The 54796-nt window shown below is 70.1% G+C and carries 58 protein-coding genes and 1 tRNA gene (1 of these 59 cut by a window edge); 30 read left to right on the top strand and 29 right to left on the bottom strand.

Going from position 1 to position 54796, the window contains the following annotated elements:
- From hisF to ACFWJ8_RS18860, 12 genes are all read left to right on the top strand, one after another.
- Positions 1 to 612 carry the 3' portion of an imidazole glycerol phosphate synthase subunit HisF gene (hisF, locus tag ACFWJ8_RS18915; protein ID WP_378814456.1) on the top strand. Its footprint begins 162 nt before the window's first position, so the window shows 612 of its 774 coding nt (coding positions 163–774); the start codon falls outside the window, past its left edge; the stop codon is at positions 610 to 612.
- The gene (gene hisI, locus ACFWJ8_RS18910; RefSeq protein WP_378814454.1) at positions 609 to 974 is read left to right on the top strand and encodes a phosphoribosyl-AMP cyclohydrolase; all 366 of its coding nucleotides are present in this window, start codon (positions 609 to 611) and stop codon (positions 972 to 974) included. Before hisF ends, hisI begins: the two co-directional genes overlap by 4 nt.
- Positions 974 to 1582: a Trp biosynthesis-associated membrane protein gene (locus ACFWJ8_RS18905; RefSeq protein ID WP_378814452.1), complete on the top strand. Its 609-nt coding sequence runs from the start codon at positions 974 to 976 to the stop codon at positions 1580 to 1582. The genes hisI and ACFWJ8_RS18905 overlap by 1 nt, the downstream gene beginning before the upstream one ends.
- Positions 1583 to 1627: 45 nt before the next feature.
- A complete protein-coding gene (locus ACFWJ8_RS18900) occupies positions 1628 to 1858 on the top strand; it encodes a DUF6704 family protein (RefSeq protein ID WP_378814450.1) in 231 nt (76 codons plus the stop codon).
- Positions 1859 to 1860: 2 nt separating this feature from the next.
- Positions 1861 to 2637 carry an indole-3-glycerol phosphate synthase TrpC gene (gene trpC, locus ACFWJ8_RS18895; protein ID WP_378814448.1) on the top strand — a complete coding sequence of 259 codons (777 nt, stop codon included), beginning with the start codon at positions 1861 to 1863 and terminating at the stop codon, positions 2635 to 2637.
- Positions 2634 to 3899, top strand: coding sequence for a tryptophan synthase subunit beta (trpB, locus tag ACFWJ8_RS18890; protein ID WP_378814446.1), 1266 nt, complete (start codon positions 2634 to 2636; stop codon positions 3897 to 3899). The genes trpC and trpB overlap by 4 nt, the downstream gene beginning before the upstream one ends.
- The gene (gene trpA, locus ACFWJ8_RS18885; RefSeq protein ID WP_378814444.1) at positions 3896 to 4690 is read left to right on the top strand and encodes a tryptophan synthase subunit alpha; all 795 of its coding nucleotides are present in this window, start codon (positions 3896 to 3898) and stop codon (positions 4688 to 4690) included. The genes trpB and trpA overlap by 4 nt, the downstream gene beginning before the upstream one ends.
- 65 nt (positions 4691 to 4755) lie before the next feature.
- Positions 4756 to 5727: a prolipoprotein diacylglyceryl transferase gene (gene lgt / locus ACFWJ8_RS18880; protein WP_378814442.1), complete on the top strand. Its 972-nt coding sequence runs from the start codon at positions 4756 to 4758 to the stop codon at positions 5725 to 5727.
- Between the two features lie 75 nt (positions 5728 to 5802).
- Positions 5803 to 10407 carry a glutamate synthase large subunit gene (gene gltB / locus ACFWJ8_RS18875; RefSeq protein ID WP_378814440.1) on the top strand — a complete coding sequence of 1535 codons (4605 nt, stop codon included), beginning with the start codon at positions 5803 to 5805 and terminating at the stop codon, positions 10405 to 10407.
- On the top strand, positions 10400 to 11866 hold the full coding sequence (locus tag ACFWJ8_RS18870) for a glutamate synthase subunit beta (protein ID WP_378814438.1): 1467 nt from the start codon (positions 10400 to 10402) through the stop codon (positions 11864 to 11866). The genes gltB and ACFWJ8_RS18870 overlap by 8 nt, the downstream gene beginning before the upstream one ends.
- A 45-nt stretch (positions 11867 to 11911) precedes the next feature.
- On the top strand, positions 11912 to 13360 hold the full coding sequence (gene pyk / locus ACFWJ8_RS18865; protein WP_378814436.1) for a pyruvate kinase: 1449 nt from the start codon (positions 11912 to 11914) through the stop codon (positions 13358 to 13360).
- An 84-nt stretch (positions 13361 to 13444) separates the two neighbouring features.
- Positions 13445 to 13834, top strand: a complete 390-nt coding sequence (locus ACFWJ8_RS18860) for a PLDc N-terminal domain-containing protein (protein WP_378814434.1) — start codon at positions 13445 to 13447, stop codon at positions 13832 to 13834.
- Between the two features lie 76 nt (positions 13835 to 13910).
- Here ACFWJ8_RS18860 and ACFWJ8_RS18855 read toward each other — a convergent pair whose 3' ends face one another.
- The 4 genes from ACFWJ8_RS18855 to ACFWJ8_RS18840 are packed head-to-tail and all read right to left on the bottom strand — an operon-like array spanning position 13911 to position 16249.
- Entirely contained in the window at positions 13911 to 14714 is an 804-nt protein-coding gene (locus tag ACFWJ8_RS18855; RefSeq protein WP_378814432.1) for an ABC transporter permease, read from the bottom strand.
- Positions 14711 to 15520 carry an ABC transporter ATP-binding protein gene (locus ACFWJ8_RS18850; protein WP_378814430.1) on the bottom strand — a complete coding sequence of 270 codons (810 nt, stop codon included), beginning with the start codon at positions 15518 to 15520 and terminating at the stop codon, positions 14711 to 14713. Before ACFWJ8_RS18850 ends, ACFWJ8_RS18855 begins: the two co-directional genes overlap by 4 nt.
- Positions 15517 to 15885, bottom strand: coding sequence for a DUF1048 domain-containing protein (locus ACFWJ8_RS18845; protein WP_378814428.1), 369 nt, complete (start codon positions 15883 to 15885; stop codon positions 15517 to 15519). Before ACFWJ8_RS18845 ends, ACFWJ8_RS18850 begins: the two co-directional genes overlap by 4 nt.
- A gap of 1 nt (position 15886) precedes the next feature.
- Positions 15887 to 16249 (bottom strand): PadR family transcriptional regulator, encoded by a 363-nt coding sequence (locus ACFWJ8_RS18840; protein ID WP_378814426.1) that lies wholly within the window; start codon positions 16247 to 16249, stop codon positions 15887 to 15889.
- Positions 16250 to 16406: 157 nt separating this feature from the next.
- Here ACFWJ8_RS18840 and ACFWJ8_RS18835 point away from each other — a divergent pair, with 157 nt between their 5' ends.
- Positions 16407 to 17951 carry an APC family permease gene (locus ACFWJ8_RS18835; RefSeq protein WP_378814425.1) on the top strand — a complete coding sequence of 515 codons (1545 nt, stop codon included), beginning with the start codon at positions 16407 to 16409 and terminating at the stop codon, positions 17949 to 17951.
- Between the two features lie 68 nt (positions 17952 to 18019).
- Here ACFWJ8_RS18835 and ACFWJ8_RS18830 read toward each other — a convergent pair.
- A tRNA-Leu gene (locus tag ACFWJ8_RS18830) sits at positions 18020 to 18102 on the bottom strand.
- A 50-nt stretch (positions 18103 to 18152) separates the two neighbouring features.
- On the opposite strand from ACFWJ8_RS18830, the gene ACFWJ8_RS18825 reads away from it, so the two are divergent.
- The gene (locus tag ACFWJ8_RS18825) at positions 18153 to 18773 is read left to right on the top strand and encodes an ANTAR domain-containing response regulator (protein WP_018170749.1); all 621 of its coding nucleotides are present in this window, start codon (positions 18153 to 18155) and stop codon (positions 18771 to 18773) included.
- A 47-nt stretch (positions 18774 to 18820) separates the two neighbouring features.
- On the opposite strand, the gene ACFWJ8_RS18820 is transcribed toward ACFWJ8_RS18825, so the two are convergent.
- The gene (locus tag ACFWJ8_RS18820; RefSeq protein WP_378814422.1) at positions 18821 to 19255 is read right to left on the bottom strand and encodes a PaaI family thioesterase; all 435 of its coding nucleotides are present in this window, start codon (positions 19253 to 19255) and stop codon (positions 18821 to 18823) included.
- A gap of 79 nt (positions 19256 to 19334) precedes the next feature.
- Between ACFWJ8_RS18820 and polA the strand changes: the two genes are divergently transcribed.
- Positions 19335 to 21992 (top strand): DNA polymerase I, encoded by a 2658-nt coding sequence (gene polA / locus ACFWJ8_RS18815; protein WP_378814421.1) that lies wholly within the window; start codon positions 19335 to 19337, stop codon positions 21990 to 21992.
- Positions 21993 to 22074: 82 nt separating this feature from the next.
- Positions 22075 to 23748, top strand: a complete 1674-nt coding sequence (locus ACFWJ8_RS18810) for a DUF885 domain-containing protein (protein WP_378814419.1) — start codon at positions 22075 to 22077, stop codon at positions 23746 to 23748.
- Positions 23749 to 23766: 18 nt separating this feature from the next.
- On the opposite strand, the gene ACFWJ8_RS18805 is transcribed toward ACFWJ8_RS18810, so the two are convergent.
- Positions 23767 to 24417 carry a phosphoribosyltransferase gene (locus ACFWJ8_RS18805; protein ID WP_378814417.1) on the bottom strand — a complete coding sequence of 217 codons (651 nt, stop codon included), beginning with the start codon at positions 24415 to 24417 and terminating at the stop codon, positions 23767 to 23769.
- An 86-nt stretch (positions 24418 to 24503) separates the two neighbouring features.
- Here ACFWJ8_RS18805 and ACFWJ8_RS18800 point away from each other — a divergent pair, with 86 nt between their 5' ends.
- Positions 24504 to 25265 (top strand): SGNH/GDSL hydrolase family protein, encoded by a 762-nt coding sequence (locus ACFWJ8_RS18800; protein WP_378814415.1) that lies wholly within the window; start codon positions 24504 to 24506, stop codon positions 25263 to 25265.
- On the opposite strand, the gene ACFWJ8_RS18795 is transcribed toward ACFWJ8_RS18800, so the two are convergent.
- Complete coding sequence (locus ACFWJ8_RS18795) at positions 25257 to 25742, bottom strand: DUF2087 domain-containing protein (protein ID WP_378814413.1); 486 nt, start codon at positions 25740 to 25742, stop codon at positions 25257 to 25259. The two genes, ACFWJ8_RS18800 and ACFWJ8_RS18795, sit on opposite strands and share 9 nt — an antisense overlap.
- Entirely contained in the window at positions 25735 to 26307 is a 573-nt protein-coding gene (locus tag ACFWJ8_RS18790) for a dihydrofolate reductase family protein (protein ID WP_378814411.1), read from the bottom strand. Before ACFWJ8_RS18790 ends, ACFWJ8_RS18795 begins: the two co-directional genes overlap by 8 nt.
- Before the next feature lie 100 nt (positions 26308 to 26407).
- Between ACFWJ8_RS18790 and ACFWJ8_RS18785 the strand changes: the two genes are divergently transcribed.
- Together ACFWJ8_RS18785 and ACFWJ8_RS18780 are read left to right on the top strand one after the other, a co-directional pair.
- Positions 26408 to 26785: an ArsR/SmtB family transcription factor gene (locus ACFWJ8_RS18785; RefSeq protein ID WP_378814410.1), complete on the top strand. Its 378-nt coding sequence runs from the start codon at positions 26408 to 26410 to the stop codon at positions 26783 to 26785.
- Complete coding sequence (locus tag ACFWJ8_RS18780; RefSeq protein WP_378814408.1) at positions 26778 to 27221, top strand: SRPBCC domain-containing protein; 444 nt, start codon at positions 26778 to 26780, stop codon at positions 27219 to 27221. Before ACFWJ8_RS18785 ends, ACFWJ8_RS18780 begins: the two co-directional genes overlap by 8 nt.
- A 121-nt stretch (positions 27222 to 27342) precedes the next feature.
- Here the strand turns inward: ACFWJ8_RS18780 and ACFWJ8_RS18775 are convergent, their stop codons facing one another.
- Together ACFWJ8_RS18775 and ACFWJ8_RS18770 are read right to left on the bottom strand one after the other, a co-directional pair.
- Positions 27343 to 28257 carry a pseudouridine-5'-phosphate glycosidase gene (locus tag ACFWJ8_RS18775; RefSeq protein WP_378814406.1) on the bottom strand — a complete coding sequence of 305 codons (915 nt, stop codon included), beginning with the start codon at positions 28255 to 28257 and terminating at the stop codon, positions 27343 to 27345.
- A 124-nt stretch (positions 28258 to 28381) separates the two neighbouring features.
- Positions 28382 to 29722, bottom strand: a complete 1341-nt coding sequence (locus tag ACFWJ8_RS18770; protein ID WP_378814404.1) for a nitrate/nitrite transporter — start codon at positions 29720 to 29722, stop codon at positions 28382 to 28384.
- Between the two features lie 154 nt (positions 29723 to 29876).
- On the opposite strand from ACFWJ8_RS18770, the gene ACFWJ8_RS18765 reads away from it, so the two are divergent.
- Entirely contained in the window at positions 29877 to 30140 is a 264-nt protein-coding gene (locus ACFWJ8_RS18765) for a DUF6458 family protein (RefSeq protein WP_378814403.1), read from the top strand.
- Positions 30141 to 30193: 53 nt separating this feature from the next.
- On the opposite strand, the gene ACFWJ8_RS18760 is transcribed toward ACFWJ8_RS18765, so the two are convergent.
- A complete protein-coding gene (locus ACFWJ8_RS18760; RefSeq protein ID WP_378814402.1) occupies positions 30194 to 30871 on the bottom strand; it encodes a GNAT family N-acetyltransferase in 678 nt (225 codons plus the stop codon).
- A 112-nt stretch (positions 30872 to 30983) separates the two neighbouring features.
- Here ACFWJ8_RS18760 and ACFWJ8_RS18755 point away from each other — a divergent pair, with 112 nt between their 5' ends.
- The gene (locus ACFWJ8_RS18755; protein WP_378814401.1) at positions 30984 to 31553 is read left to right on the top strand and encodes a TetR/AcrR family transcriptional regulator; all 570 of its coding nucleotides are present in this window, start codon (positions 30984 to 30986) and stop codon (positions 31551 to 31553) included.
- Positions 31554 to 31614: 61 nt separating this feature from the next.
- On the opposite strand, the gene ACFWJ8_RS18750 is transcribed toward ACFWJ8_RS18755, so the two are convergent.
- Complete coding sequence (locus ACFWJ8_RS18750) at positions 31615 to 32388, bottom strand: TetR/AcrR family transcriptional regulator (RefSeq protein ID WP_378814399.1); 774 nt, start codon at positions 32386 to 32388, stop codon at positions 31615 to 31617.
- A 95-nt stretch (positions 32389 to 32483) separates the two neighbouring features.
- Between ACFWJ8_RS18750 and ACFWJ8_RS18745 the strand changes: the two genes are divergently transcribed.
- A complete protein-coding gene (locus ACFWJ8_RS18745) occupies positions 32484 to 33155 on the top strand; it encodes a hypothetical protein (protein ID WP_378814397.1) in 672 nt (223 codons plus the stop codon).
- Between the two features lie 85 nt (positions 33156 to 33240).
- On the opposite strand, the gene ACFWJ8_RS18740 is transcribed toward ACFWJ8_RS18745, so the two are convergent.
- Complete coding sequence (locus tag ACFWJ8_RS18740) at positions 33241 to 33729, bottom strand: 2'-5' RNA ligase family protein (RefSeq protein WP_378814395.1); 489 nt, start codon at positions 33727 to 33729, stop codon at positions 33241 to 33243.
- Positions 33730 to 33811: 82 nt separating this feature from the next.
- Here ACFWJ8_RS18740 and ACFWJ8_RS18735 point away from each other — a divergent pair, with 82 nt between their 5' ends.
- Positions 33812 to 34171, top strand: a complete 360-nt coding sequence (locus ACFWJ8_RS18735) for an MmcQ/YjbR family DNA-binding protein (protein WP_378814393.1) — start codon at positions 33812 to 33814, stop codon at positions 34169 to 34171.
- Positions 34172 to 34433: 262 nt separating this feature from the next.
- On the opposite strand, the gene ACFWJ8_RS18730 is transcribed toward ACFWJ8_RS18735, so the two are convergent.
- The gene (locus ACFWJ8_RS18730; RefSeq protein WP_378814391.1) at positions 34434 to 34883 is read right to left on the bottom strand and encodes a pyridoxamine 5'-phosphate oxidase family protein; all 450 of its coding nucleotides are present in this window, start codon (positions 34881 to 34883) and stop codon (positions 34434 to 34436) included.
- 87 nt (positions 34884 to 34970) lie between these two features.
- Between ACFWJ8_RS18730 and ACFWJ8_RS18725 the strand changes: the two genes are divergently transcribed.
- Positions 34971 to 35891, top strand: coding sequence for an AEC family transporter (locus ACFWJ8_RS18725; protein ID WP_378814389.1), 921 nt, complete (start codon positions 34971 to 34973; stop codon positions 35889 to 35891).
- Between the two features lie 15 nt (positions 35892 to 35906).
- Here ACFWJ8_RS18725 and ACFWJ8_RS18720 read toward each other — a convergent pair whose 3' ends face one another.
- Genes ACFWJ8_RS18720 through ACFWJ8_RS18710 form a run of 3 tightly spaced genes read right to left on the bottom strand, consistent with a single transcriptional unit; the run spans position 35907 to position 37491 of the window.
- Positions 35907 to 36179 (bottom strand): DUF6510 family protein, encoded by a 273-nt coding sequence (locus ACFWJ8_RS18720; protein WP_378814387.1) that lies wholly within the window; start codon positions 36177 to 36179, stop codon positions 35907 to 35909.
- Positions 36176 to 36901 (bottom strand): ferredoxin reductase, encoded by a 726-nt coding sequence (locus ACFWJ8_RS18715; protein ID WP_378814385.1) that lies wholly within the window; start codon positions 36899 to 36901, stop codon positions 36176 to 36178. The genes ACFWJ8_RS18720 and ACFWJ8_RS18715 overlap by 4 nt, the downstream gene beginning before the upstream one ends.
- Positions 36898 to 37491, bottom strand: coding sequence for a sulfite oxidase-like oxidoreductase (locus ACFWJ8_RS18710; RefSeq protein ID WP_378814383.1), 594 nt, complete (start codon positions 37489 to 37491; stop codon positions 36898 to 36900). The genes ACFWJ8_RS18715 and ACFWJ8_RS18710 overlap by 4 nt, the downstream gene beginning before the upstream one ends.
- Positions 37492 to 37595: 104 nt before the next feature.
- On the opposite strand from ACFWJ8_RS18710, the gene ACFWJ8_RS18705 reads away from it, so the two are divergent.
- The gene (locus tag ACFWJ8_RS18705; RefSeq protein ID WP_378814381.1) at positions 37596 to 38153 is read left to right on the top strand and encodes an HdeD family acid-resistance protein; all 558 of its coding nucleotides are present in this window, start codon (positions 37596 to 37598) and stop codon (positions 38151 to 38153) included.
- Positions 38154 to 38216: 63 nt separating this feature from the next.
- Here the strand turns inward: ACFWJ8_RS18705 and ACFWJ8_RS18700 are convergent, their stop codons facing one another.
- Together ACFWJ8_RS18700 and ACFWJ8_RS18695 are read right to left on the bottom strand one after the other, a co-directional pair.
- On the bottom strand, positions 38217 to 40199 hold the full coding sequence (locus ACFWJ8_RS18700; protein ID WP_378814379.1) for a prolyl oligopeptidase family serine peptidase: 1983 nt from the start codon (positions 40197 to 40199) through the stop codon (positions 38217 to 38219).
- A gap of 3 nt (positions 40200 to 40202) precedes the next feature.
- Positions 40203 to 40976, bottom strand: coding sequence for an SDR family oxidoreductase (locus ACFWJ8_RS18695; RefSeq protein ID WP_378814377.1), 774 nt, complete (start codon positions 40974 to 40976; stop codon positions 40203 to 40205).
- A gap of 44 nt (positions 40977 to 41020) precedes the next feature.
- Here ACFWJ8_RS18695 and ACFWJ8_RS18690 point away from each other — a divergent pair, with 44 nt between their 5' ends.
- The 4 genes from ACFWJ8_RS18690 (at position 41021) to ACFWJ8_RS18675 (ending at position 43771) form a co-directional block, all read left to right on the top strand.
- A complete protein-coding gene (locus ACFWJ8_RS18690) occupies positions 41021 to 41506 on the top strand; it encodes an NfeD family protein (RefSeq protein ID WP_378814375.1) in 486 nt (161 codons plus the stop codon).
- The gene (locus ACFWJ8_RS18685) at positions 41503 to 42483 is read left to right on the top strand and encodes an SPFH domain-containing protein (protein ID WP_378814374.1); all 981 of its coding nucleotides are present in this window, start codon (positions 41503 to 41505) and stop codon (positions 42481 to 42483) included. Before ACFWJ8_RS18690 ends, ACFWJ8_RS18685 begins: the two co-directional genes overlap by 4 nt.
- Positions 42484 to 42493: 10 nt before the next feature.
- Complete coding sequence (locus ACFWJ8_RS18680) at positions 42494 to 43270, top strand: glycerophosphodiester phosphodiesterase family protein (RefSeq protein WP_378814372.1); 777 nt, start codon at positions 42494 to 42496, stop codon at positions 43268 to 43270.
- A 126-nt stretch (positions 43271 to 43396) separates the two neighbouring features.
- Positions 43397 to 43771 carry an RNA polymerase-binding protein RbpA gene (locus tag ACFWJ8_RS18675; protein ID WP_345543147.1) on the top strand — a complete coding sequence of 125 codons (375 nt, stop codon included), beginning with the start codon at positions 43397 to 43399 and terminating at the stop codon, positions 43769 to 43771.
- Between the two features lie 3 nt (positions 43772 to 43774).
- On the opposite strand, the gene lnt is transcribed toward ACFWJ8_RS18675, so the two are convergent.
- The 9 genes from lnt to ACFWJ8_RS18630 all read right to left on the bottom strand — a co-directional run bounded on the left by lnt (position 43775) and on the right by ACFWJ8_RS18630 (position 53775).
- Positions 43775 to 45358, bottom strand: a complete 1584-nt coding sequence (gene lnt, locus ACFWJ8_RS18670) for an apolipoprotein N-acyltransferase (RefSeq protein WP_378814369.1) — start codon at positions 45356 to 45358, stop codon at positions 43775 to 43777.
- A gap of 23 nt (positions 45359 to 45381) precedes the next feature.
- On the bottom strand, positions 45382 to 47880 hold the full coding sequence (locus tag ACFWJ8_RS18665; RefSeq protein WP_378814368.1) for a DEAD/DEAH box helicase: 2499 nt from the start codon (positions 47878 to 47880) through the stop codon (positions 45382 to 45384).
- Positions 47877 to 48638 carry a twin-arginine translocase subunit TatC gene (tatC, locus tag ACFWJ8_RS18660; RefSeq protein WP_378814367.1) on the bottom strand — a complete coding sequence of 254 codons (762 nt, stop codon included), beginning with the start codon at positions 48636 to 48638 and terminating at the stop codon, positions 47877 to 47879. The genes ACFWJ8_RS18665 and tatC overlap by 4 nt, the downstream gene beginning before the upstream one ends.
- 66 nt (positions 48639 to 48704) lie before the next feature.
- The gene (gene tatA / locus ACFWJ8_RS18655; RefSeq protein ID WP_378814365.1) at positions 48705 to 48953 is read right to left on the bottom strand and encodes a twin-arginine translocase TatA/TatE family subunit; all 249 of its coding nucleotides are present in this window, start codon (positions 48951 to 48953) and stop codon (positions 48705 to 48707) included.
- Positions 48954 to 49020: 67 nt separating this feature from the next.
- Positions 49021 to 49980 (bottom strand): helix-turn-helix transcriptional regulator, encoded by a 960-nt coding sequence (locus tag ACFWJ8_RS18650; protein ID WP_378814363.1) that lies wholly within the window; start codon positions 49978 to 49980, stop codon positions 49021 to 49023.
- A complete protein-coding gene (locus ACFWJ8_RS18645) occupies positions 49977 to 50972 on the bottom strand; it encodes a helix-turn-helix transcriptional regulator (protein WP_378814361.1) in 996 nt (331 codons plus the stop codon). Before ACFWJ8_RS18645 ends, ACFWJ8_RS18650 begins: the two co-directional genes overlap by 4 nt.
- A 47-nt stretch (positions 50973 to 51019) precedes the next feature.
- On the bottom strand, positions 51020 to 52003 hold the full coding sequence (locus ACFWJ8_RS18640; RefSeq protein WP_378814359.1) for an FKBP-type peptidyl-prolyl cis-trans isomerase: 984 nt from the start codon (positions 52001 to 52003) through the stop codon (positions 51020 to 51022).
- A 9-nt stretch (positions 52004 to 52012) separates the two neighbouring features.
- Positions 52013 to 53065: a tRNA (adenine-N1)-methyltransferase gene (locus ACFWJ8_RS18635; protein WP_378814358.1), complete on the bottom strand. Its 1053-nt coding sequence runs from the start codon at positions 53063 to 53065 to the stop codon at positions 52013 to 52015.
- On the bottom strand, positions 53062 to 53775 hold the full coding sequence (locus tag ACFWJ8_RS18630) for an HAD family hydrolase (RefSeq protein WP_378814356.1): 714 nt from the start codon (positions 53773 to 53775) through the stop codon (positions 53062 to 53064). The genes ACFWJ8_RS18635 and ACFWJ8_RS18630 overlap by 4 nt, the downstream gene beginning before the upstream one ends.
- Positions 53776 to 53868: 93 nt before the next feature.
- Between ACFWJ8_RS18630 and ACFWJ8_RS18625 the strand changes: the two genes are divergently transcribed.
- Entirely contained in the window at positions 53869 to 54753 is an 885-nt protein-coding gene (locus ACFWJ8_RS18625) for a PAC2 family protein (RefSeq protein WP_378814354.1), read from the top strand.
- Positions 54754 to 54796: the final 43 nt, after the last annotated feature.

Here is a 54796-nt window from a genome sequence, read left to right as displayed (position 1 = left end):
GCGACCGTCGACGAGCGCGCCACGACGTACGACGTCGTGCGGCGCACCGCCGAGGAGGTCTTCATCCCGCTCACCGTCGGCGGGGGAGTCCGCAGCGCCGACGACGTCGCCCGTCTGCTGGCCGTCGGCGCCGACAAGATCGGCATCAACTCGGCGGCGATCGCGCGCCCGCCGCTGCTCGACGAGATCGCCGACCGCTTCGGCGCGCAGGTGCTGGTGCTGTCACTCGACGTCAAGCGATCGCCCGAGACGGCGTCGGGCTTCGTCGTCACGACCCACGGCGGCCGCACCGAGACCACGCTCGACGCCCTGGAGTGGGCCCGCGAGGCGATCGAGCGCGGCGCCGGCGAGCTGCTCGTCAACTCCATCGACGCCGACGGCACCAAGGAGGGCTTCGACCTCGAGCTCGTGAGCCTCATGCGCGAGGTGTCGAGCGTCCCCGTCATCGCCTCCGGCGGCGCCGGTCGGGCGGAGGACTTCGGCCCCGCGATCGAGGCCGGCGCGGACGCCGTGCTGGCGGCATCCGTCTTCCACTCCGGCCAGCTCACGGTGGGCGACGTCAAGCGCTCCCTGCTCGCCGACGGCATCCCCGTGCGGGAGGTGACGGCATGAGCGAGACGGTCGACGAGCGCATCGCGCGCGTGACGTTCAACGGCGACGGCCTGGTCGCCGCCATCGTCCAGCAGTGGGACACCCGTGAGGTGCTCATGCTCGGATGGATGGATGCCGAGGCCCTGCGCCGCACCCTGACCCAGGGCCGCGTCACATTCTGGTCGCGTTCGCGGCAGGAGTACTGGCGCAAGGGCGACACGTCCGGCCACATCCAGCTCGTGCGGGGAGCCCGGCTGGACTGCGACGGCGACGCCGTGCTCGTCGAGGTGGACCAGGTGGGGCCGGCGTGCCACACCGGCACCCGCACGTGCTTCGACGCCGACGACCTCGGTGCCGCGCGCGGACCGGAGCTGCCCGCGTGATGCGCCGCGCCCGTCTGCTGTCCGTCGTCGGCATCGTGCTGTGCGGCGCGATCGGCGTCATCTCGTCGACGCAGACGTGGCTGACGGTCGAGCTCGCCGACGGCGCCCATCACACGCTCGAGGTGCCCGGCGCGTCCGCCGTGCCGGTCCTGGCGCCGTTGAGCCTCGCCGTGCTCGCGCTCGGCGCCGCACTGTCGATCGTGGGGCTCGTGCTGCGCTATCTGTTCGGCGCACTCGCGATCCTCATCGGCGGCACGCTCGCGTGGCTGACCGCGCGCGTGGCGTTCGAGCACCCGGTCTCGGCGGTCGCCTCCGTCGTGACCGAGTCGACCGGCATCGCCGGCGAGAAGTCGGTGGCGCAGCTCATCGCGACGATCACGGCGTCGGGCTGGCCCGTCGTGACGCTCGTCGTGTGGGTCGTGCTCATCGTCGCCGGCGTGTTCGTGGTCACCACCGCACGCGGCTGGTCCGGCACCGGCCGCCGGTACCGCACCGAAGACTCTGCACGGTCCGCCGCACCGGCCGGACCGCGCCCGCACGACGCCGCCGGATCGCACGCCATCGACGACTGGGACGACCTGTCGCGTGGCCAGGATCCGACAGCCTGACCGCTAGACTGGCGGCATCCCGCCCGGCATCACGAGGAGATATCCATGAGCAACAACATCGGCGACCCCGGCCACGGACACTCGCCCGCCGCCTGGACGGCCGTCGTGATCATGCTCGTGGCCGTCTCGATCGGCACCCTGTTCTTCTTCCTCGACATGCCGGTCGTCGTGTGGGCATCGGCCGGGCTTCTCGTCGTCGGCCTGCTCGTCGGCTGGGGCATGCAGAAGGCCGGCTACGGCGTGGGCGGCTCCAAGGTCGCGGCGAAAGAGCACTGATCGTGCTCGCCGACCTGACGGCCGGCGCGGTTGAGGACGCCGAGGCACGCGCCTCGGAACGGCCCCTGGCGGCCGTGGAGGCCGCCGCCCTCGCGCAGCGCCCGGCTCTGGACGTGCTGTCCGCCCTCGCTCCCGCCGACCGCGTGAAGATCATCGCCGAGGTCAAGCGCGCGAGCCCCTCGCGCGGCGATCTCGCCGACATCCCCGACCCCGCCCTGCAGGCCCGTCGCTACGAGGAGGGCGGTGCGTCCGCCATCTCGGTGCTCACCGAGGGCCGCAAGTTCAAGGGCAGCCTCGCCGACCTCGAAGCCGTCAAGGCCGCGGTGTCGCTGCCGGTGCTGCGCAAGGACTTCATCGCGACCGAGTACCAGGTGCTCGAGGCGCGCGCGTCCGGCGCGGACCTGGTGCTGCTCATCGTCGCGGCGCTGGACCAGGACCTGCTCACACGGCTCCACACGCTCACGCTCGAGCTCGGCATGACGCCGCTCGTCGAGACGCACTCGGCCGAAGAGGTCGATCGTGCTGCTGACCTGGGCGCGTCGCTGATCGGCGTCAACGCGCGCGACCTGACGACGTTCCAGCTCGACCGCGACCTGTTCGGCCGGCTCGCCGACCGGATCCCGGCCGGCGCCGTGAAGATCGCCGAGTCCGCGGTCCTCGCCCCCGCCGACGTCGCGCACTACCGCGCGGCCGGCGCCGACGTCGTCCTGGTCGGCGAGGCGCTCGTGACGAACGACCCCGTATCCACCCTGCGCGCATTCCTGGAGGCAGGCGCATGAGTCTTCGCGAGGCGTCCGGACCCTTCTTCGGAGAGTTCGGCGGCCGGTACATGCCCGAGTCGCTCATCGCGGCGATCGACGAGCTGACGGCCGAGTACGAGGCCGCGAAGGCGGACCCGGCTTTCCAGGCCGAGTTCGTGCGCCTGCTCAACTCGTATGCCGGACGACCGTCGCCGATCACCGAGGTGCCGCGGTTCGCCGAGCACGCCGGCGGCGCGCGGGTCTTCCTCAAGCGCGAGGACCTCAACCACACCGGCTCGCACAAGATCAACAACGTGCTGGGTCAGGCGCTGCTCACGCAGCGCCTGGGCAAGACCCGCGTGATCGCCGAGACCGGAGCCGGCCAGCACGGTGTCGCCACCGCGACCGCCGCAGCCCTCTTCGGCTTCGAGTGCACCATCTACATGGGCGAGGTCGACACCGAACGGCAGGCGCTCAACGTCGCCCGCATGCGCCTGCTGGGCGCCGAGGTGGTGCCGGTCAAGACCGGCTCGCGCACGCTCAAGGACGCCATCAACGACGCATACCGCGACTGGGTCGCAAGCGTCGAGACGACGAACTACATCTTTGGCACCGCCGCGGGACCTCACCCGTTCCCGGCGATGGTGCGCGACTTCCAGAAGGTCATCTCCGAAGAGGCGCGCGCCCAGCTGCTCGACGAGGCGGGGCGCCTGCCCGACGCCGTGCTCGCCTGCGTCGGCGGCGGATCCAACGCGATCGGCATGTTCGACGCGTTCCTCGACGACGAGGGCGTCAGGCTCTACGGCGTCGAGGCGGCAGGTGACGGCGTCGACACGCCCCGGCACGCGGCATCCATCGAACGCGGTCGTCCCGGCGTGCTGCACGGCGCGAAGACGTTCGTGCTGCAGGACGAGGACGGTCAGACGATCGAGTCGCACTCGATCTCGGCCGGCCTGGACTACCCGGGCGTCGGCCCCGAGCACTCGTGGCTCGCCTCCATCGGTCGCGCCGAGTACATCCCGGCGACCGACGACGAGGCCATGCAGGCGCTGCGCCTGCTGTCGCAGACCGAGGGCATCATCCCGGCCATCGAGTCGGCCCACGCCCTCGCCGGTGCGCTGCGCATCGGTCGTGAGCTCGGTCCCGACGCGATCCTCGCCGTCTGCCTCTCGGGGCGCGGCGACAAGGACATGGACACCGCGGCCCGCTACTTCGGGCTGTACGACAAGGGAGCGGATGCCGCGGCCGCCGCCGTTGCGCCGCACGACGACGCCGCCCACGGCGAGGGGGAGAAGCGATGACCTCGCGCGTCGCCGCGGCGATCGACGCCGCGCACGCCGAAGGGCGCGGCGCGTTCGTCGGCTACCTGCCCCTCGGGTTCCCGGACCTGCAGACCAGCATCGACGCCGCGGTCGCCCTGGCCGAGAACGGCGCCGACATCCTCGAGCTCGGCCCGCCCTACTCCGACCCCGTGATGGACGGCACGGTCATCCAGGAGGCCACCCAGGCGGCCCTCGCGGGCGGCTTCCGGCTGCGCGACACCTTCACCGCCGTCCGCGAGATCACACGCCGCGTCGACGTGCCGGTGCTCGTCATGACGTACTGGAACCCCGTGCTGCAGTACGGCGTCGACCGCTACGCCGACGACCTGCTGGCCGCGGGCGGAGCGGGCCTCATCACGCCCGACATCACGCCCGAGGCGGCGGCCGAATGGATCGCCGCGAGCGAGCGGACCGGTCTCGACCGCGTCTTCCTGGCTGCACCGACCTCGACCGACGAGCGCCTCGACCTCATCGTGCGCAACTCCACGGGCTTCGTGTACACCGTGTCGACGATGGGCATCACCGGCGAGCGTGCCGAACTGGATGCCGCCGCCCGCACCCTCGTCGCGCGCCTCCGCGAGCACGGGGCCGAGCATGCGTGCGTCGGCATCGGCATCTCCAACGCCGAGCAGGTGGCGGGCGTGCTGGAGTACGCGGACGGTGCGATCGTCGGCACGGCGCTCGTCCGCGCGCTGCGGGACGGCGGCCTCGACGGCCTCGCAGACACCGCGCGCGCCCTCGCCGCAGGCACAGTCCGCCGCGCGAACTAGACTTCTCAGGTCGGCGCCCGGCGCCGGCATCCCACGCACGGATCCAGCAAGGACACGGTTCTCCCATGATCACCGCCGCCGCGAGCGTCGTCGCCAGCATCCCGAGCCCGTCGATCAGCTACTTCGACATCGGCCCCCTGCGGATCCACATCTACGCGCTGTGCATCATCGCGGGCATCATCGTCGCGGTGCTGTGGACGAACGCCCGCCTCACCAAGCGCGGCGCAGAGCCGTGGGTGGTGATCGACATCGCGCTGCTCGCGGTGCCGCTCGCCATCATCGCCGCCCGCATCTACCACGTGCTCACGCACTGGGGCTTCTACTTCGGCGAGGGTGCGAACCCGATGTCGGCCTTCTACATCTGGGAGGGCGGCATCGCGATCTACGGCGCCCTCATCGGCGGCGCGATCGGTGCGTGGCTGGGCTGCCGCTGGACCGGCATCCGCTTCTGGACCTTCGCCGACGCCCTCGCGCCCGGCCTGCTGCTCGCCCAGGCGATCGGCCGGTTCGGCAACTGGTTCAACCAGGAGCTGTTCGGGTGGCCCACCGACGCCCCGTGGGGCCTGGAGATCGACTACCCGAACCCGGCGTGGCCGATCGGGCTGCCCGAGGGCACGCTGTTCCAGCCCACGTTCCTCTACGAGGTCATCTGGAACGTCCTGGGCGTGCTGGTCGTCGTCTGGGTCGGCCGCCGGTTCCGTCTGCAGTGGGGCCGTCTGTTCGCCGTCTACCTGGTCTGGTACAGCGCCGGCCGCATCGTGTGGGAGTCGATCCGCATCGACCCGAGCGAGATCATCCTCGGCCTGCGCAGCAACGTGTGGGCGGCGATCCTGGGCGTCGTGCTCGGCATCGTCATCTTCTTCGTGCAGAAGCGCCGTCACCCGGGCCTCGAGCCGTCGCCCTATGTGTCCGGCCGCGAGTGGACCGCCGGACAGGCTGTACAATCGCAGAACACCGACGACTTCGTCGACGTCAGCGAACCCCAGACGTCCGAGGCCGAAGGGGCTACCGCCACAAGCACTCCTGCCAGCAAATAACGCCCGCTCGTTCCCGAGCGGACGTTCCAGGGCCGACGTCGTCCCATCTTGACTATCAACGTGAGGACGGTAGGTATGGCTTCGAGCCCCCGTCACGGCGCCTCTGAGCAGGCACCGACCCCCGCTTCGTCCGGCCTGACCGGATTCCCGCAGAAGCAGGGGATGTACAACCCCGCTTTCGAGAAGGACGCGTGCGGCCTGGCCATGGTGGCCACGCTGCGCGGCGAGGCCGGGCACGACATCATCGATCTGGCGCTCACGGCGCTGCGCAACCTCGAGCACCGCGGTGCGATCGGATCCGACGCCGGCACCGGCGACGGCGCCGGCATCCTGACGCAGATGCCGGACGCCTTCCTGCGTGCGGTCGTCGGCTTCGACCTGCCGCCCGTCGGCGAGTACGCGGCGGGCATGGCGTTCCTGCCCCGCGACGCCGACGAGCGCGCCGCCCAGAAGGCGGGGATCGAGCAGATCGCGGCAGCCGAGAACCTCACGGTGCTCGGCTGGCGAGAGGTGCCGACGGCCGACGACAACCTCGGCAAGCTCGCCTTCGAGGCGCGCCCCGTGTTCGAGCAGGTGTTCGTGTCGCGCCCCGCCGCGAACGGGACGCCCGCGCTGTCGGGCATCGCCCTAGACCGCCGCGCCTACCGCCTGCGCACGCGGGCCCGCAACGAACTCGACGCGTACTTCGTGTCGCTGTCGGCGCGGACGCTCGGCTACAAGGGCATGGTCACGACGCTGCAGCTCGAGCCGTTCTACCCCGACCTGTCGGACGAACGCTTCACCTCCGAGCTCGCCGTCGTGCACTCGCGGTACTCGACCAACACGTTCCCGTCGTGGCCGCTCGCGCAGCCGCTGCGCATGCTCGCCCACAACGGCGAGATCAACACCGTCGGCGGCAACCGCAACTGGATGCGCGCCCGCCAGTCGCAGCTCGAATCCGAGCTGCTCGGCGACATCCAGCCCCTGCTGCCGATCTGCACCGAGGGTGCGAGCGACTCGGCCTCGTTCGACGAGGTGCTGGAGCTCCTGACCCTCACCGGTCGCAGCCTGCCGCACGCCATCATGATGATGGTGCCCGAGGCCTACGAGAAGCAGGCCGACATCAGCCCCGAGCTGCGGGACTTCTACGACTACCACTCCATGCAGATGGAGCCGTGGGACGGCCCCGCCGCGCTGATCTTCACCGACGGCACCTCCGTCGGCGCGACGCTCGACCGCAACGGCCTGCGTCCCGGCCGCTGGACCGAGACCACCGACGGCCTCGTCGTGATCGGCAGCGAGACGGGCGTGCTGGACTTCGCGCCCGAGCGCATCAAGCGCCGCGGCCGGCTCCGCCCGGGTCGCATGTTCCTCGTCGACACCGCGCAGCGGCGCATCATCGAGGACGAGGAGATCAAGCAGCAGCTGGCGAACCTCCAGCCCTGGGGTCTCTGGATGCGCCAGCGCCTGCAGCTGTCCGAGCTGCCCGAGCGCGAGCACATCGTGCACCCCATCGCCTCGATCACCCGTCGTCAGCGCACGTTCGGGTACACCGAGGAAGAGGTCAAGATCCTCCTCACCCCGATGGGCCAAACGGGCGCCGAGCCTCTCGGCGCGATGGGCAGCGACACGCCCGTCGCGGTGCTCAGCGAGCGTCCGCGCCTGCTGTTCGACTACTTCACGCAGCAGTTCGCGCAGGTCACGAACCCGCCGCTGGACTCGATCCGCGAAGAGGTCGTCACGAGCCTGCGCACGGGGATCGGCCCCGAGCGCAACCTGCTCTCCGCCGGCCCCGACCACGCGCGCCAGATCACGATCGACTTCCCGGTGCTCGACAACGACGAGCTCGCGAAGATCCAGAACATCGAGCGCACGATGCCCGGTCGCCGCGCGGTCACGATCCGCGGTCTCTACCACTTCGACGCCGGCCCCGGCACGATGAAGGCGCGCATCGAGGAGATGTGCGACGAGGTCGACGCGGCGATCGCCGACGGCGCGGAGTTCATCATCCTGTCCGACCGCGACTCGAACAAGGACCTCGTCCCGATCCCGTCGCTGCTCATGGTGTCGGCCGTGCACCACCACCTCATCCGCCAGCAGAACCGCATGAAGGTCGGTCTGCTGGTCGAGGCGGGCGACGTCCGCGAGGTGCACCACGTCGCGACGCTGCTCGGCTACGGCGCTTCCGCGGTCAACCCGTATCTCGCGATGGAGACCGTCGAGTACCTCGTGCGCTCGGGCTTCATCACCGGCATCACGCCCGAGAAGGCCGTGCGCAACGTGATCTACGCCCTGGGCAAGGGCGTGCTGAAGATCATGTCGAAGATGGGCATCTCGACCGTGTCGTCGTACACCGGCGCGCAGGTGTTCGAGGCCGTCGGCCTCTCGCAGGAGTTCGTCGACGCCTACTTCACGGGCACCGAGTCCAAGCTCGGCGGCATCGGCATCGAGGAGGTCGCGGCCGAGAACCAGGCACGGCACGACTTCGCGTATCCCGAGGATGCCGCGGTCCGCGCGCACGAGCGCCTGTGGACCGGCGGCGAGTACCAGTGGCGGCGGGACGGTGCCCCGCACCTGTTCAACCCCGACACGGTGTTCCGCCTGCAGCACTCGACGCGCACGCGCCGCTACGACATCTTCCGCGAGTACACGAAGCTGGTCGACGACCAGGCGAACGAGCTGAAGACGCTGCGCGGCCTGTTCGCCCTCAAGACCGGTGAGCGCACCCCGGTGCCGATCGACGAGGTCGAGCCGGTGTCGTCGATCGTCAAGCGGTTCTCGACGGGTGCGATGAGCTACGGCTCGATCTCGCGCGAAGCGCACGAGACGCTCGCGATCGCCATGAACCGGATCGGCGGCAAGTCGAACACAGGTGAGGGCGGCGAGGACGTCGAGCGTCTGCTCGACCCCGAGCGCCGCAGCGCCATCAAGCAGGTCGCATCGGGCCGCTTCGGCGTCACGAGCCTGTACCTCACCGAGGCCGACGACATCCAGATCAAGCTCGCGCAGGGCGCCAAGCCCGGCGAGGGCGGTCAGCTGCCTCCGACGAAGGTGTACCCGTGGATCGCGCGCACGCGCGGCGGCACGGCCGGCGTGGGTCTCATCTCGCCGCCGCCGCACCACGACATCTACTCGATCGAAGACCTCAAGCAGCTGATCTTCGACCTGAAGCGCGCGAACCCTGGCGCCCGCGTCCACGTGAAGCTCGTGAGCCAGTCCGGCATCGGCGCGGTGGCCGCGGGCACCGCCAAGGCGCTGGCCGACGTGATCCTCGTCTCGGGGCACGACGGCGGAACGGGCGCGAGCCCGCTCAACTCGCTCAAGCACGCGGGCACGCCGTGGGAGCTCGGGCTCGCCGAGACGCAGCAGACGCTCATGCTCAACGGCATGCGCGACCGCGTGGTGGTCCAGGCCGACGGCCAGCTCAAGACCGGTCGCGACGTCATCATCGCCGCCCTGCTGGGCGCGGAGGAGTACGGCTTCGCGACGACCGCGCTCGTCGTGGAGGGCTGCATCATGATGCGGGTCTGCCACCTCGACACGTGCCCGGTGGGCGTCGCCACGCAGAACCCGGTGCTGCGCGCGCGGTTCTCGGGCAAGCCCGAGTTCGTCGTGAACTTCATGGAGTTCATCGCCGAAGAGGTGCGCGAGTACCTCGCCGGGCTGGGCTTCCGCACGCTCGACGAGGCCATCGGCCGCAGCGACCTGCTCGACGTCGACGGCGCGGTCCGGCACTGGAAGGCGAGCGGTCTCGACCTCACGCCGGTGCTGCAGGGACCCCAGTTCGCCGACGACGAGCCGCGTCGCAACACGACGGCGCAGCTGCACGAGCTCGAAGAGCACTTCGACGTCGGCCTGCTCGAGCAGGCGCAGGACGTCATCACGAACGGCGGCCGGGTCACGATCGACCTGCCCATCCGCAACACCGAACGTGCCGTCGGCACCCTGCTCGGCCACCACGTCACGAAGGCGCGCGGCGAGAACGGCCTGCCCAGCGGCAGCATCGTCGTCAACCTCACCGGGTCGGCCGGGCAGTCGTTCGGCGCGTTCATGCCGGCCGGCATCACGCTGCGCCTCGAGGGCGACTCGAACGACTACGTCGGCAAGGGGCTCTCGGGCGGTCAGATCGTCGTCCGGCCTCCGCGCGGCGCGACCTTCGACGCGTCGAAGAACGTCATCGCGGGCAACGTCATCGGCTACGGCGCGACGCAGGGCACGATGTTCCTGCGCGGTGTCGTGGGGGAGCGGTTCTTCGTCCGCAACTCGGGCGCGACCGCGGTGGTGGAGGGCGTGGGCGACCACGCTCTGGAGTACATGACCGGCGGTCTCGCCGTGATCCTGGGCGCCACCGGCCGCAACCTCGGTGCCGGCATGTCCGGCGGCACCGCGTACATCTACCGTCTCGACAGCAAGCTCGTCAACCGCGAGGCCCTGGCCTCGGGCGAGCTGGAGCTCGGCCCGCTCGGGTCGGGCGACGCCGAGATCCTTCGCGACCTGCTCGAACAGCACGTCGCCGAGACCGATTCGACTCTCGCGCGTGACCTCCTCGACGACTTCGAGGCGGAATGCGAGAACTTCGTCCGGGTCCTGCCGCGCGACTACGCCGCGGTGCTGCAGACCCGCCAGGAGGCTGTCGCTCAGGGGCTCGACCCCGACGGCGACGTCGTCTGGAACCGCATCCTGGAGGTGACGGGTGGCTGACCCGAAGGGCTTTCTCAAGGTCACCGAGCGCGAGCTGCCTGCACGGCGGCCTGTGCCGGTGCGCATCATGGACTGGAAAGAGGTCTATGAGCCGGGCGACACGGCGGTCCTGCGCCGGCAGGCCGGACGCTGCATGGACTGCGGTGTGCCGTTCTGCCACAAGGGCTGCCCGCTCGGCAACCTGATCCCCGAGTGGAACGACCTCACGTGGCGCGGCGAGGGCCGTGCGGCGAGCGAGCGCCTGCACGCGACGAACAACTTCCCGGAGTTCACCGGGCGGCTGTGCCCGGCGCCGTGCGAGAGCGCGTGCGTGCTCGGCATCAACCAGCCCGCCGTGACGATCAAGCAGGTCGAGGTCTCGATCGCGGACGAGGCGTTCGCGAACGGCTGGATCGAGGCCGAGCCCCCGGGGCGCCTCACCGGCAAGACGGTCGCCGTCGTCGGCTCCGGCCCCGCCGGACTCGCCGCCGCGCAGCAGCTGACGCGCGCGGGCCACACGGTGGCCGTGTTCGAGCGCGACGACCGCATCGGCGGACTCCTGCGGTACGGCATCCCGGACTTCAAGATGGAGAAGAAGCACCTCGAGGCGCGGCTTCGCCAGATGCAGGACGAGGGCACGCGCTTCCGCGCGGGTGTCGAGATCGGCAAGGACATCACGTGGGCCGATCTGCGCGCCCGCTACGACGCGGTCGTCGTCGCCACCGGCTCGACGGTGCCGCGCGACCTGGCGGTCCCCGGCCGTGACCTCGCCGGCGTGCACTTCGCCATGGAGTACCTCGTCGAGTCCAACAAGGCTGTCGCGGGTGACGCGGTCGCCAACCAGATCACCGCCGAGGGCAAGCACGTCGTCGTCATCGGCGGCGGCGACACCGGTGCGGACTGCATCGGCACTGCCCACCGCCACGGCGCCCTGAGCGTCACGAACCTGGCGATCGGCCGCCGCCCCCCGGGCGAGCGTCCCGAGCACCAGCCGTGGCCGATGGACGCGACGCTGTTCGAGATCTCGTCGGCCCACGAAGAGGGCGGCGAGCGCGCCTACCTGGCGTCGACCGTCGAGTTCCTCGCTAACGACGCGGGCGAGGTGCGCGCGCTGCGCGTGGCCGAGACCGAGTTCGTCGACGGCCGACGCGTCCCCAAGAGCGGCACCGAGCGCGAGATCCCCGCGGACCTCGTGCTGATCGCCATGGGCTTCACCGGTCCCGAGCAGGCGCTCCTGGAGGAGCAGCTCGGCGCCCGGTTCACCGAGCGGGGCAACGTGCGCCGCGAGGACGACTACCAGACGACCGCCCCGGGCGTGTTCGTGGCCGGCGACGCCGGTCGCGGGCAGTCGCTCATCGTGTGGGCGATCGCCGAGGGCCGAGCGGTCGCCGCGAGCGTCGACCGCTTCCTGATGGGCGAGACCGAGCTGCCCGCGCCGGTCCGTCCGACTGATATCGCCATCGGCCTGCAGCCCGCGTAGGCTGGCCGAGGCACTCGCCAATTCACCAACCCGGAGTAACCACGGATGAGACGCGCCAAGATCGTCGCCACCCTGGGTCCTGCCACATCGACGTATGAGATGGTCCGCGCGATCATCGACGCCGGTGTGGATGTGGCCCGATTCAACCTGAGCCACGGGGACTACTCGGTCCACGACAACAACTTCGCCAACGTGCGCAAGGCCGCCGACGACGCCGGACGTGCCGTCGCGATCCTCGTGGACCTGCAGGGTCCGAAGATCCGCCTCGGCAAGTTCGAGAACGGCCCCCACGAGCTCGCCGTCGGCGACATCTTCAAGATCACCACCGAGGACATCCTCGGCACCAAGGAGATCGTGGGCACGACCTTCAAGGGTCTGCCGCACGATGTCAAGCCCGGCGACTTCCTCCTGATCGACGACGGCAAGGTGCGCGTCGAGGTCGTCGAGACCGACGGCACCGTCGTGACCACCAAGGTCATCGTTGCCGGCCCCGTCTCGAACAACAAGGGCATCAACCTTCCCGGTGTCGCGGTCAACGTGCCCGCGCTGTCCGAGAAGGACGAGGCCGACCTCCGCTGGGGTCTGCGCGCCGGCGCCGACCTGATCGCGCTGTCGTTCGTGCGCGACGCCAAGGACGTCCAGCGCGTCCACGTGATCATGGCCGAGGAGGGGCGCCACGTGCCCGTCATCGCCAAGATCGAGAAGCCGCAGGCCGTCGACAACCTCGAAGAGATCATCGACGCGTTCGACGGCATCATGGTCGCCCGCGGCGACCTCGGTGTCGAGCTGCCGCTGGAGGCCGTGCCGATCGTGCAGAAGCGTGCGGTCGAGCTGTGCCGCCGCATGGCCAAGCCCGTCATCGTCGCGACGCAGATGCTCGAGTCGATGATCGAGAACCCGGTGCCCACGCGCGCCGAGACGAGCGACGTCGCGAACGCCGTCCTCGACGGCGCGGACGCGGTCATGCTCTCCGGCGAGACGAGCGTCGGCAAGTACCCGGTCGTCGTCGTCGAGACGATGGCGCGCATCGTGGAGTCCACCGAGGAGCACGGCCTGGAGCGCATCCAGCCGTTCACGACGAAGCCCCGCACGCAGGGCGGCGCGATCACGCTCGCGGCGATGGAGGTGGCCGAGTTCGTCGACGCGAAGTACCTCTGCATCTTCACCGAGTCGGGCGACACCGCCCGTCGCATGTCGCGCCTGCGTCCGCGCATCCCCATGCTCGGCTTCGCACCCGAGCCGGCGATCCGCCGTCGCATGGCGCTCACGTGGGGCGTGCAGTCGACGCTCGTCGAGCATGTCGCGCACACCGACCTGATGTTCATCCAGGTCGACGACTACCTGCTGTCGAACGACCTCGCGAAGGTCGGCGACAAGGTCGTCGTGATCTCGGGATCCCCTCCCGGGATCATCGGCTCCACCAACGACATCCGCATCCACAAGGTGGGCGATGCGGTGCACGGCAAGGCGCCGATCTACCAGACACGGAACTGATCCTCCGCCGGATCCCGCGAACGGGCTGCCGCGACCACTATTGTGATCGCGTCAGCCCGTTTCTCGTGGAAAGTGATCCCTCGCATGATCTTCCCGGACCTGTTCTGGTTCCTCCTCTGGAGCTTCTACTTCGTCGCCTACCTCTACATCGTGATCGTGGTCATCATGGACCTGTTCCGTGACGACAAGCTCAACGGCTGGTTCAAGGCGCTGTGGATCATCGCGCTGGTCTTCGTGCCGTTCCTCACGGGCCTGATCTATGTGATCGCCCGCGGCAAGGGGATGGCCGAGCGCGCGCAGGCCGCCCGCGGCAGCGTCGTGCCGGAGTCCGACGACTACCGCCCCGCCGCGTCGACGACGCCCGCCGACGACATCGCGAAGGCGAAGGCTCTGCTGGACGCCGGCACGATCTCGCAGGGCGAGTTCGACGCCCTCAAGAGCAAGGCGCTGGGCAACCAGTACTTCGGCGCGTAAGACCAAAAGAAGAGTGGATGCCTGGGGCCCAGGCATCCACTCTTCTCGTCTGCGCGCGCTCGGCGCGGGGGAGTGGTCAGCTGATCTTGCGGCGGTAGATCGACATCGAGATCGCGTACGCCACGACCAGGATGCCGACGAGCCAGGCCATCGCCACCCAGATGTCGCTGCCGACCCGCTGACCCGCGAACAGGGCGCGGATCGAGTTGACGATCGAGGTGACGGGCTGGTTCTCGGCGAACCACTGCACCGGACCCGGCATGCTCTCGGTCGGGACGAAGGCCGAGCTGATGAACGGCAGGAAGATGAGCGGGTACGAGAACGCGCTCGCACCGTCCACCGTCTTGGCCGAGAGTCCCGCGATCACCGCGAGCCACGTGAGCGCCAGCGTGAAGAGCATGAGGAGCCCCGCCACACCGAGCCAGGCCGCGAAGCTCGCACCGGTGCGGAAGCCCATCAGCAGCGCCACGCCGATGACGATGGCCAGAGACACCGCGACCGACACCATGGACGTGAGCACGTGAGCCCACAGCACCCCCGATCGTGAGATCGGCAGCGACTGGAACCGCTCGAAGATCCCGCCCTGCATGTCGAGGAACAGGCGGTACGCGGTGTACGCGATTCCCGATGCGATCGTGATCAGCAGGATGCCGGGAAGCATGTAGTCGATGTACGACCCGTGGTCGGATCCCAGCTGGATCGCCCCGCCGAACACGTAGACGAACAGCAGCATGAGCGCGATCGGCGTGACGGCGGTGGTGATGATCGTGTCGGGGCTGCGCAGGATGTGGCGCAGCGAGCGGCCCGTGAGGACGGCGGTGTCGCTGAAGAAGCGGGCACCGGAGGCGGCGCGCGGTGCGCCGGCGATGGCGGTGGTCATGACCGGTCCTTTCGTGTGGTGGTGGTGTCCGCCGCTGCGGATTCGTCGGGGGCGTCGACCTCGCCGGTGAGGGCGAAGAAGACGTCCTCGAGGCTCGGCTGCTTCTCGACGTACTCGACCTTCGCCGGCGGAAGCAGGCGCTTGAGCTCGTCGAGCGTGCCGTCGACGATGATCGTGCCCTTGTGGAGGATCGCGATGCGGTCGGCCAGCTGCTCGGCCTCATCCAGATACTGCGTGGTCAGCAGCACCGTGGTGCCGCCGCGGGCGAGCGTCGTGACGGCATCCCACACCTCCAGGCGGGCCGCGGGATCGAGTCCCGTGGTCGGCTCGTCGAGGAAGATGACGGCGGGGTCGCCGATGAGGCTCATCGCGATGTCGAGCCGGCGACGCATGCCGCCGGAGTAGGTGCCGGCCTTGCGGCCGCCGGCCTCGGTGAGCGAGAAGCGGGCGAGCAGGTCGTCCGCGATCGCGCCGGGGTTCTTGAGATGGCGCAGCTGCGCCACGAGCACGAGGTTCTCGCGACCCGAGAGCACCTCGTCCACCGCGGCGAACTGCCCCGTGAGGCTGATCGTCTCGCGCACCCGCTGCGCATCGGCCGAGACGTCGTATCCGCCGACGGCAGCGGTGCCGGCGTCGGCCTTCAGCAGGGTCGACAGGATCCGCACGACGGTGGTCTTGCCGGCGCCGTTGGAACCGAGGAGGGCGAAGATGCTGCCTCGCGCCACCTCGAAGTCCACGCCCTTCAGCACGTGGAGGTCCTTGTAGGACTTCTCCAGGCCCTTCACCTTGATAGCTGCATCGGTCATCGGTGCTCACCTCGTTCTGCCTCGTCGATCGCCTTGTTCAGGCGCGTGCGTTCCTTGTCGATCCACTGCTTGGCGGAGTACGCGGCGGCGAACTCCTCGGCGAAACCTGCGGGGTCGTCGCCGACGATGTCGCGCACCGGCGTGCCGTCGGCGGCCGCGCGCTCCCACAGGTCGGCGAAGTCGCTGAACATGCGCACCATCGCGTCGCCGTCGACGATGCCGCCGGCGTACATGATGTAGCGCTCGAGCGCCTTTGCCGTGGCGCGATAGGGCTCGGGGAGAGCCTCGACGCGCGCGCGGTACTGCTTGAACTGCTTCTTCTGGTCCAGCGAGCCGGTGACGACCTCGTACCACTTGGCGGCCATGTCAAACCTCTTCCTGAGTCGTGTTGTCGGTCTGTGCGCTCTGTGCGCGGTGGAGCTGTTCGATGCGATCTGCGAGGAAGCTCCATGTCCTCCAGAACTCCGAGAGCTGTTCGCGACCCTGCGCGTTCAGCGAATAGACCTTGCGTGGCGGTCCCTTCTCGGACGGGACCTTCTCCACGTCGACGAGCCCCCGCTGCTCGATGCGCACCAGGAGGGCGTACACGGTGCCCTCTGCGATGTCGGCGAATCCCTGGTCGCGCAGCCATGCGGTGATCTCGTACCCGTAGGCGGGACGCCCGGACAGGATCGCGAGGACGATCCCCTCCAGCGTGCCCTTGAGCATCTCGGTCTCCTGCTTGCCCATCGGGGCACCCCCTCTCTTTCACTACTCTGTCTTGCTGACTACCGGTACAAAGTAACACTGAGTACCAGTACTTAGCAACACCGAATAGCAAGATTTTTCGATCCGCGGGTGTAATGTCCATCCGTCGCCAATGGAGGCGACAGAAGAGGACCCTTCGATGACCCGAATCGGCTCACCGGTCGCACCCGACGGCCAGAGCACTCCTGAGCGTCACGATCTGCAGGCGGGCGGCGTCAGCGCCGCCGGCTCGATCGTGATGGCAGTCGCCGGCAGCGCGCCGGCATATTCCATCGCCGCCACCACTGCGACCCTCGTCGGCGTCGCCGGACTGGGCGCCCCGGCCGCCCTGCTGTGGTGCGGCATCCCGATGCTCGGCATCGCGTGGGCGTTCCTGTATCTCGGACGCGCCGACGTCAACGCCGGAGCCGCCTACTCGTGGGTCGCCCGCGCGCTGCACCCGGCGCTCGGCTTCCTGTCGGGGTGGGCGCTGGTGATCTCGGCGACCATCTTCATGGTCGCCGGTGCGCTGCCTGCCGGCGCCATGACGGTGTCGCTGTTCGACCCGTCCCAGGCCGACAACGTCCCGCTCATCACGAGCGTCGGCGCCGTGTGGTTCGTGATCATGGCCGCGTGCGTCTACTTCGGCGTGAACATCACCGCTCGCGCGCAGTGGATCATGTCGACGATCGAGGTCGGGATCCTGGTGGTGTTCGCGGGGCTCGCACTCTTCCGCGCCGCCACGACGAGCCACGACGGCCCGGACTTCTCCTGGGAGTGGCTCGGCTTCTCACACCTGACCGGACCCGGCATCTTCGTCGGTGCGGCACTGATCGCAGCCTTCTACTACTGGGGCTGGGACGTCAGCTCGAACCTCAACGAGGAGACCACCAACGGGCACAGGGCGGCGGGCGCCGCAGGACTCATCGGCGTGGGCATCGTCTTCGTGCTCTTCGAGATCTTCACGATCGCGACGCTCATCATGCTGTCGCAGGAGCAGATCGAGGCGAACAGCGCCAACATCCTGTCGGTGCTCGGCGATGTGATCTGGCCGGGCCTCGGAGGCAAGATCCTGATCATCGCGGTGGCCCTGTCGACGATCGCGACGCTCGAGACCACGCTGATCCAGGTCACCCGGTCGTTGTTCGCGATGGGTCGTGACCACACGATCCCGCGCGCGTTCGGTCGCGTGCACCCTCGGTGGAAGACGCCGACCTTCGCGACGATCGTGATCCTCATCGTCTCGCTGCTGCTGTTCGTCGGCTCGAACTTCCTGGGCAGTGTCGGCGACATCATGGAGAACGCCATCCTGTCGATCGGCCTCCAGATCGCCTTCTACTACACGCTCGCCGGCGTCGCCGTCGTGGTGGCGTACCGGAGGGTGCTGTTCCACTCCGTGAAGAACTTCCTCCTGATCGGGCTGTGGCCCGCGTCCGGTGCGGTGTTCATGGGCTGGGCGTTCTTCGCCTCGATCCCGAGCAACGACCCGATCGTCAACTGGCTCGGCATCGGGCTCATCGTGCTGGGCGTCGTGCCGCTCGCGCTCTTCTACCGCAAGGCGAAGGTGTACTACTCGCGGCGCCCCCTCGAGGTGCCGCCGGAGCTCGACAAGAAGGCCCCGGCCGACGTCGACCTCCGCTCGCCCGAACAGGTCGAGACGCTGCCCGACCCGAACACGACGGCGATCAAGACCGTCGACGAGTAGTCCGGCCGTACAACAGGAGAAGAGTGGATGCCTCGGGCCGAGGCATCCACTCTTCTCGTGGTTCTGGGTGCCGGTGGTGGGAGTCGAACCCACACGCCCTTGCGGGCAACCGAGTTTGAGTCGGTCGCGTCTGCCATTCCGCCACACCGGCCGGCGCGGTCCTCCGCGCGTCCGCGAACGACCATACCGTAGGATTGGCGGGTGACTGAGCAGGAGCAGACCGCCGCTACGACGGCGTCCACCCCCCGTCGTGTCGTCGTTGCAGAGGATGAGTCGCTCATCCGTCTCGACATCGTCGAGATCCTTCGCGACAACGGATTCGATGTCGTCGGCGAAGCGGGGGACGGTGAGACCGCCGTGGCCCTGGCCACGGAACTGCGGCCCGACCTGGTGATCATGGACGTGAAGATGCCGCAGCTCGACGGCATCTCGGCCGCCGAGAAGCTCAGCAAGAACCACATCGCGCCCGTCGTGCTGCTGACCGCGTTCAGCCAGAAGGAGCTCGTCGAGCGGGCGAGCGAGGCCGGAGCCCTCGCCTACGTGGTGAAGCCCTTCACGCCGAACGACCTGCTGCCGGCGATCGAGATCGCGCTGGCCCGCTACGAGCAGATCATCACGCTCGAGGCCGAGGTCGCCGACATGGTCGAGCGCTTCGAGACCCGCAAGCTCGTCGACCGCGCGAAGGGCCTGCTGAACGAGAAGATGGGCCTGTCGGAGCCCGAGGCGTTCCGCTGGATCCAGAAGGCGTCGATGGACCGTCGCCTCACGATGCAGGACGTCGCCAAGGCGATCATCGAGCAGCTCGCGCCCAAGAAGGGCTGACACGACTTTCGGAGAGGGGATGCCGCGACTCGCGGCATCCCCTCTCCTCATTCCTGCGGCGGCAGATCCTTGATGTGGTTCGTGATGCGCACGGTCGAGCAGCGACGGCCCTGATCGTCGGTCACGACGATCTCGTGGACGGTGAGGCTGCGGCCGAGGTGCAGCGGCGTGCAGACGCCCGTCACGTGCCCGGCGGTCGCCGATCGCGTGTGGGTCGCGTTGATGTCGACGCCGACGGCGAGCCGGCCCGGGCCGGCGTGGAAGTTCGCGTGCATGGATCCGAGCGATTCGCCCAGCACCACGTACGCGCCGCCGTGGAAGAGTCCGACAGGCTGCGTGTTGCCCTCGACCGGCATGCGGGCGACGGCGCGCTCGGGCGTGAACTCGAGCCACTCGAACCCCATCTTCTCGGCGAGGGCGCCGATGCCGCGGCTCGTCGCCCACTCGATTCCGTCGACGGCCGCGGGGGAGTGATCGGGCATGGCGCACCTTCGGTCGGGCCGCACGGGCGGGGTCCGTCGGCGGAGTTCGGGTGTCGTCGGCCCTGGCTAGGCTGGCAGGGTGACGGACTCCGCAAAGCCTACCCTCCTGGTCGTCGACGGCCATTCGCTGGCATACCGAGCGTTCTACGCGCTCCCGGTCGACAACTTCTCGACCAAGGACGGGCAGCACACGAACGGCATCTACGGGTTCCTGGCGATGCTGATCAACCTGCTGAAGGCCGAGAAGCCGACGCATCTCGCCATCGCCTTCGACACGTCGCGGCAGTCCTTCCGCACCCGCGAGTACACCGAGTACAAGGCGAACCGGTCGGAGACGCCGAACGAGTTCAAGGGGCAGATCCCGCTGCTCCAGGACTGCCTCGCGGCGATGAGCATCACGACCATCCAGAAGGAGGACATCGAGGCCGACGACATCCTCGCGACGCTCGCGACGCAGGGGGCCGAGCAGGGCTTCGACGTGTTGGTGTGCTCGGGCGACCGCGACACCATCCAGCTCGTGAACGACGACATCACGCTGCTCTACCCGAACGTGCAGGGGGTGTCGCAGCTGAAGCGCTACGACCGCCAGGCCGTCATCGACCGCTACGGCGTCCCGCCCGAGCAGTACCCCGACATCGCCGCCCTCGTCGGCGAGACGAGCGACAACCTCCCGGGCGTCCCGAAGGTGGGCGAGAAGACCGCCGTCAAGTGGCTCACCCAGTTCGGCTCGCTCGACGCGCTGCTCGAGGGCGCCTCGACGATCAAGGGCGTCGTCGGCGGCAACCTCGTCGCCCACACCGAGGACGTGCGCCGCAACCGCCGCCTCAACCGCCTGCTGCGCGACGTCGAGCTGCCCTACCGCCCGGCCGACCTCGAGGTGCAGCCGATGGACGCCCAGGCCGTGCGAGACATCTTCTCCCGGCTGGAGTTCAAGACGCTCATCCCGCGCGTGGCCGAGCTCGCCGGCATCGAGCAGCAGATGGCCGCCGTCAACTCCGCCGCCGCAGAGCTCGCGCCGGTCGCCGCCGAGCTCGGCGGCGCCAACCTCGCCGCGTGGCTCGAGAAGGCGAGCGGCGAGGTCGGGGTGACTCTGACCGTCGAGGGCGGGCTGCCCGCGCGCATCGGCGTGGCGACGAAGGATGCCGCGGCCGAGGCGTCGTGGACGCCCGAGGTGCAGGCATCCCTCGCTCCGTGGCTCGCGTCCGACGCACCGAAGGTGTTCGCCGACGCCAAGCCGCAGGTGAAGGCGCTGCGGCGTGCGGGACTGCGCCTGGCAGGCCTCGACTTCGACGTCGTCCTGGCCGGCTGGCTGCTGCGCCCGAGCTTCCCCGACAAGACGCTCGCCGACCTCGTCGACCGGTACCTCGACGAGAAGCTGCCCGAAGCCGATCCGTCGCAGCTCGTGCCCGAGACGGAGGGCGCGACGCCCGGCCAGCTGTCGTGGTACGCCCTGCGCGTCGCACAGGCGGTGCGCGCGGAGCTGCCCGAGAGCGTCGCCGCGGTGCTGTCCGACATCGAGCTGCCGACGCTGCACACGCTGGCCGACATGGAGCTCGCCGGCGTCGCGGTGTCGCACGAGATCCTGTCGACCTTCTCCGGCGAGCTCGGCGCACGCGCCGACGCGCTGGCCCAGGAGGCCTACGCCGCGATCGGCCGCGAGGTGAACCTCGGCTCGCCCAAGCAGCTGCAGGAGGTGCTGTTCGACGAGCTGCAGCTGCCCAAGACGCGCAAGACCAAGACCGGGTACTCGACCGACGCCGCGGTGCTGGCGGATCTGCAGGAGACGAACCCGCACCCGTTCCTCGACCTGCTGCTGCAGCATCGCGAAGCCACGAAGCTGCGGCAGATCATCGAGTCGCTCGACGGCTCCATCGGCAACGACCGGGCGATCGGCGACGACGGCCGCATCCACACGACGTACGTGCAGACCGGCAGCCAGACCGGCCGGCTGTCGAGCACGGATCCCAACCTGCAGAACATCCCGATCCGTACGGAGGAGAGCCGCCGCATCCGCTCCGCCTTCACCGTCGGCGAGGGCTACGAGACGCTCCTCACGGCCGACTACTCGCAGATCGAGATGCGCATCATGGCGCACCTGTCGGAGGACCCGGGGCTCATCGAGGCGTTCAACTCCGGCGAGGACACGCACCGGTTCGTCGGTTCGCGCGTCTTCGGCGTCGCGCCGGAGGACGTCACCGCCCAGATGCGCACGAAGGTCAAGGCGATGTCGTACGGCCTCGTGTACGGTCTGTCGGCGTTCGGCCTGTCGAAGCAGCTGCGCATCGAGCAGTCCGAGGCCAAGCAGCTCATGATGGAGTACTTCGCCCGGTTCGGCGCGGTGCGCGACTATCTGCGCTCCTCGGTGGAGCAGGCGCGCATCGACGGCTACACCGAGACGATCTTCGGTCGCCGCCGCCCGTTCCCCGACCTCGCGAGCCCCAACCGCGTGCTGCGCGAGAACGCGGAGCGCGCGGCGCTCAACGCCCCGATCCAGGGCAGCGCGGCCGACATCATGAAGATCGCGCTGTTCCACATCCATGACGACTTCACTGCCGCCGAGCTGCAGTCCCGCGTGCTGCTGCAGATCCACGACGAGCTCGTCGTCGAGGTCGCGCCAGGGGAGTGGGATGCCGCCGAGCGCATCGTGCGCGAGCGCATGGGCGACGCCGCGACGCTGTCGGTGCCGCTGGACGTGCAGATCGGCCGCGGCGCCGATTGGAACGAGGCCGGGCACTGAGCCGCCGGTCCCGGGCGGCCCCGCCGCCCGGGACCGGATTCCGTGTTTGTCGGCACCGCGTCGCGTGCCTAGGCTCGGAGCTATGACAGACGAAACCCGCACGCCCACGCAGATCGACAAGATCGCTGATGCGTGGGTCGACATCCTTGCCGAGCTGGAGCCGACGCTGGCGACCTACATCGGTCGCACCGAGCACAACGGCCGTTTCGGCGACTACAGCCCGGCCGGGCAGGAGCGCCTCACCGAAGAGGGCCGCAAGACATTGGCCGCGCTGCAGGCAGCAACCCCCGTCGACGTCGTCGACGAGGTGACCAAAGACGATCTCTCCCGCGAGATCCAGCTCGGACTCGACCTCGACGAGGCGAAGTGGCACCTGCGCGATCTCAACGTGATCGCCTCGCACGCTCAGAACATCCGCTCGGCGTTCGACCTGATGCCCACCGCGACCAGCGACGACTGGTCGGTCATCGCGACGCGCCTCGCCGCCGTCCCGGGCGCGATCGACGGCTACGTCGAGACGCTCCGCGAGGGCATCGCACAGGGCGTCGTCCCCGCGCGCCGCCAGGTGGTCGAGGTCGTGACGCAGATCGCGCGCTACACCGCGGACGGCGGCTTCTTCGCCACGTTCGCGGCGGAGGCGGCGCCCGCGGAGGGACAGCTTCCGGCATCCCTCGCCCGCGACCTGGCCGACAACGCGAACGCCGCCCGCGTCGCGTACGACGAGCTCGCGTCGTTCCTGTCGGGCGAACTCGCCCCCGCCGCCTCCGAGAAGGACGCCGTGGGCCGTGAGCTGTACGCACTGCACTCCCGCCGCTTCCTCGGCGCGACGATCGACCTCGACGAGACCTACGAGTGGGGTGTCGAGGAGCTCGCGCGCATGGTCGCCGAGCAGGAGTCGATCGCGAACGAGATCAAGCCGGGCGCATCGGTCGAAGAGGCCGTCGCGTTCCTCGAGCAGGACGCCTCGCGCAAGCTCTACGGCACCGACGCACTGCAGAAGTGGATGCAGCAGACGAGCGACCGCGCGATCGAGGAGCTGGGCAAGACCCATTTCGACATCGCCGAGCCGATCCGCAACCTGGAGTGCATGATCGCGCCCACCAAGGAAGGCGGCATCTACTACACCGGCCCGACGGACGACTTCTCGCGCCCCGGCCGCATGTGGTGGTCGGTGCCCGAGGGCGTCGAGGACTTCGACACGTGGCGCGAGCTGACCACCGTGTACCACGAGGGCGTTCCGGGGCACCACCTGCAGATCGCGCAGGCCGTGTACAACCGCGCCCAGCTGAACACCTACCGCCGCCTTCTGGGCGGGACGTCAGGCCACGCCGAGGGCTGGGCGCTCTACGCCGAGCGTCTCATGGAGCAGCTCGGCTACCTCTCGGACCCGGCAAACCGGCTCGGCATGCTCGACGGCCAGCGCATGCGCGCGGCCCGCGTCGTGCTCGACATCGGCGTGCACCTGGAGAAGCCGCGCCTGGACGGCCAGGGCACGTGGGATGCCGACTACGCACTGGCGTTCATGCTGCGCAACGTCAACATGCCCGACGAGTTCGTGAAGTTCGAGGTCAACCGCTACCTCGGCTGGCCGGGACAGGCCCCGTCGTACAAGGTCGGTCAGCGCATCTGGGAGCAACTGCGCGACGACGTCGCCGAGCGCGACGGCGACGCGTTCTCGATCAAGCAGTTCCACAAGCGCGCGCTCGACATCGGCGGTGTCGGCCTCGACACGCTGCGCTTCGCGCTGTCGCGCTGACACACCCCTTCGACGGGCTCAGGGACCGCTCGCGGTCGCTGAGCCCGTCGAGGCGTCTCTGAGCAGCGCCACGACCTCCGCATCGCTCGTCTGCGCGAAGGCGTCGTAGTACTGGCCGACGGCCCAGAAGTCGGCATCGCGGTGGGGGCACACGTATTCGTCGACCGTGTCGCCGGGCGGCTCCCATTCCTCGGGGGCGACGGGGACGGCCAGCACGATGCGCGACGGCTGCTGCGTCCGCAGCGCACGGCAGGCCGCGAGGGCGCTCGCGCCGGTCGCGACGCCGTCGTCGATCACGATCGCGGTCCGGCCGCGCAGGTCCGCGTGCCCCGTCCCGTATGCCGCGGTCCGACGTCGCAGCTCGTCCCGCTCGGCGGTCTCGACCCGTTCCACATCGCGCGGCGTCATCCCCGCCCAGCGCACGGCGTCGGCCGTGATGATCCGCACGCCGTCGGCGATCGCCCCGACGGCGAACTCCTCATGCCCGGCGGCGCCGAGCTTGCGCACCACGACCGCATCCAACGGCAGCGCGAGCGCCCGGGCGACGACCGCGGCCACCACCACCCCGCCGCGCGCGATGCCGAGGACGACGGCATCCGATCCGCGCCAGGAATCCAGGTCTGCGGCGAGCACGCGCCCTGCGGCCCGCCGGTCGGCGAACAGGGCCATGTCCTCACGCTACGCCGGTGCCGCAGCGGCGTGCGACGGGGGATGCAGCGGCCGTGCGTGCCCGGGGCGCGCCGTAGGCTGGAGGCGTGGCATCCGTTCGATACGTCGCGATCGGCGACTCCTTCACCGAGGGCGTGGGCGACGAGCTCCCCGACGGACATGTGCGCGGCTGGGCGGACCTCGTCGCGCAGGGCTGGGCGGACGCCCTCGGCGAGCCCGTCGAGTACGCGAACCTCGCGATCCGCGGCAAGCTCGTGTGGCCGATCGTCGAGCAGCAGCTCGAGCCTGCCCTCGCCCTGAAGCCCACGCATCTGTCCTTCAACGGCGGCGGCAACGACATGCTGCGGCCCCGCACGAGCGTGACCGGCGTCGTCGACGCGTTCGAGACCGTGCTGCGCCGCTGCGACGAGGAGGGCGTGAAGCTCATCGTGCTGTCGGGGGCCAACCCGTCGGGGCAGCTTCCGATGCGGCGGCTCATCCAGCGTCGCGGCGACCTGCTGTCCCACGCCGTCGAGGCGCACCTCGCGCCGCGGCCCGACGTCGTGCGCGCCTACAACTGGTTCGACGCCGAACTGGCGACACCGCCGTTCTGGTCCGAGGACCGCCTCCACATGAACTCCCGCGGCCACCACCGGGTGGCCGCCCGCGTACTGGACGCGCTCGGCCTCGACCCGCACCCCGAGTGGTGGTCGCTGCCGCTGCTGCCGCCGGCGGGGACACGCGGGGCCGCGTACTATCGCGAGCACGTGGGTCCGTGGGTGCGTCGCCGGCTCACCGGCACATCGTCGGGCGACGGCCGCGAGCCGAAGTTCGGCGGCGGCTGGAGCTCGTTCGCGCCGTCAGTCTGACGCAGCAGGCCGGGCGTACTCCGAGCCCGAGCGTGTGCGCTCGAGCAATCCGGCGTCGACGAGGTGCCGACGGAGCACCGCTGCGTCGCCGGTGAATGCGGAGAGGCGTTCGTTCGTCTGCTGCTCGGTGAGCACCTCTGCGTCGCCGAACGCGCGCTCGGCCACCCACCGCAGGAGCTCGTCGCGTTCCGCATGCTGTGCGGGGTAGCGGTCGATGCGCCCGTCCGCGCCGAGGAACCTCGTGGGTCCGGACGGTCTCACGGGCGGGTTGTCCGACAGGATGCCGCGCACCGCCGTCTCATCGAACTCGAGCGCGCCCGACGCGGTCTCGCGCACCAGGCCCAGCTCGTGCAGGCGCTCGATCGCCCGCCGACGACGGGCGTCGGGCAGCGGTCCGGCGGCCATCGTCTCGGCGAGCACGGCTCGCAGGTCGGGGTTGAGGAGCGCCGCGACGACGCCCCGCCAGCGCTCACTCATCCGTCGCGCTCGTGACGCGGTAGGTCAGCTCCGCGAAGGCGCCCGCCTGGCGCACCGCGATCAGCTCGAGACGGTCGGCCCCGAGCACCCGGGGGAGGAGCGGCTTGCCCGACGCGAGTGTCGCGGGCGCGATCGAGACGCGCACTTCGTCGAGCAGGCCGGCGTCGGCGAACTGGCCGGCGAGATCGCCGCCGCCCACGACCCACACGTCCTTGTCACCCGCGGCGGCGCGGATCTGGGGCCAGGCGTCCTCGACGGCGCCGGAGGCGAACCGGATGTCGACGCCCGGCACGATCGGCTGGTCGCGGCTCGTGAAGACCCAGGTGGGCCGGTCGCCGTAGTACGCGGGCCACTTCTCGGGGTGAGCGACGAGGTCCTCGTGCTCGAGCACCCAGCGATAGGTCGCCGAGCCCTGGACGAGCACGCCGATGCCGTCGAGGAACGCCTGGAAGTCGGCATCCCCGCCCTCGCCACCCGGGACGGCGAACAGCCAGTCCAGCGAGTCGTGGTCGTCGGCGAGGAAGCCGTTGAGCGTGGTGGCGGTGTAGAAGATCACACGAGGCATGCCGTCACCGTATCGCGGCGCGCCGACACGAGGTCTGGGACTGTTGACAGGTATTCAACCAATCAGTACAGTACCTATCAGTTGAATAAGGAGGCGAGACATGACTGACACCCTGAGCCGCACGTTCGCGGCCCTGGCCGATCCGACCCGGCGCGCCATCCTGGCCCGCCTGAGCGAGGGCGAGGCGACCGTCGGCGAGCTCGCCGAGCCGTTCGACATGACCTTCGCGGCCGTGTCGAAGCACCTGCGCGTGCTGCAGGAGGCGGGGCTCGTGTCCCGGGGCCGCAGCGCGCAGTACCGGCCCGCTCAGCTCGACGCACGACCGCTGGCCGCGGCATCCGCCTGGATCGGCGACTACGCGAAGTTCTGGGAGGACAGCCTCACCGCCCTCGACCAGTACCTCAACGCCCTGCAGCAGCTCGGCGCCCCCGCTCAGCACGACCCCCGCACGACCGACAAGGAGAATGACCATGACTGAGTACTTCACCGTGACCCGCACGCTGCGGGCACCCCGCGCGCTGGTGTTCGAGACGCTCGTCAAGCCCGAGCACTTCGCGGTGTGGTTCGGCACCGCCGCTGTCGAGGTGCCGCAGGAGACCCTGACGATGGACGTGCGACCCGGCGGACAGTTCCGCGCCGTCATGCACCTGCCCGACGGCAACCGCATCGACTGGGCAGGGGAGTACAAGGTGGTCGAGCCGCCGTCGCACCTGTCGATGACCCTCACCGACCAGCCGGGCGACGACGCGGGCCTGCCCGTGCTGTTCGACCTCGAAGAGACCGCCGACGGCACGGTGCTCACCATCCGCCAGGACCGCTCGGACTTCTCTGACGAGCAGGTGGCGGCGACGATCGCGGGCTACAACTCGTTCGTCGACGACATCGAGCGCGTGCTGGAGCGCCTGCAGGCCTGAGCGCGGGCGCTCTCGTCACAGAGCGCCCGGGCGCCGCAGCGCACTCATCGCCGGTGCGCCGCCCGCCCGGGCGCTCTCGTGCGCGTCGGCACCGGCCGGCGCGGCCGTGAGGAACCCGGCCTCAGGACGCGTCCGCGAGAGCCACTGCGATGCGCGCGCCGAGGTCGACGTTGCCGCGGTAGACGTCGACGTTGACGTCGAGGCTGCGCCCGGCCGTCTCGCGCTGGAAGAAGTCGAGCAGGAACGGCGTCGTGTCATGCCCGGTGATGCCCTCCGCCTCGGCGGCCGCGAGCGCGCGGCGCAGCACGCGGTCGTGCTCCGCCGGATCGAGCTCGAGCTCGACGGCGAGCGGGTTGGCGACGAGCAGGGTCGACGCGATCCCCAGCGCGTCGCGGGTGCGGGCGATCGCCGCGATCTCGTCAGGGGAGTCGACCGAGTACTCGATGTCGTGCCCCGAGTCGGCCACGTAGAAGCCGGGGTAGTCGGTGGTGCGGTAGCCGACGACGGCGAGACCGAGGGTCTCCAGGCGTTCCAGCGTCAGTGGGATGTCGAGGATCGACTTGACCCCGGCGCTCACGACGACCAGCGGCAGCCCCGCCAGCGCGGGCAGGTCGGCGGACTCGTCGAACGACTCCGCGGCACCGCGATGGACGCCGCCCAGGCCGCCGGTGGCGAACACCCGCAGGCCCGCACGGGACGCCAGGTATGCCGTCGCCGCCACCGTGGTGCCCACGCTCAGTCCCTTCACGGCGGCGACGGGCACGTCGCGCACGCTCGCCTTGACGACGCCGTCCGCCGTGCCCAGCCGCTCGATCTCGTCCGGGGTGAGACCGACCGTGGGGCGCCCGTCGATGAGGCCGATCGTGGCGGGCACGACACCGAGCGCCCGGACCCGCGCCTCGGCCTCGAGTGCGACGTCGAGGTTGCGCGGCCGCGGCAGCCCGTGCGTGAAGATCGTGGACTCCAGCGCCAGGACAGGCTCGCCGTCGGCGACGGCAGTCCGCACCTCGGGCGCGACGACGAGGGGTTCGATCACGGTGCATCCTTTCGCTCCGCGCAGGGCGTTTCGGGTGGTGACCGTCGTGTGACGACAACGCCACAGTACCGAGGGGATGCCTCCGGCCGGTGTGCGGCGCGGCACGGGGCCGCGGCATCCGGGATCAGCCGCGCGGTCGCCGTGGCGCGCGCGGCGGGTCCATGCCCAGCCGGATGCGGGTGCGCTTGCGCTCGATGACGATGAAGGTCGCGCCGAGCGCCCACAGCGGCAGCTGGGTGAGGAATGCGATGCGGAACGCGTCGAGGCTGTACGTGTCCGGCGTGCCGGCGCCCTGCAGATCGAGGGCGAGTCCGATGAGCAGGATCGCGATGAGCGCTGCGAGGAACCCGCCGGCGTTGGTGACGCCTGTCGCGGTGCTGAGCCGATGCGAGGGGTTGTGGGTGCGGGCATGATCGAAGGCGATCATGGATGCCGGACCGCCGGTCGCGAGGGCCACCGCGAGCGCGAGCAGCAGCCACAGCGGCGCAGGTCCCGGGTACGCGACGACGGCGAGCCACGCGGCCGCCTGCACGGCCACCGTGGGCAGCACAAGCGCGCGGGAGCGCAGGTGGGGGATGCGCCGCGACAGCTCGCCCATGATCGGCCCGAGCGCCATGCCGACGACGACGTACAGCGACATGATCGACGCAGCCTCGGCGGTGGTGCGCCCCTCGCCGGCGGTGAGGAACGGCATGCCCCACAGCAGCACGAACGCCGTGCCCGCGAACGGCGTGGTGAAATGCGACCAGAACGCCAGGCGGGTGCCGGGATGCGCCCAGGCGGCGCGGATGCCGACGCCGGTGTCGACCGCCGACGTCACGACGCGGATCGCGCCGGTGTCGGTGTCGACCGACACGTCCTCGTCGCGGTCCGGCGGGTGGTTGCGGATCAGCAGGAACACCAGCACGCCGAACAGCACGCCGAGCCCTGCGATGCTGCCGAACGTGATCGACCAGGTCGTCGCGTGGAGCAGCGCCGCGAGCGGCACGAGCGCGACGAGCTGACCGGTCTGGCCCACGATGCCGGTGAGCTGGACCATGATCGGACTGCGCTGCGCGGGGAACCAGGTCGCGATCAGTCTCAGCACGCCGGGGAAGATCGCCGCGTCGCCGGCACCGAGGAGCATGCGCGCGAGGATCGCCACTCCCACACTGGGCGACACTGCCATCGTGAGCTGCCCGACCGCCATGAGCAGCATCCCGATGGTCATGATGGGGCGCGCGCCGTAGCGGTCCAGCAGCACCCCGATCGGGATCTGCATCCCGCCGTACACGGCGAGCTGCACGACGGCGAACATCGACAGCGTCGCGGCGTCGGCGTCGAATCGCGCGGCGGCGTCCACGCCCACCGCGCTGAGGGACGACCGGTTCGTGATCGCCAGCACGTAGGCCGCGACCCCGACGGTCCAGATCACCCAGGCGCGTGTCCCCGGCCCCGTCGAGGCGGGGCGGGACAGGCTGAACACCCTTCCAGCGTAGTCACCACGGGCACATGGGTCGGCGGCATCCCCGTTGTCAACCCCCTCCCGCAGCAACCGGGGGATGGACCAGCGTGGTAGCCGGGACAACCCGTCCCCAGGCCCGGGGAGGGCTGAGGAGCACTCCGGAAAGGAGCTTCACATGAGCATCGGAGCAGGAATCGTACTGTTCGCGATCGGAGCCATCCTGGCGTTCGCGCTGAACATCCAGGTGGACTGGGTCAACCTCGACATGATCGGCTACATCCTCATGGGCGCCGGTGTCGTGATCTTCCTCGTCGGCCTCGTCCTGATGATGCGCCGCCGCCGTTCGGACGTCATCACGAGCACGTCCGTGGATCCCGCGTCGGATTCGCAGGTCACTCGGCGCACCACTCGCACGCCGGACGACACCGCCGGCCTCTGACGCACGGCGCGGGGAGCGGGGGCCTGAGGGCGCTCGCTCCCCGCCTTGTCGATTCAGGCGCCGATCGGCGTGCGGATCGCCTCGACACCCGTCAGCTCGACAGGCGACCCGAGCAGAGCCGCGTGGGCGGGGCGCTGCGATTCCCACCGCTCGCGCGACATCACATAGCGGTTATGGGGGACCGCGACGCCCTCGCGCGCGACCATGAACGCGCCGTCGGGCTCGTACCCGAGTCGACGCGACACCGCATTCGACGGCGCATTGTCCGCGAACGCGCCGGACGTCGCCTCGACCGCACCGAACCCCTCGAAGGCCAGGTGCAGCGCGAGCGCGCGCATCCGCGTGCCGATGCCGCGTCCCTGGTGCTCGAGGCCGAGCCACGATCCGCTGTTCACCCTTCGCAGCACGCTCCAGTCCTTCGCGGTCAGCCCCTGCAGGCCGACCGGGACACCCTCGTGCAGCACCGCGAACTCGAGGACGAACGCCTCCGGAGACACGTTTCCTCGCTGGTTCCACTGGTAGGTCAGCACGCTGCGTGCGACCTCGTCTGCCGTGCCGCGCGTCCACGGGTGCTCGAACGGCATCGCGTCAGGGGAGTGGATGCCGCGACCCGCGAGCTCCGCGAGCTGCAGGAGCAGCTCGTCGTCGATCCACCGCAGTTCGAGATCTCCGGCGCGGGCACGTATGGCCGAGGCGGGCCAGAGCCGGGCGAGGGCGTCGGAGTGCTGCATCCCGGAAGTCTGCCAGATCGCCGTCATTCCGCGGGGGAACGAGTGTGGCGACCGCATAATGGGCGTCCGCCCACTTAGAATGGGCATACGCCCACTCCCGAAAGCGAGAACCATGCCGACCGGCCGCGCAATCGAAGACCCCCGCACCGTGCTGCTCCACGCCGGCCGTCGCCTGCTGGTCTCGGATGGACCGGGCGCGCTCACCAGCCGGTCGGTCGCGGTGGCGTCGGGCGTGGCCAAGGGCGTGCTCCACCGGCACTTCGAGGACTTCGACGCCTACCTCGCCGCACTCGTGACCGCGGACGCGGCGCGCATCGGTCTGATCGAGCCCCGGGTCGCCGGCTCCGCTCCCGACGCGGTCACCGATGTCCTCGAGCAGGTGTTCACCCCCGTGACCGTAGGACTCGTGGCACTCGTCATCAGCCGCGACGGAGTGCGCCGGCGCGCGCGTCGCACGGGCGCGTTCGGCATCCCTCTGCTCATGGACGCGACCGCGGTCGTCGTCGACGTGCTCGCCGCGGGGCGCGACGTCGGGTGGATCCGCCGGGACGCCGACGTCGCGGCCCTCGCACTCGCCCTGGTCGGCAGTGCACATCTTCTGTACGCGGGCGACCGCGGCGCGTTCCCGGATCACACCGCCCTGCACGAGGTCGTGGCCGCCATCCTCGCCGGCTCGTCGTGAGCGGCGCGTCCGGCGTCCTCTCGCGCAACACGACCGTCGGCCCGCTGCTGCCTCAGCCGGACTACCGCTCGACGTACGCCGCGATCCCGTCGAGGATGCGGTCGAGCCCGAACTCGAACCCATCGAGCGGGGGCTCGTCGGCGAGGAACATCGGCTCCTGCATGACGTCTGCGACCGCGTCGAGCCGGCGCGCGCGCAGCTGCGCGTCGAGGAACCCGCGCACGGCGCTCATGGCGCGCTGCTGATCCGGGTTCGCGCGGCGCAGCTCGGCCGGGGTCGGCGCGTTGCGTCGCAGATCCGCGCCGTAGCGGGCATGGCTGTCGAGCAGGTACGCGCAGTTCAGCATCTGCTGCGCCCCCATGCCGGTCGGCGCGAGCGCGCCGATCAGCACATCCAGCCAGGCGGCGTTGTGCGGAGTGAGAGGCACCGTCCGCGGCACGTCGAGCAGCCACGGCCGGGCGGCGAACTGCTCGAACAGCCGTCGCGCCCAGAGCGCCGCCGCCGCGCGCCAGTCGTCACCGGCGAGCTTCGGAGGGTCGCCCCACGCCCGGTCGGCGACGAGCACGAGCAGCTCGTCCTTCGAGCTCACGTAGCGGTAGAGCGCGTTCGTGCTCACGCCGATCCGTGCCGCGACGCGGGGGAGGGATGCCGCGGCGATCCCCTCCTCGTCCGCCAGCGCCGTCGCGGCCTGGACGACCTCGTCGACGGTGTGCGCCGGCTTGGGCCCGCGGCGCCCCTCCGTCTCGACGACGCCCCACGCGGCGGTCAGGCCGGGAGGCAGCGCGTCGAGGTCGATCTCGGCTGCGAGGGGGCGATCTGGGGCGGCGGGCGTCATGCGCGGCATCCTCTCGACGTCTTCGAGATAAATAGTAGACGGCTTACACAGTTAAGGCTACTGTGCATGCCATGAACACTTCAATGCTTACACAGTTGCCCTTTCCACGGACCGCTCAGCGGTGGATCGGGGGAGCGGCCATCGCCGGAGGGATCTTCGCCCTCGCCGAGCTTCCGCTGTACTTCGTCGTCCCAGCCTGCAACACCTGCAGCGTCGACACCGGCTCGCTCATGCCGGACGGGCTGATCCTGGCGCGCACCCTGTTCAACTTCCTGGCACTGACGGCGTTCCTGATCTTCATGAGCGGGGTGCGATTCCTGATCGGTCGCGCGGACGCACGGTACGAGTGGTTCGGTGCGGTTGCGGGCACCGTCGGGGTCGCCTGGACGATCGTCGACATGGTCGCGAAGGGACTGGAAGGCAGCAGCGCGATCCAGACGGCCGAGCTGATCGATCCGACCCGGACGGTGCCGACGTATCTGCTGTACGGCTCGATCTCACACCTCCTGCTCGCGGTGTTCGGCGTGGCCTTCGGGTACGCGGTGCTCCGCACGCGGGCGCTCGCCCCGTGGGTCGGCTGGTCGGCGTTCGGCATCGCGCTCCTGCACCTGGCCGGCGTGCCGTCGATGTTCTTCGGCTACAACTCGTCGGAGTTCTACGCCTCGAACGGCTGGGGCGCCGTCGCGATGTTCAACGGGATCGCCGCCCTCTGGCTCGCCGTCGTCGGGATCGCCGTCCTGCGCCGGAAGGCGCCTGAGAACACGTGAGCCCTTCGTGCCCGCGATCCCGGAAGGACGACGTCCAGGACTGCGGGCACGATCACGGCCGAGGCGCGAGCGCTCCCGGTCTCGCCTACGCGTCCACGAGAGCGGCCGTCGAGATGATTGTCGCCATGCTCCCCGCCATGACGGCGTTGGCGATGCACACCAGCCGAGACCTCGCGCCGGCCGGCGTCACGACACCGGGCACGTGGGTCATGTGGGGGCGATAGCCGCCGCGCCAGTGCGCGGGCTCCTCCGCGGCGAACCCCTCGAGCCGTTCGACGGCGTCGGCCAGCCGCTCGTGCAGGTCGACGATCTGCGCGGACTCGACCAGCTGCACCGCGATGTCTCCGCGCGGGCCGAACCGCGCCTCGTCACCGAAGCGGATTTCCAGCGGCGGCTCTTCCGCGCAGACGCCTCGCACCGCGCTCAGGACGGCGTCACGGGCGCCGTCCACGGCGAAGTTCGACGCGAGCGTGACGTGCGCGGGCCACGCACGCCGACGAAATGTCGACCCGACCTCGAGCGGGTCGGGCAACGCCACCACGACGAACAGCTCTCGACTCTCATGCGTCGTCACGCCCACAGTCTGGCCGATCCGTCAGCTCGTCGAGGACACCCGCAGGGGAGGGGAGGCCGTTATCCTCGTGGACGGAGACCACATGGCCACGATCGAGGATGTCCGCGCGCTGGGGTCGACGCTGGAGCGGTCTTACGAGGTGCTCGTGCGGGGTCGCCTCAAGTTCCGGGTCGCGCAGCTGGTCTACGTCGCGTTCTCGCTGGATGAGCGCACGATGGAGTTCGCCTTCCCGAAAGAGATGCGGGAGGGCCTCGTCGGCGGTCAACCCGAGAAGTTCCGGCTGCCGTCGCCGTCAGACCTCAGGTTCCACTGGGTGAGTTCCGACCTCGCTGCACTCGCTCCGGATGAGGCACGGGAGCTCGTCGTCGACGCGTGGCGCATGGTCGTGCCGCAGAAGCTCTCACGTGCCTATGACCTGGCGCATCCGAACGGTCCAGGCTGAGCGCATCGTCGCGCGTAGCGAAAAACCCCAGGTGGGGAGGGTCTCATCTGATACCGGAGTCTCGCCGCCTGAAATCGAGCTGACATAATGTGCATTATCGGCTATACCCGATCGGATGCCGCATACCGCTCTCAGAGCCCCTTCCGGCCTCGATCGCATCAAGAGGGGCTGCCGCCGGCATCCACCGTCCCCGAGCCGTCGCGACACGGCGAACTGCGCGAGCACGACGCAGATACCGCCGTGACGTAACGACGTCTCAGAATCACACGACCCACGCGCCGTCACGCATCAGCACCCTGCCGGCCAGCTCGTTCGACTCGCGCCACGCCTGGATGCGCGTCGGCCGCAGCACGAGGTAGACATAGCCGTCCAGGCCGCGCGGATCCCAGTCCGCCTGCGCCGCATACGCCTCGCCGATGGCACCGTCGTCGTCGAGGGGCGTCGAGCGCTCCACTTCGACGTCGATGAGCGCGAGGTCCCGCGTGGGACCGACGGCGAGACGTGCCACGCCGGACGATCCGAGATTGCGCGCCGTGACGGATGCCGCGGCCAGTGCGATCACCGCGCGGTCGTCGATCCACGCCAACGACAGCGGCACGAGATGCGGTCCTCCGTCCGGCGACGCCGTCGCGACCCACGCGTCGGCGGCGGGCGCCATCAGCGCCGTCATGAGATCGGCCTTGCGGGTCGCACGATCGCGTGGTTCAGGCATCCGACTCCCCTGTCTGTTCAGCGAGCCAGTCTGTCAGACGGCGCCACACGATTCACGCCCAGGGAACGATTTCTCTAGGCTCGAAGCATGCTGGAGTCGCTCACCGGGTTCGTCGTGGTGGGCGTGGCGATCCTCGTGGGCTGGATCCTCGGCCGCATCGACCTGCTCGGCGAGCATGCACGACCGGTCCTGGCCCGGCTCACGTTCTTCGTGCTCTCGCCGTTCCTGCTGTTCACGGTGCTGTCGCAGGCGGACGTGCACACGCTGTTCTCGTCGCTGCTTCCGGTCTCGGCGATCGCCGCCGTCGCCGTGATCGTCGTGTACGCGCTCATCGCACGGTTCGGGTTCCGCCGCTCGGTCGGCGAGACGGTCATCGGAGCCCTCAGCGCCGGCCAGGTCAACTCGAACAACATCGGCATCCCGCTGTCGCTGTACCTGCTCGGCAGCGCGGCGTACCCGGCGCCCGTGATCCTCATGCAGCTGCTGCTGTTCACGCCGATCACGATGGCGATCCTGGATGCCGTCACCACCGCGCGCACGTCGCTCTGGCGCTCCGTGACCCGGGTGGCGACGAACCCGATCGTGCTGGGATCGGTGCTGGGGACGCTGGTGTCGGTGCTGGGGATCGAGCTGCCGCCGGTCGTCCTGCAGCCGGCGCTGCTCATCGCGAACGCCTGCGTGCCGGTGCTGCTGATCGCCTACGGCATCTCGCTGCACGGTCAGCGCGTGCTCGGCGCATCCGGACACCGCCGCGACATCGTGCTGGCGACGATCCTGAAGCTCGTGGCGATGCCGCTCATCGCGTGGGCGGTCGCGGAGTTCGTGTTCGGCCTCAGCGCGCACGACGTCCTCGTGGTCACCGTGCTCGCGGCGCTCCCGACGGCGCAGAACGTCTTCAACTACTCGCAGCGCTACGACATCGGCGAGACGATCTCGCGCGACACGGTGTTCCTCACCACGATCGGCTGCGTCCCGGTGCTGATCCTCATCACGCTGCTGCTGGGCTGACTCCCCCGGCGGCGCTCACTCCCGAACGATCTCGTGCAGCACGCCGAGGATCAGCCGCACGCCCCGCTCGTCCCGCAGCACGGTGAACAGGGTGTGCGTGCAGGATCGGCAGCGGATGATCGCCGCCGCCTCGTCGAGCTCGACGACGGTCTCGGCGAACGGCGCGGCCGCCCCGCAGCCGCCGCACACCCCGACGAGTGCCGTGACGTCCGTGCCGAAGACATCCCACAGCATTCCGGCGGCCGCGTTGCCGTCTACCGTGCTCGTCGCGTTCTCCGCCCGCATCATGCACCTCCGAACCGTTCCGTCTTGATCCGCTCGGGTGCGTGCCCGAGCTCGACGAGCGCGTCGGCGACGTGCTCGACGAACCCCGTCGGACCGCACACGTACACGATCGGCTGCCGCTCGGGCGCCCACACCGCGGCGCGCAGCGCGTCGGCGTCGATCCTGCCGACGCTCCCCTGCCAGCCGTCGGGCGCCGTCCGCGTGTAGCGCCACGTGACCGCCACTCCCCCGTCCACGGCGCCGCGTTCCAGCTCATCGCGATATATCGCGTCTCCCGCCGTTCGCACGGAGTAGAGCAGACGGAGGGATGCCGCGGCCCCGGCATCCCTCGCAGCCCTCGCGATCGCCACCAGCGGGACGATCCCCGACCCGCCCGCGATGAGCTGCACCGGCTCCCCTCCCCCGGCCCGCCACACGAAGTAGCCGCCGAGCGGCCCCTTGATCTCCAGCTCGTCGCCGGGCAGCACATCCCGCACGAGATAGGGCGACACCTCGCCGTCGGGAATCTCGTCGACAGCGAGCTCGATCGTGTCGGAAGGCCCGTACGAGCCGAGCGAGTACGACCGCACCGCCTGATAGCCGTCCTCCGCAGTCAAGCGGACATCGACGTGCTGGCCGGCCTCGCTGCCGGGCCAGCCAGGCACCGTGACGCGCAGCACGCGCGCCGACGGCGTGACGTCGGCGACCTCGACCACGCGTGCAGCGCTCCAGCCGCCGACGGTCACCAATATCGCTCCTCGGTCCACGGGTCGCCGTGCATGTTGTACCCGTTCTGCTCCCAGAACCCGGGCTCGTCGTCCTCCATGAGGGTGAGGCCGCGGACCCACTTCGCGCTCTTCCAGAAGTACAGGTGCGGCACGAGGAGCCGCGCCGGCCCGCCGTGCTCGGGGTCGAGCGGCTCGCCGTCGAACTCGTAGGCGATCCACGCCTGGCCGTCGCGCAGCTCGTCGAGCGGGATGTTCGTCGTGTATCCGCCGTAGGAGTGCGCCATCGCGTACGCGGCCTCGGTGTCGACCGTCGCCAGCAGCGTGTCGAGCGAGACGCCTCGCCAGGAGGTGCCGAGCTTCGACCAGCGGGTCACGCAGTGGATGTCGGTGTGCACGTCCTCCGACGGCAGGGCGAGGAACTCGTCCCACGTCCACGACACCTCAGACCCCGCCTCGCTGCGGATGCCGAAGCGCCACGCGTCGGTCTCGATGCGCGGCGTGGGCCCGGCCGACAGCACCGGGAAGTCCTCGGTCAGGTACTGCCCCGGTGGCAGGTGCGGATCACTGTCTCGGCGTCGAGCGCCGAATCCTCTGGAGATGACGGCCATGAACGCTGTTTTACACCCCGCGGCCGGTCGTCGCAGTCATGTTCGACGTGGGGTCTAAGCTTTAGCCGCATTCCATTCAGGAAACTTTCAGAAAGGCACCCCTCATGTCCACCGCATCCGAGGCCGAGAAGTCGGCCGTCAACGGAATCCGCACCGCGCTCGGCATCGGCGGCGTCCTCGCGCTCATCGTCGGCATCCTGATCCTGGTCTGGCCGGGCAAGACCGCAGCGGTCGTCACCGCGATCATCGCGATCTACGCCATCGCCGCGGGTCTCGTGTACGCCGGGCTCGGCATCTTCTCCAAGACCAAGGGCGGGTGGGCGCGCGTCGGCCACATCGTCCTGGGAATCCTGTTCATCATCGCCGGCGTCGTGGCGCTGTTCAACCTCGCCGCCTCGACCGCGTGGCTCGCGCTGTTCATCGGCATCCTCGTCGGCATCATGTGGATCGTCGAGGGCATCGTCGCGCTGTCGACGCTCGGTGACGCGGCGTCGAAGGGCTGGTCGATCTTCTTCGCCATCCTGAGCATCATCGCGGGCATCATCGTGCTGTTCTCGCCGGTCTGGGGCACGATCGTGCTCTGGTGGATCCTGGGCATCTCGCTCATCGTCCTCGGCATCATCAACATCGTTCGCGCCTTCACCTTCAAGGGCGACCTCTGATCCGAGGCTGAACGACAGAAGGCCCCGGGAGCATCCGCTCCCGGGGCCTTCTCGTATCGATCGTCAGCCGCCGACCGGCAGGTGGCGTGCCCACCAGTCCAGCACGGCATCGAAGCGCTCGACGCGGTGCCGCGGCTGGCCCGACCGCGTGAGCTCGTGGTTCTCACCGGGGAACACCAGCATCTCTGCCTCGGTGCCCTGGCGCTTGAGCGCCGAGTAGTACCGGGTCGCCTGCTCCAGCGGGCACCGGAAGTCCAGCTCGGAGTGCATCACCAGCGTCGGGGTCGTCACCTGGCCGACGACGGCCATGGGGCTCTGGCGGGCGATGTCATCCGCCGAGACCCCGACGTACTCGTCGCCGAAGAACGACCCGATGTCGCTCGTGCCCTGGAACGAAACTGGCTCGAGGAAGCCGCGTTCGACGATCGCGCCGGCGAAGCGGTGGTCGTGCGCGATGACCCACGCGGTGAGGTAGCCGCCGTACGAGCCGCCCTGGACGCCCACCCGATCGCCGTCGAGCCGCTCGTCCGCCGCGATCGCGCCCTCGAGGAAGTCGATGACGTCGGCGAAGTCGACGGTGCCCATCTGCTGACGGATGCTGCGACCGTGCGCGGGACCGTACCCGGCGGAGCCGCGCGGGTTCGAGTAGACGACGGCATACCCGGCGTCGACCAGCACCTGCGTCTCGTCGAACAGGTGCACGCCGTAGGTCGCGAACGGCCCGCCGTGGATCTGCAGGATTACGGGGAACGGCCCCTCACCCTCGGGCGTGGCGACCCAGCCGTGGACGGGATAGCCGTCGCGGCCGGTCACGGTGAGCTCGCGCGGGATCGAGATCCCGGATGCCACGGCCTCCGCTCCGAAGCCGGTCAGGGTGCGCGCAGCGCCGCCATCGACGAGCACCAGCTCGCCGAACGAGTCGGGGCGCGCAACGGCGGCGACGACGCGCTCGCCGGCCGCGGCGTGTCCGCCGACCTCGAGGTCGCCGCCCAGCACCTCCGACACGGCGCCGTCGCGTGAGACGCGGAGCAGGCGCACGCGGCCGCGCGTGCCGTCGTGGGCGAGGAAGTCGTCGCCGTCCGCGCTGAGGTGACCTTCGCCGAGGTACACGTCGTCGGCGTCGGTGAGGCGTCGCGGACCGGCGGTCTCCAGCAGCCACAGTCCGACTCCCGGTGCGACGAAGTCGCGGCCGTCGCCGACCTCATGACCGAGCACCGCGACCGCACCGTCGTCGGCGACGGCGATGTCGAACAGCGACAGTCCGGCGTCCACGCCGAGCACTTCGCGCTCGCCCGAGCCGTCGACCGCGATCGCGACGATGCGCGTGCGCAGGTCGCGCACCGCGGACTCGATCTCGTCGGTCGCGGTGAGCAGTTCCCGGCCGTCGGCTGAGAACACCAGTCCGGCGTGCGAGGTCGTGCCTTCGGTGAGCTGCTGCGCCTCGGCGGCCACGACGGTCTTCTTCGGCGGCGGCGCATCGTCGTCGCGAACGGCGGCGGCCGGCTCGTAGAACGGCTCGGCCGCCACGTCCGGGGCGGCGATGACGAAGAGGTGCGAGGGGCGGTCGCCGATGTAGCCCAGGCCGTTGGCGTGCCAGCGGATGCCGGTGATGTGCCGCGGCGACTCGGCCGCGGCATCCAATCCCTCGACGCTGCCGTAGCGGCCCTTCTCGGGGACGCGAGCGAGGAACGCGATCGAGGCGCCGTCCGGCGACCACGCATAGTCCTCGATGCCGAGGACGGCCTCCGTCGCCTGCACCGGTTCGCCGCCGCCGGCGGGGATCACGTGCACCTGCGGCTTGCCCTTCGCGTCGCCGCGGACGAATGCCAGGCGCGTGCCGTCGGGCGACAGCCGCGGCGCGCCGTCGGCGGTGCCCCGCGTGAGTCGGCGAGGCGTGCCCTCGGGCAGGTCGACGCGCCACACCTGGCCGACGCCGCGGTTGGCGGCGATGTCGGGGCGCGACGTCGCGAACACGGCGAACGACCCGTCCCGGGCGATGTCGGGGCGCGAGACCGAGACCAGCGTCTCGATGTCAGTGGCGCGCATCGGTCACTCCACTCCGAACGACGACACGTCGCCGATGAGGCGCGTGTTGTCGGCCGGGACCGGCTCGTGCGCGGCTGCGGCCACCTCGGCGGCGAACTCCGACACGTTGTAGAGCTTGCCCGCGTCCTCGCGGCGTGCCGCGATGGCGCCCGGGTTGGCGCGCTCGAGGAGCGTCGCCGTGATGGTGCCCTCGATCATGTCGCCCGACACGACGACGAACTCGACCCCGCGGTCGGTGAGCGCCGGGATGCGCTCGCGCAGGGCGTCCTCGCCGGCGCGCTTGGACAGCGCGACCGGCTCGTACTCGGGCATCGTCGGGGTGGTGCGGATGAAGTGGGCCTGGTGGCTCGTCACGAACACCACGCGCGAGCCCTCGCCGAGGAGCGGCAGCGCCGTCTCGAGCACGTTCACCTGAGCGTCGCGGTTGAGCTTGAGGGCGTAATCCTCGGCCATGCCGGACTCCATGCCGCCCGAGGCGTTCAGCACCAGGATGTCGAGCCCGCCGAACGCCCGCTGCACCTCGTCGAACATCGCCTGGACGGATGCCTCGTCGGTGAGGTCCGCGCCCACGACAAGGGTCTGCACGCCGAGCTCGCGCAGCTCGCGCGCGAGCTTCTCGGCGCGCGGGGCCTTGTTGCGGTAGTTGATGACGACGTTCGCGCCGGCCTCGGCGAGGTAGCGCGCGGTGTCGGCGCCGATGCCTCGTGACGAGCCGGTGACGAGGGCGGTCTTGCCGCTCAGCGAACCAGCAGGAATCGGGGTGGAAGTCTCAGTCACGCAACGACCCTACCTGCTAGGTTCGAGGCAAGAGGAGGCGCACCGTGGAGCTCATCCAGACCATCGAGCAATGGGCGTGGATCGGCTGGCTCGTCCTGATCCTCGTCTTCCTCGTCATCGAGATGCTCACGCTCGATTTCACGTTCCTGATGCTGTCGATCGGCGGGCTCGCCGGACTCGGCGCAGACCTGCTCGGCGCCCCGATCTGGCTGCAGGTGATCATCGCCGCTGCGGCCGGCGCCCTACTGATCCTGTTCCTTCGGCCGCCGCTGCTGCGGCGCCTTCGACGGGGCGAGGATCCCACACCGTCGAACGTGGATCGGCTCATCGGCCTCACCGGCACGGTCGTCTCGACCGTGGGGGCCCACAGCGGGCAGGTCAAGCTCGTCAACGGAGATGTGTGGACGGCCCGCGCGGAGCGCGGCGACCTCGAACCCGGCACCCGCATCCTGGTCAGCCGCATCGACGGTGCCACCGCGATCGTGCGCACCCCCGAATCGCTCAACCCCGCTGAGGAGCCCCACCTGTGAACGACTCCATCATCCCCACCGCGATCGGGTGGATCCTCGCGATCGCGGTCTTCATCTTCGTGCTGGTCGTCATCTTCCGGTCGATCCGCATCATCCCGCAGGCGAGCGCCGGGATCGTGGAGCGCCTCGGCCGCTATCACAAGACCCTCTCCCCCGGACTGAACCTCCTGGTGCCGTTCATCGACCGGCTCCGCCCGCTGATCGACATGCGCGAACAGGTGGTCTCCTTCCCGCCGCAGCCCGTGATCACCGAAGACAACCTCGTCGTGTCGATCGACACCGTCGTCTACTTCCAGGTGACCGACGCGCGCGCAGCGACGTATGAGATCGCGAACTATCTCGGCGCCGTCGAACAGCTCACCACCACCACGCTCCGCAACGTGGTCGGCGGCCTGAACCTCGAAGAGGCTCTCACCAGCCGCGACAACATCAACGGGCAGCTGCGCGTCGTGCTCGACGAGGCGACCGGCAAGTGGGGCATCCGCGTGGGTCGCGTCGAGCTCAAGGCGATCGACCCGCCCCTGTCGATCCAGGACTCGATGGAGAAGCAGATGCGCGCCGAGCGCGACCGCCGCGCCGCGATCCTGACGGCCGAGGGCTCGAAGCAGTCGCAGATCCTCGAGGCCGAGGGCCGCCGGCAGGCCGAGATCCTCCGGGCCGAGGGCGACAAGCAGGCGGCCGTGCTGCGCGCTCAGGGCGAGGCCGAGGCCATCCAGACCGTCTTCGACGCCATCCACTCGGGCAACCCCGACGACAAGCTGCTCGCGTACCAGTACCTGCAGACGCTCCCGAAGATCGCCGACAGCGCATCGAGCAAGCTCTGGATCATCCCGAGCGAGTTCACGGAGGCGCTCAAGGGTCTGTCCGGCTCGTTCGCAGGGGTGATGGCGGATGCCGCCGGCAAGGGCCGCGCGTCTGGCACAGGCGCTTCGGCGTCCGCGGGCGCCGTGACCCGGAGCACCGACCCCGCGTCGTGATCCAGCCGCTGTGACCCATCCCTGGTTCGCCGGTGAGGCGAGACCGCGCGTCCTCGCGCACCGCGGTCTGGTGACGCCCGAGGCGGCGGCGAGCGGCATCGTCGAGAACTCGTTCGCGGCGGTCGCCGCCGCGCACTCGGCGGGCGCCACGTACGTCGAGTCGGACTGCCACCTCACCGCCGACGGAACGGTCGTGCTGTTCCACGACGAGGACCTGTCGCGCGTGACCGGCGATCCCCGCCGGATCGCCGAGGTCACCGTCTCCGAGCTCGAGAGGCTCATGGCCGACCGCGGCGGGCTGATCACCCTCGCCCAGGCGCTCGACGCCTTCCCGACGGTGCGATTCAACCTCGACGTGAAGGCGAGGGATGCCGCCACCGCCGTCGGGACGACCGTCGCACCGTTCGGCGCCCGCGTCCTCGTCGCCAGCTTCTCGGACGATCGGAGGCGCGCGGCCCTGGCGGCCGCAGCGGCGGCGGGCCGCGGCATCCCTCCCGCGACGTCGGCCGGGTCGGGGACGATCGCGCGGCTTCTCGCGGCGCTGTCGATCCGGTCGGATCGGCTCGTGGCGCCTGCGCTGCGCGGTGTCGACGCGCTCCAGCTGCCTGAGCGTCAGGGGCGGATCCGGATCGTGACGCCGCGGCTCCTCGCCGCCGCGCACCGTCACGATGTCGAGGTCCATGTGTGGACCGTGAACGATCCCGCCGACATGCGCCGGCTGGTCGCGCTGGGCGTCGACGGCATCGTCACCGATCGGGCCGACATCGCCCTCGAGGTGCTCCTTTAGCACACGGGGATGGCGGGCGTCCTTCCCCGCTGTGCATCCACTGTGAAAGGTCGTTGAACGGGCCCGCTTCGGATGATCCGCTCAGGTCACTTCGTTATACCTGTACAGCGACGAGAGGACCACAAAATGGCAGACCGCAGCCTGCGCGGCATCCGACTCGGCGCCCAGAGCCTACAGAGCGAAGAGGGCGTCGTTTTCCATGAGCGTGCACAGCACATCTACACGTGTTCGACGTGCGGACGCGACACGACCCTGACTTTCGCGGCTGACGCCGAGGTCCCCCCGGCCTGGGAGTGCCGCACGTGTGGCGCCGAGGCGCTCCTGCGCGTCGGCGAGGGCACGGCGACGGTCGACCACTCGGGCGACAAGACGCCCCGCAGCCACTGGGACATGCTCCTGGAGCGCCGCACCATCCCCGAGCTCGAAGAGCTCCTCGAAGAGCGCCTCGCCTATCTGCGTGCGCGCCGCGGCGGAGAAGACGCCGCGAAGCTCAGCGCCTGACGCTCAGTCGATACCTGCGACGCCGGTCCCTTCGGGGGCCGGCGATTTCGCGTTGCGCCGGCGCCCCAGGACGCCGACCGTCAGCAGCGCGGCGACAGCGCCCCACACCAGCAGCAGCTGGATGCCGGCGCCGGCGAACACCGCGGGCGTGAGCCCGGTGCGCAGCGGCACGTCCTCGAGCATGTGTCCTGCCGTGTCGGCGGGGATGCCCGCGATCTCGGACCCGTCCGGAGCGATGATCTGACTTGTGCCGACCGTGGAGATGTTGACCACCGAGCGCCCGGTCTCGACCGCCCGCATGCGTGCGAACGCGAGCTGCTGCAGGTTCTCGTCGGTGCCGCGGAAGTCGGCGTTGTTCGTCTGGAACATGAAGACCTCGGCGCCGTCCTTCGCACCGTCCCACACCACGTCGTCGTAGATCACGTCGAAGCAGATCGCGAGACCGACGCCCACGCCGTCGACATCGAAGTACGGCCGCGCGCCGCCGGGCGTGTACTCGCGCTGGATCAGATCGATGAGGTCCGGCGCGAACAGCCGGTAGAACCCGCGATCGGGCACCCACTCCCCGAACGGGACGGGATGCCGCTTGTCGTACACGTCGACCGGGTTGTCGGCATCCTGCTCCCACAGCAGCGACGAGTTGAAGTACTCATCGCCGCGCTGCGTCACCGCCGCGACGACGAGCGGGGCGTCCATGCGAGCGGCCAGTTCGTCGAGGGTCCGCGCGGTGCTCTCGTTCATCGTCGGGTCGGAGTCCACGCCGCCCTCGGGCCACAGCAGCACGTCGACGTCCTCGCCGAACAGCGGGGCGGTCGCCGACAGCTGCGCGTTGAGCACATCGTTGCGGCTGCGCTCGTCGAAGTACCCGGCAGGGCCGTTGCCCTGGACGGCGGCGACGCGCATGGTGCCGGCATCCGTGGTCGGGAACTGCGGCAGGGCGAACAGCAGGACGATGAGCAGGACTGCGGGCAGCGGCGTGCGGAGGTCACGGAACCGGCCGAGGCGCACCCACTCGACGGCGGACGCGCACAGCATGACGATGAAGAACGACAGGCCCGCGACGCCGACCCAGGATGCGACGCTCGCGAGCGGGCTGTCGGCCTGCGTGATGCCCACCCGCCCCCACGGGAACCCGCCGTACGGCCACGTGCCCAGCAGCTGCTCCCGCAGCACCCACAGCGCCGCGACGAGCGCGGGAAGCGCCACCAGGCGCGCCCAGGCGCCGTTGCGCACGCGCGGCAGCCAGCGGTACGCCAGCGCGATGGGCACGGCGGCCACGGCCGTCAGCGCCGCCTCGAGGATCGACAGCGCGAGCCACGGCACCGGCCCGAGGTAGCGCGCCGTGAACGACACGTTCACGAGGAAGAACGCCAGGCCGAACACGAGGCCCACGAGCACCGCGCCCCACGCGCGACGCCCGATGAGGCTCACGAGCGTCAGCGGGATCGCGACGAACACCATGGGCCACCATGCCAGGGCAGGGAACGCCGTGGTCAGCGCCAGTCCGCCCGCTGCCGCCGCGATGACCGCGGCCCAGAGGGGAAGGAGCGGGCGCTCAAGAGCGGGGCGAGGCGGCGCGTCGGGCACGGCTTCCAGCCTAGGCGAGCCGCCTAGACGCCCGAGTACGCCACGATGCCGCGCCGCACCGCGTCGAGCGCCTTGCGCGCGGTCCCGGCGATCGGCTGATCCGCCACGATCGACAGCTGATCGAGCAGATCGATCGTCTGCTTCGACCAGCGCACGAAGTCCCCGGCCGCCATATCGGCCTCGACGAGCACGCGGTCGAGCGTCCCGCCCCGCGCCCACGAGTGCATGGCGCCGGAGAGACCGGCCGCGACCGGCTCGGAGCCGGGCAGCCGGTGTTCGCGCTCCAGGTCGTCGAGCTCCTGCCACAGGGTGAGTGTCGCGTCGAACGCGGTGCGGAACGCGCCTCGCGGAAGCCCGCGCTCCCCCGGGCCGCCGTCGTCCCGCCTCGGTTCGTATACCAGCGCGCACGCGAGAGCGGCCAGCGAGGCGGCATCCAGGTCCTTCCAGATGCCGCGACGCAGCGACTCGGCGACGAGCAGGTCCCGTTCGCCGTAGATGCGGCGCATGGTGCGCCCGGCCGGGGTCAGCGCAGTCGCGCCGTCGTCCGACACCGCCACGTATTCCAGGGCGGCGAGCACGTCGACGACGCGGTCGAAGATGCGGGCGACGGTGCCGGTGCGGGTCTCGATCTGGCGCCGCAGCTTGTCGACGTCGCGCTTCATTCGCCAGTAGCGCTCGGCCCACCGGGCGTGGTGCTCGCGGTCGGGGCAGGAGTGGCAGGGGTGGCGCTGCATCTGCTTGCGCAGGCTCGCGATGTGCCGCTGCCGCTCATCCCGCGTGCGGCGCGACGCGTTGGCGTCCTTGCGGTTCGTCTTCTCGAGGTCGCTCAGCTCGCGGCGGATGCGGGAGTACTCCGCGAAGTCGCCCCGGTCGCATGTCATCGCCTTGGCGTAACCAGCGAGCGACTCCTCGAGCTCGCGCACCTGCCGCGCGATGCCGACGACCGCTCGGTCGGCCTGGAACTGCGCGAACGAGGACTCCAGGATCTCGCGCGCCTTCGCGCGACCGAACTGGTCGATGAGGTTGACGGCCATGTTGTACGTCGGCCGGAAGCTGGAGTTGAGCGGATACGTGCGGCGCGACGCCAGTGCGGCGACCGCCTGCGGATCGAGCCCCTCGGTCCACTGGATGACCGCGTGTCCTTCGACGTCGATGCCCCGCCGCCCCGCCCGCCCGGTGAGCTGCGTGTACTCCCCCGATGTGATGGCGACGCGGGCTTCGCCGTTGAACTTCTCGAGCTTCTCGAGGACGACGGTGCGCGCGGGCATGTTGATGCCGAGCGCGAGCGTCTCGGTGGCGAACACGACCTTCACGAGCTTGCGCTGGAACAGCTCCTCGACGACCTCTTTGAATGCCGGCAGCAGGCCCGCGTGGTGCGAAGCCACACCGCGTTCGAGGTTGTCGCGCCACTCCCAGAAGCCGAGAACCGCGAGGTCCTCCTCGAGCAGCGTCCGCGTACGCTCCTCGACGACCTGACGGATCTCCTGCCGTTCCTCGGGCGACGTGAGCCGCACTCCGGCGCGTCGCACCTGCTGCACGGCGGCGTCGCACCCGACGCGACTGAAGATGAAGAAGATCGCCGGCAGCAGGTTCGCCCGTGACAGCAGCTCGACGACATCGGGCCGGTCCATCCGCTCGATGCGCTGGACGTTGGCAGAGCGGACCGGCCGTTTCATACCGCGGTTCGGACGTCGACGGGGCGCCTCGTACCCGCCGTGCCGCGCACTGTTGGCGGACTGCACACGGCGGTTGTTCTCGAAGTTGGAGCCCTTGAACGAGCGGATGCGCATGAGCTCCTGGTTGACCTGCGCGGTGGCAATGCCTGCGCGGTCGTCGAAGAGCGGCAGCAGATCGCCGCGCACGAGGACGTGCTGCTCCAGCGGCACCGGACGCGTCTCCGACACGATGACCTCGGTGTCTCCGCGGACGGTGTCGAGCCAGTCGCCGAACTCCTCGGCGTTCGACACGGTCGCCGACAGCGACACGAGCCGCACGCTGGGCGCGAGGTGGATGATGACCTCTTCCCACACCGCGCCGCGGAACCGGTCGGCGAGATAGTGCACCTCGTCCATGACGACGTATCGCAGCCCGCGCAGCGCCGGCGAATCGGCGTACAGCATGTTGCGCAGCACCTCGGTCGTCATGACGACCACGCGGGCGTTGCCGTTGATGTTGGTGTCGCCGGTGAGCAAGCCCACCTCGTCGACGCCGTACACCTCCTGCAGTTCGCGGAACTTCTGGTTCGACAGCGCCTTCATCGGCGTCGTGTAGAAGGCCTTGTCACCCGGCTCTCGCATCGCGAGGTGCACGGCGAACTCGCCCACGATGGTCTTGCCGGCCCCCGTCGGTGCGGCGACCAGGACACTGCGGCCCTCTTCGAGGGCGCGGCATCCCTCCAGCTGGAACGGGTCGAGATCGAACGGCTGGGATGCCGCGAACGCAGCCGTCAGCGGATGTGTGCGGCCGCGGCGCGCCGAATCGCTCGCGCGCGCGTAGCGCTCGGCGGGGGCGGGATCGCTCACGAGACCTCGGGCGGCAGGAGTTTGGCGTTGCGCTTCGCCTTACGGCGGTCGAACAGCATCGACAGCCCCACTGCGGCGAAGTACAGCACGCACAGGATGCCGGCCAGCAGCAGCATCGACGTGACATCGGCCGCAGGGGTCGCCGCCGCGGCGAACACCGTGATGACGATGATCGCGACACGCCACCCCTTGAGGATGCCGCGCCCGGACACCACACCGGCGAGGTTCAGCGCCACGAGGAACACGGGCGTGACGAACGACACCCCGATCACCAGCAGCAGCTTGAAGACGAAGTCGTAGTAGGTCGCGTAGTCGTAGAACTGCGCGATGCCCTGCCCGTTCGGCACGAAGTTGGCCATGAGCACCACCATGTGCGGCATGATCAGCCAGCCGACGTAGAGTCCCGCGCAGAACAGCGGGATGGCGGCGGCGAGGAAGCCGACCGTGTAGCGGACCTCCTTGCGCGTGAGGCCGGGCATGATGAACGCCCAGATCTGCCACAGCCACACCGGCGCCGAGATCAGCAGGCCGATCGCGAACGCGATGCGCATGTGCAGATCGAAGCCGCTGGAGACGGTCGTGAAGTTGAGCGCCGTGTACTCCCGGCCGGCTTCGCTGGCGATCTGCTCGATCGGCTGCGACAACAGATCGATGACCGTGCCGCTGATGATGAACGCCACGATCATGCCGACGATCAGTCCGGCGGCGGCGATGAAGAGGCGCTTGCGCAGCTCGAGCAGGTGCTCCCTGAGCGACATGCGCGTATCGCGCCGAGGCTGCTCAGGCTCCTCGATGCGCGGTGGTTCCGTGGTGACCACGGCAGGTCAGGAGGACGTGTCTGAGGTGCTGCTCGAGCTCGCGGGGGCGTCTGCTGCGGGGGTCTCGGGCGCGGCGTTGTCGACCTTGGCGGCCTTCGCGGTCGCGTCGTCGTCCTTCATCGCCTTCATCTCGCCCCGGAAGACCCGGGCGGACTGACCGACGCTCTTGGCGAGTGCCGGGAGCTTGGCGGCCCCGAACAGGAGCAGGATCACCGCGAGGATGATCAGAAGATGCGGCCATCCGAATGCGCCCATGCGGAATCTCCTTGTCGGTGCGGCTGTGGGTCCAGTGTAACCCGCTGGGAACCGGTGCGAACCGCTTTCAGCGGTACTGTGCGAGTCCGGCCTCGGCCCATTCGGCGACCGCGCGTCGCGCGGCGGGGGGCTCGAGCACCTCGACGACGCTGCTGCGGCGCGCCGCCAGGCGGCGCAGGCTCAGCTCGTCGGCGACGCGCATGGTCGCCACCGTCATGCCGTCGGCCGTGTCGAGCACAGCGCGGTCGAGGTAGTCGCCCAGCAGCGGAGCGGCGGCCTCGGGGAACCGCACGCGTGCGACCACCTCGCCGGCGTCCGTGTCGAACCACGCCGGTGCGGGCTCTTCCGCGTGCGTGCTGCGGATGCCGGTCAGCTCGAGGTCGCTCACCCGGTCCAGGTGGAACGTGCGCATCGCCTCGCGCAGGTGGCACCAGCCCTGCAGGTACCACTGGCCGCTCGCGATGTGCACCTTCACCGGATCGACGGTACGGGTCGTGGGGGCGGCATCCGGAGCCTTGTACGTGAACGAGACGGCCACGTGGCGGCGCAGCGCATCGGCGACCAGGTCGCGTACCGCGTCGACGGGCTCGGGAGCCAGGATGACCTCCGCCGGCGTGGCCGACGCGCCGCGCGCGAGCTTGGCGAGCAGGCCGGCGTACAGTTCGGTGTCGCCGACTCCCGGGATCGACCGCGCCAGCTGCAGCCCCGCGAGCAGTGCGGCCGCCTCGCGCGCCGTGAGCTTGGGTGCCCGCTCCAGGCCGACGGCGTTCGTGATGACGATGAGGTCCCGCTCGTCGAGCAGGTCCCAGTCGATGTCGAACAGATCGTTGGCCATCTGCCAGTACCCGCGATCGCCGGGCAGGCCGATGACGGTGAGCTTCTCGACCATCGATCGCATCTGCGCCGGCGTCACGTCGAACTCCGCTGCGGCCTCGACCAGCGAGACCTCGCCCTTGCCGATCAGGTACGGCACGAGCTGGAGCATGAGGGCGGCGCGATCGGTCGCCACCAGCGGGCGAGGACTCATGCGACACCTCCGTGAGCCTCGCGGGTGGCCGCGAGGCGGTCGATCACCCGGTCGCGCAGATCCGCCGGCGCGACGACACGCACTTCAGGCCCGTACGAGGCGAGCTCGTCCGCGAAGATGTGCACGTCGACGTACGGCACGCGGATGCCCTGCTCGGCGGGTGTCGCCCGGCGCGCGAGGCGCAATGCGGCCTCGGTGCCGGGATTCACCTCGAGCAGCGCGCTGTTGCGGGCGGCGACGGCTTCGAGACCCGCGAGCGCGCGTTCGCCGGCACCTTCGCGCAGCGCCGGGTCGAACGACCCGCGAGCCTGCACGACCGGGCCGACGACGCGCGACAGCAGGAACGTGCGGTCGGCGTGCACGTCGAGGTCGATGCCGAACACGTGCCAGCGCGCCTCGTACTCGACGAGGGCCAGCGGCTGGATGCGCCGGACGCGCGGTGCGCTCTCGCCCGGCTTGAGGTACGGGAAGGTCACCACTCTGGTGGCGTCGATCGCCTGATGCAGCGCGGGGAATGCGGGGTCGCGCGGGTTCAGCTGCGGCGAGAAGCCGATGATGGGCTCGTCGACGAGGTCGCCGAGCGCACGGATCTTGCGCAGGCCGCTGCGCGCATCGTCCGACATGGAGCTCTCGCTCCACACTCCCCCGGCCAGGTTCAGCAGGGCCAGCTCCGCGGGAGTGAAGTCGATGTCTTCGGGCAGCTCGTACTCCGCGCTCGGCACGCGGTACCGGGCTTCGCGGAGATCGTCGGGGTCGGCCCAGTCGCCGATCGTCTCGATCGGCACGCCGAGCCCGCGCAGCGACTCCTTGTCGCGCTCGAACATCTTCTCGAGCGCGTCCTTGGACGCGCCCGCCTCGCTCTGCTCGCGGTAGCCCGCGACGGACGTCAGGATCGTGTCCTTGGTCAGGCCTTGATCGGTCGCGATGAGGGCCACCACGAGGTTGAGCAGACGCTCCTCGGGCGGGATCTTCGCGGCGGCGGTGGCAGGCACCCGCCTATCCTATGGCCGGGCCGGAGCCCGGTCTCGGACGCGCCGGATCAGCCTTGGTCGGATGCCGGCGCCTCGGCGTCGAGACCGAGGATGTCGATCACGAACACCAGCGTCGAGTTCGCAGGGATCGACGCCTTCTCCTCGTCGCCGTAACCCTGGCTGGGCGGGATCACGACCATCACCTGCGAGCCGACGGTCTGACCTTCGAGCGCCTTCGCGAATCCGGGCACGACGCCGTCGAGCGTCACGGAGGCGCCTGAGCCGTCCCACGTGGTGTCGAAGGCCTCGTCGGCGCCCCACACGACGCCGGTGTAGTGCACGCGCACGGGCTGGTCGCCGGTGACCTTCTCGCCGTCGCCCTTGATGAGCGTCTGGATCACGAGATCCTTCGGCGCGGGCGTGCCGCTCGGGATCGTGATGCCGGGGCGGCCGCCCGGGGCGCGGACGACGCTGGGCAGGCCGAAGCCGCTGTTGAACTGCAGCGCGCCGGTGGCGGACGCCAGGTACACCTTGTGGACGTCCAGAACTGCGACGACCGAGTCGTCGGCGGCGAGCTGGAAGCTCGACGCGACGTCGGCCCCGAGGTCGTCGGGCGAGAGGGCGACCGCCACGCGGGAGCCGGCCGTCGCGCACTCGAGCGCCGTCTCGAAGCCCGGGAAGTTGGTCGCCCACTGCGACGGAGAGGTCACGCGGGACAAGTCGCCGTCATACGCGGTGGCGACGATCGGGTCGCCCGTCGCGCCGCTGAACAGCGACACGTCCATCACCATCAGCTGGTCGTCCGAGGTGATCGCCGTGCCGTCACCGGTCACCACGTCCTCGTACCCGAGGTGCGATGCGTGCAGCGGCGTGTACACGTCGACCTTCGGCTCGCTGTCGGTGTCGCCCGTGACGTCGATGAGCTTCATCACGTCGGGGTTGGCCACCGGGGTCCGCGAGCAGTCTGCGGACGAGGAGCTCGAAAGCGAGCATCCGGTGAGGCCGACGGTCACCAGGCCCAGGACGACGAGGGCAACGGGGATCTTGCGCACCGGAACAGTCTAGGCGGTGCGCCCGGCGTCTTCCGTGCCGCCCTCCTCATGCGTCGCGCTCTCACCCTGCGCACCCGCCGCGGCGAGGCGCGCGCCCTCGGCGGCGCGCTCGGCCTCCCGCACGCGCTTGCGGAGGTTCTTGTCGGTGATCTGACGGTCGCCGACGGCGCCGGGGGTCCACAGCTCCACGTCCTCGTCGCCGTAGCTCGACTTCGACGCGCGGCGCTTGACCTCGGGCGGCACGGCACCGGGAGCGAGCCGGCGCGCCCACACGAGGAAGCCGGTGTGCGCCACCATGCGGTGGTCGGGCCGCACCGCGAGGCCCTCGACATGCCAGCCGCGCACCATCGTCTCGTTCGCGTCGGGCTCGGTGAACAGGCCGGTGGCACGGATGTATTCCGCGACGCGGCTCAGCTGCGTCGCGGTCGCGACGTAGCAGACCACGACGCCGCCGGGGGTGAGCGCGTCGGCCACGACGTCGATGCACTCCCAGGGCGCCAGCATGTCGAGCACGACGCGGTCCACGGACGCCTCGGCGACCGCCTGCGGGAGCTCCGTGGCGAGATCGCCCACCACGACGTCCCAGTTGGCAGGTGTGGCGCCGGTGAACGTCTCGACGTTGGCCTTCGCCACCGCGGCGAAGTCGTCACGGCGCTCGAACGACACCAGCCGCCCCTCGGGGCCGATCGCGCGCAGCAGCCACAGCGACAGCGCGCCGGATCCGACGCCGGCCTCGACGACCGTCGCCCCGGGGAAGATGTCGGCTTCGGCGAGGATCTGCGCGGCATCCTTCGGGTACACGATCGCCGCGCCGCGGGGCATCGACATGACGAAGTCGCGCAGCAGCGGTCGCAGCGCCAGATACTCGTGGCCGCCGCTGTTGGCGACGACGGAGCCGTCGGGCTGGCCGACGAGCTGCTCATGCTTGAGCACGCCGTGATGCGTGTGCAGCTCGCCGCCTTCACGGAGCGTGATCGTGTGCAGGCGGGCCTTGGGCCCGGTGAGCTGCACGCGGTCGCCGAGACGGAACGGGCCGCTCGGTCGGGTGGTCTCGTCGGTCATCGCGCGTTCTCCTCGGCGGTGGCGGTGTCACTCGCGCGCACACGGGCGCGGTGGGTCTGGTGGAAGACGGCGACGTCGTCGGCCGTACGGCCGTCCAGCGTCTCCCAGAGCGTGTGGGCGCCGGCCCCGGTGAGCGACACCATGAGCGGCACGCCGATCACCGACGCGCCCGAGGCGACGGCCGAGCGCAGCCCGTTGGGCGAGTCCTCGATCGCCACCGTCTCTTCGGGAGCGACCCCGAGCAGTTCGCACGCCTGCAGGTACGGGTCCGGGAACGGCTTCGGGCGGGTCGCGTCGTCGCCGGCGATGATGACGTCGAACGCCTCGAAGTCGATGAGGTCGACGACCGTCTGCGCCATGCGCCGCATCGACATCGTCACCAGCCCGGTCTTGACGCCGGCGGCGCGCAGGCTCGCGAGCAGCTCCCGTGCGCCGGGACGGAACGGGATGCCGGTCTCCGAGAGCTGGCGCATGACCTCCGAGGTGAGGTGGTCGATGATCGCGTCGGTGCTCATCCGCACCCCGGCGTCCTGCAGGATGCGGGCCGAGTCCTCCAGCCCCATCCCCACCAGGCCGAGTGCCTGCTCGTGCGACCAGGAGCCGCCGAAGCTCTCGATGAGAGGGGTCTCCGCGGCCATCCAGTAAGGCTCGGTGTCGACGAGGGTTCCGTCCATGTCCCACAGGACGGCGGCGAGACGAGGTGCATTCACCGTCCAATCCTACCCAGGGGGTCTCCGACCCTCCGGGGGACGAGAGGCCTATCCTGGAGTGAACCCGCAGCCGCTGCGGGTGAAGGGGGTCTCGTGGACGGACTGGGTCGCCGGGTGCTCGTCGCCGCGTTCGACGGGTGGAACGATGCGGGCGAAGCCGCGTCGTCCGCCATCGCTCAACTGCGGGACGGCGGCTCGTACGAGAGCGTGTTCTCGGTCGACCCCGAGCTGTACTTCGACTACCAGTACACGCGTCCGAGCGTCGAGATCGACGGCGAGGGCCGTCGCTCCCTGCGCTGGCCGGAGGCCACGCTGCTGCGTCCCACCCACGCGACGCGCGGAACCCAGCTCTGGCTGCTGACCGGCGTGGAGCCGGCACGCGCCTGGCAGGCGTTCTCGACCGAGCTCATCGACGTCGCGCTCCGCGAGGACATCACGGGCATGGTCGCGATCGGTTCGATGATGTCCGACGTCCCGCACACCCGGCCCATCTCGGTGTTCGCGGGCAGCGACAACGAGGTGCTCCGCGGCACGCTCGAGCTCGAGCGCAGCACTTACGAGGGCCCCGTCGGCATCCTGAGCGTGCTGGGCGACGCCGCAGAGCGGGCCGGCATCCCGACCGCGAGCCTGTGGGCCAGCGTCCCCCACTACGTCGCGGGCCACACGCCGTCGCCCAAGGCGACGCTCGCTCTCCTCGACAAGCTCGAAGACCTCACCGGTGCACCCGTGCCGCGCGGCGACCTCGCGACCGAGGCGGCGACGTGGGAGGCGACGATCGACGCCGCCGCGGCCGACGACGAGGAGATGACGGAGTACATCCACCAGCTCGAGCGCACGCGCGACACGTGGGACTCCCCCGAGGCCTCCGGCGATGCCATCGCCCAGGAGTTCGAGCGTTACCTGCGCCGCACCGACGGGCGTCCGGGCGACGGGCCGCAGAAGCCGGGTCGCGACGACCCGCGCTCCCCCGGCCGCTGATCGGATCCGGAAGGGACCGAGCCCCGTCGAAGCGTGCTTCGAC

This window comes from Microbacterium sp. NPDC058389, from assembly GCF_042722305.1.
Lineage (GTDB): Bacteria > Actinomycetota > Actinomycetes > Actinomycetales > Microbacteriaceae > Microbacterium.
The sequence above is the reverse complement of the archived record's forward strand: the minus strand, read 5'-3'. Positions and strand labels throughout refer to the sequence as shown.

What these genes read in the sequence shown, in the direction of transcription:
- ACFWJ8_RS18905 (WP_378814452.1), top strand. Translation starts at nt 974, where the DNA reads ATGCGCCGCGCCCGTCTGCTGTCCGTCGTCGGCATCGTGCTGTGCGGC.
- ACFWJ8_RS18710 (WP_378814383.1), bottom strand. Translation starts at nt 37,491, where the DNA reads ATGGCCGTCATCTCCAGAGGATTCGGCGCTCGACGCCGAGACAGTGAT.
- ACFWJ8_RS18750 (WP_378814399.1), bottom strand. Translation starts at nt 32,388, where the DNA reads ATGACGCCCGCCGCCCCAGATCGCCCCCTCGCAGCCGAGATCGACCTC.
- tatA (WP_378814365.1), bottom strand. Translation starts at nt 48,953, where the DNA reads ATGGGCGCATTCGGATGGCCGCATCTTCTGATCATCCTCGCGGTGATC.
- tatC (WP_378814367.1), bottom strand. Translation starts at nt 48,638, where the DNA reads ATGTCGCTCAGGGAGCACCTGCTCGAGCTGCGCAAGCGCCTCTTCATC.
- ACFWJ8_RS18860 (WP_378814434.1), top strand. Translation starts at nt 13,445, where the DNA reads ATGATCTTCCCGGACCTGTTCTGGTTCCTCCTCTGGAGCTTCTACTTC.
- ACFWJ8_RS18765 (WP_378814403.1), top strand. Translation starts at nt 29,877, where the DNA reads ATGAGCATCGGAGCAGGAATCGTACTGTTCGCGATCGGAGCCATCCTG.
- ACFWJ8_RS18835 (WP_378814425.1), top strand. Translation starts at nt 16,407, where the DNA reads ATGACCCGAATCGGCTCACCGGTCGCACCCGACGGCCAGAGCACTCCT.
- ACFWJ8_RS18855 (WP_378814432.1), bottom strand. Translation starts at nt 14,714, where the DNA reads ATGACCACCGCCATCGCCGGCGCACCGCGCGCCGCCTCCGGTGCCCGC.
- ACFWJ8_RS18780 (WP_378814408.1), top strand. Translation starts at nt 26,778, where the DNA reads ATGACTGAGTACTTCACCGTGACCCGCACGCTGCGGGCACCCCGCGCG.
- ACFWJ8_RS18705 (WP_378814381.1), top strand. Translation starts at nt 37,596, where the DNA reads ATGTCCACCGCATCCGAGGCCGAGAAGTCGGCCGTCAACGGAATCCGC.
- ACFWJ8_RS18795 (WP_378814413.1), bottom strand. Translation starts at nt 25,742, where the DNA reads ATGAGTGAGCGCTGGCGGGGCGTCGTCGCGGCGCTCCTCAACCCCGAC.
- ACFWJ8_RS18785 (WP_378814410.1), top strand. Translation starts at nt 26,408, where the DNA reads ATGACTGACACCCTGAGCCGCACGTTCGCGGCCCTGGCCGATCCGACC.
- lgt (WP_378814442.1), top strand. Translation starts at nt 4,756, where the DNA reads ATGATCACCGCCGCCGCGAGCGTCGTCGCCAGCATCCCGAGCCCGTCG.
- ACFWJ8_RS18755 (WP_378814401.1), top strand. Translation starts at nt 30,984, where the DNA reads ATGCCGACCGGCCGCGCAATCGAAGACCCCCGCACCGTGCTGCTCCAC.
- ACFWJ8_RS18725 (WP_378814389.1), top strand. Translation starts at nt 34,971, where the DNA reads ATGCTGGAGTCGCTCACCGGGTTCGTCGTGGTGGGCGTGGCGATCCTC.
- hisI (WP_378814454.1), top strand. Translation starts at nt 609, where the DNA reads ATGAGCGAGACGGTCGACGAGCGCATCGCGCGCGTGACGTTCAACGGC.
- ACFWJ8_RS18760 (WP_378814402.1), bottom strand. Translation starts at nt 30,871, where the DNA reads ATGCAGCACTCCGACGCCCTCGCCCGGCTCTGGCCCGCCTCGGCCATA.
- ACFWJ8_RS18810 (WP_378814419.1), top strand. Translation starts at nt 22,075, where the DNA reads ATGACAGACGAAACCCGCACGCCCACGCAGATCGACAAGATCGCTGAT.
- ACFWJ8_RS18730 (WP_378814391.1), bottom strand. Translation starts at nt 34,883, where the DNA reads ATGCCTGAACCACGCGATCGTGCGACCCGCAAGGCCGATCTCATGACG.
- pyk (WP_378814436.1), top strand. Translation starts at nt 11,912, where the DNA reads ATGAGACGCGCCAAGATCGTCGCCACCCTGGGTCCTGCCACATCGACG.
- ACFWJ8_RS18720 (WP_378814387.1), bottom strand. Translation starts at nt 36,179, where the DNA reads ATGATGCGGGCGGAGAACGCGACGAGCACGGTAGACGGCAACGCGGCC.
- ACFWJ8_RS18635 (WP_378814358.1), bottom strand. Translation starts at nt 53,065, where the DNA reads ATGACCGACGAGACCACCCGACCGAGCGGCCCGTTCCGTCTCGGCGAC.
- ACFWJ8_RS18850 (WP_378814430.1), bottom strand. Translation starts at nt 15,520, where the DNA reads ATGACCGATGCAGCTATCAAGGTGAAGGGCCTGGAGAAGTCCTACAAG.
- trpA (WP_378814444.1), top strand. Translation starts at nt 3,896, where the DNA reads ATGACCTCGCGCGTCGCCGCGGCGATCGACGCCGCGCACGCCGAAGGG.
- ACFWJ8_RS18700 (WP_378814379.1), bottom strand. Translation starts at nt 40,199, where the DNA reads ATGCGCGCCACTGACATCGAGACGCTGGTCTCGGTCTCGCGCCCCGAC.
- ACFWJ8_RS18900 (WP_378814450.1), top strand. Translation starts at nt 1,628, where the DNA reads ATGAGCAACAACATCGGCGACCCCGGCCACGGACACTCGCCCGCCGCC.
- ACFWJ8_RS18840 (WP_378814426.1), bottom strand. Translation starts at nt 16,249, where the DNA reads ATGGGCAAGCAGGAGACCGAGATGCTCAAGGGCACGCTGGAGGGGATC.
- ACFWJ8_RS18675 (WP_345543147.1), top strand. Translation starts at nt 43,397, where the DNA reads ATGGCAGACCGCAGCCTGCGCGGCATCCGACTCGGCGCCCAGAGCCTA.
- ACFWJ8_RS18650 (WP_378814363.1), bottom strand. Translation starts at nt 49,980, where the DNA reads ATGAGTCCTCGCCCGCTGGTGGCGACCGATCGCGCCGCCCTCATGCTC.
- trpB (WP_378814446.1), top strand. Translation starts at nt 2,634, where the DNA reads ATGAGTCTTCGCGAGGCGTCCGGACCCTTCTTCGGAGAGTTCGGCGGC.
- ACFWJ8_RS18845 (WP_378814428.1), bottom strand. Translation starts at nt 15,885, where the DNA reads ATGGCCGCCAAGTGGTACGAGGTCGTCACCGGCTCGCTGGACCAGAAG.
- ACFWJ8_RS18805 (WP_378814417.1), bottom strand. Translation starts at nt 24,417, where the DNA reads ATGGCCCTGTTCGCCGACCGGCGGGCCGCAGGGCGCGTGCTCGCCGCA.
- ACFWJ8_RS18790 (WP_378814411.1), bottom strand. Translation starts at nt 26,307, where the DNA reads ATGCCTCGTGTGATCTTCTACACCGCCACCACGCTCAACGGCTTCCTC.
- gltB (WP_378814440.1), top strand. Translation starts at nt 5,803, where the DNA reads ATGGCTTCGAGCCCCCGTCACGGCGCCTCTGAGCAGGCACCGACCCCC.
- ACFWJ8_RS18735 (WP_378814393.1), top strand. Translation starts at nt 33,812, where the DNA reads ATGGCCACGATCGAGGATGTCCGCGCGCTGGGGTCGACGCTGGAGCGG.
- ACFWJ8_RS18820 (WP_378814422.1), bottom strand. Translation starts at nt 19,255, where the DNA reads ATGCCCGATCACTCCCCCGCGGCCGTCGACGGAATCGAGTGGGCGACG.